At 40.3% G+C, this 57671-nt stretch carries 33 protein-coding genes and 2 pseudogenes (2 of these 35 cut by a window edge); 15 read left to right on the forward strand and 20 right to left on the reverse strand.

Going from position 1 to position 57671, the window contains the following annotated elements; genetic code table 11:
* The 7 genes from L6469_RS14520 to L6469_RS14550 all read left to right on the forward strand — a co-directional run.
* Window positions 1–1122 carry the final stretch of an SNF2-related protein gene (locus L6469_RS14520; protein ID WP_006281133.1) on the forward strand. 1725 nt of this gene lie to the left of the window's left edge, so only the last 1122 of its 2847 coding nucleotides appear in the window; its start codon lies off the left edge, out of view; the stop codon is at window positions 1120–1122.
* Window positions 1123–1135: 13 nt separating this feature from the next.
* Window positions 1136–4222, forward strand: a complete 3087-nt coding sequence (locus L6469_RS14525; protein ID WP_006281134.1) for a DNA methyltransferase — start codon at window positions 1136–1138, stop codon at window positions 4220–4222.
* Between the two features lies 1 nt (window position 4223).
* Window positions 4224–7436, forward strand: coding sequence for a DEAD/DEAH box helicase family protein (locus tag L6469_RS14530; protein WP_074803236.1), 3213 nt, complete (start codon window positions 4224–4226; stop codon window positions 7434–7436).
* A 433-nt stretch (window positions 7437–7869) separates the two neighbouring features.
* Entirely contained in the window at window positions 7870–9285 is a 1416-nt protein-coding gene (locus L6469_RS14535) for an AAA family ATPase (RefSeq protein ID WP_006281949.1), read from the forward strand.
* A gap of 86 nt (window positions 9286–9371) precedes the next feature.
* A complete protein-coding gene (locus tag L6469_RS14540; RefSeq protein ID WP_237851156.1) occupies window positions 9372–10556 on the forward strand; it encodes a sugar-binding domain-containing protein in 1185 nt (394 codons plus the stop codon).
* The gene (locus L6469_RS14545; protein ID WP_237851157.1) at window positions 10553–12283 is read left to right on the forward strand and encodes a beta-glycosidase; all 1731 of its coding nucleotides are present in this window, start codon (window positions 10553–10555) and stop codon (window positions 12281–12283) included. Before L6469_RS14540 ends, L6469_RS14545 begins: the two co-directional genes overlap by 4 nt.
* An 80-nt stretch (window positions 12284–12363) precedes the next feature.
* Window positions 12364–12987: a porin family protein gene (locus tag L6469_RS14550; RefSeq protein WP_006281952.1), complete on the forward strand. Its 624-nt coding sequence runs from the start codon at window positions 12364–12366 to the stop codon at window positions 12985–12987.
* Window positions 12988–13005: 18 nt separating this feature from the next.
* On the opposite strand, the gene L6469_RS14555 is transcribed toward L6469_RS14550, so the two are convergent.
* A complete protein-coding gene (locus tag L6469_RS14555) occupies window positions 13006–15312 on the reverse strand; it encodes an outer membrane beta-barrel family protein (protein ID WP_039870094.1) in 2307 nt (768 codons plus the stop codon).
* A 341-nt stretch (window positions 15313–15653) separates the two neighbouring features.
* On the opposite strand from L6469_RS14555, the gene L6469_RS14560 reads away from it, so the two are divergent.
* Together L6469_RS14560 and L6469_RS14565 are read left to right on the forward strand one after the other, a co-directional pair.
* A complete protein-coding gene (locus L6469_RS14560; protein WP_006281954.1) occupies window positions 15654–16847 on the forward strand; it encodes a site-specific integrase in 1194 nt (397 codons plus the stop codon).
* Window positions 16848–16923: 76 nt separating this feature from the next.
* Window positions 16924–19254, forward strand: a complete 2331-nt coding sequence (locus L6469_RS14565) for a glycoside hydrolase family 3 C-terminal domain-containing protein (protein ID WP_006281955.1) — start codon at window positions 16924–16926, stop codon at window positions 19252–19254.
* A 161-nt stretch (window positions 19255–19415) separates the two neighbouring features.
* Here the strand turns inward: L6469_RS14565 and L6469_RS14570 are convergent, their stop codons facing one another.
* The 9 genes and pseudogenes from L6469_RS14570 to L6469_RS14600 all read right to left on the reverse strand — a co-directional run bounded on the left by L6469_RS14570 (window position 19416) and on the right by L6469_RS14600 (window position 35220).
* Window positions 19416–20273, reverse strand: a complete 858-nt coding sequence (locus tag L6469_RS14570; RefSeq protein WP_074803239.1) for a hypothetical protein — start codon at window positions 20271–20273, stop codon at window positions 19416–19418.
* 67 nt (window positions 20274–20340) lie between these two features.
* The gene (locus L6469_RS14575; RefSeq protein ID WP_143067190.1) at window positions 20341–20898 is read right to left on the reverse strand and encodes a hypothetical protein; all 558 of its coding nucleotides are present in this window, start codon (window positions 20896–20898) and stop codon (window positions 20341–20343) included.
* 297 nt (window positions 20899–21195) lie between these two features.
* Window positions 21196–21951, reverse strand: coding sequence for a DUF5020 family protein (locus L6469_RS14580; RefSeq protein WP_006281957.1), 756 nt, complete (start codon window positions 21949–21951; stop codon window positions 21196–21198).
* 119 nt (window positions 21952–22070) lie between these two features.
* Complete coding sequence (locus L6469_RS14855; protein ID WP_371262739.1) at window positions 22071–23984, reverse strand: hypothetical protein; 1914 nt, start codon at window positions 23982–23984, stop codon at window positions 22071–22073.
* A gap of 12 nt (window positions 23985–23996) precedes the next feature.
* A pseudogene (locus L6469_RS14860) lies at window positions 23997–24428 on the reverse strand (alpha-2-macroglobulin family protein); the annotation flags it as partial.
* Between the two features lie 48 nt (window positions 24429–24476).
* Window positions 24477–27770 (reverse strand): annotated as a pseudogene (locus L6469_RS14865) (MG2 domain-containing protein); the annotation flags it as partial.
* 184 nt (window positions 27771–27954) lie between these two features.
* On the reverse strand, window positions 27955–29874 hold the full coding sequence (locus L6469_RS14590; protein WP_173652069.1) for a RagB/SusD family nutrient uptake outer membrane protein: 1920 nt from the start codon (window positions 29872–29874) through the stop codon (window positions 27955–27957).
* Between the two features lie 30 nt (window positions 29875–29904).
* Entirely contained in the window at window positions 29905–33168 is a 3264-nt protein-coding gene (locus L6469_RS14595) for a SusC/RagA family TonB-linked outer membrane protein (protein WP_006281960.1), read from the reverse strand.
* A gap of 627 nt (window positions 33169–33795) precedes the next feature.
* On the reverse strand, window positions 33796–35220 hold the full coding sequence (locus L6469_RS14600; RefSeq protein ID WP_006281961.1) for an amidophosphoribosyltransferase: 1425 nt from the start codon (window positions 35218–35220) through the stop codon (window positions 33796–33798).
* 469 nt (window positions 35221–35689) lie between these two features.
* On the opposite strand from L6469_RS14600, the gene L6469_RS14605 reads away from it, so the two are divergent.
* Complete coding sequence (locus tag L6469_RS14605; RefSeq protein WP_081456321.1) at window positions 35690–36601, forward strand: helix-turn-helix domain-containing protein; 912 nt, start codon at window positions 35690–35692, stop codon at window positions 36599–36601.
* A 4-nt stretch (window positions 36602–36605) separates the two neighbouring features.
* On the opposite strand, the gene L6469_RS14610 is transcribed toward L6469_RS14605, so the two are convergent.
* The 4 genes from L6469_RS14610 to L6469_RS14625 all read right to left on the reverse strand — a co-directional run bounded on the left by L6469_RS14610 (window position 36606) and on the right by L6469_RS14625 (window position 44816).
* The gene (locus L6469_RS14610) at window positions 36606–38576 is read right to left on the reverse strand and encodes a hypothetical protein (protein ID WP_237851158.1); all 1971 of its coding nucleotides are present in this window, start codon (window positions 38574–38576) and stop codon (window positions 36606–36608) included.
* Between the two features lie 19 nt (window positions 38577–38595).
* Window positions 38596–40323: a RagB/SusD family nutrient uptake outer membrane protein gene (locus L6469_RS14615; protein WP_006281964.1), complete on the reverse strand. Its 1728-nt coding sequence runs from the start codon at window positions 40321–40323 to the stop codon at window positions 38596–38598.
* Window positions 40324–40383: 60 nt separating this feature from the next.
* Complete coding sequence (locus tag L6469_RS14620) at window positions 40384–43749, reverse strand: SusC/RagA family TonB-linked outer membrane protein (protein WP_039870085.1); 3366 nt, start codon at window positions 43747–43749, stop codon at window positions 40384–40386.
* 353 nt (window positions 43750–44102) lie between these two features.
* The gene (locus L6469_RS14625) at window positions 44103–44816 is read right to left on the reverse strand and encodes a class I SAM-dependent methyltransferase (protein ID WP_039870087.1); all 714 of its coding nucleotides are present in this window, start codon (window positions 44814–44816) and stop codon (window positions 44103–44105) included.
* Window positions 44817–44962: 146 nt separating this feature from the next.
* On the opposite strand from L6469_RS14625, the gene L6469_RS14630 reads away from it, so the two are divergent.
* Both L6469_RS14630 and L6469_RS14635 read left to right on the forward strand, forming a co-directional pair.
* On the forward strand, window positions 44963–46405 hold the full coding sequence (locus tag L6469_RS14630) for an exonuclease domain-containing protein (protein WP_006281967.1): 1443 nt from the start codon (window positions 44963–44965) through the stop codon (window positions 46403–46405).
* A gap of 297 nt (window positions 46406–46702) precedes the next feature.
* A complete protein-coding gene (locus tag L6469_RS14635; RefSeq protein WP_081456322.1) occupies window positions 46703–48694 on the forward strand; it encodes an ATP-binding protein in 1992 nt (663 codons plus the stop codon).
* Window positions 48695–49120: 426 nt separating this feature from the next.
* Here L6469_RS14635 and L6469_RS14640 read toward each other — a convergent pair whose 3' ends face one another.
* Together L6469_RS14640 and L6469_RS14645 are read right to left on the reverse strand one after the other, a co-directional pair.
* A complete protein-coding gene (locus L6469_RS14640; protein WP_006281969.1) occupies window positions 49121–50461 on the reverse strand; it encodes an outer membrane beta-barrel protein in 1341 nt (446 codons plus the stop codon).
* The gene (locus tag L6469_RS14645) at window positions 50448–51008 is read right to left on the reverse strand and encodes an RNA polymerase sigma factor (RefSeq protein ID WP_006281970.1); all 561 of its coding nucleotides are present in this window, start codon (window positions 51006–51008) and stop codon (window positions 50448–50450) included. The genes L6469_RS14640 and L6469_RS14645 overlap by 14 nt, the downstream gene beginning before the upstream one ends.
* Before the next feature lie 265 nt (window positions 51009–51273).
* On the opposite strand from L6469_RS14645, the gene L6469_RS14650 reads away from it, so the two are divergent.
* The gene (locus L6469_RS14650) at window positions 51274–51897 is read left to right on the forward strand and encodes a DUF4840 domain-containing protein (protein ID WP_074803243.1); all 624 of its coding nucleotides are present in this window, start codon (window positions 51274–51276) and stop codon (window positions 51895–51897) included.
* A gap of 275 nt (window positions 51898–52172) precedes the next feature.
* Window positions 52173–52625, forward strand: coding sequence for an acyl-CoA thioesterase (locus L6469_RS14655; RefSeq protein ID WP_027453796.1), 453 nt, complete (start codon window positions 52173–52175; stop codon window positions 52623–52625).
* On the opposite strand, the gene L6469_RS14660 is transcribed toward L6469_RS14655, so the two are convergent.
* From L6469_RS14660 to L6469_RS14675, 4 genes are read right to left on the reverse strand one after another with little or no spacing between them, the layout of a single operon-like run.
* On the reverse strand, window positions 52601–53923 hold the full coding sequence (locus tag L6469_RS14660) for an aminotransferase class I/II-fold pyridoxal phosphate-dependent enzyme (protein ID WP_006281974.1): 1323 nt from the start codon (window positions 53921–53923) through the stop codon (window positions 52601–52603). The genes L6469_RS14655 and L6469_RS14660 overlap by 25 nt on opposite strands.
* Window positions 53924–53961: 38 nt before the next feature.
* A complete protein-coding gene (locus L6469_RS14665) occupies window positions 53962–54537 on the reverse strand; it encodes an indolepyruvate oxidoreductase subunit beta (RefSeq protein ID WP_006281975.1) in 576 nt (191 codons plus the stop codon).
* 15 nt (window positions 54538–54552) lie between these two features.
* On the reverse strand, window positions 54553–56151 hold the full coding sequence (locus L6469_RS14670) for a thiamine pyrophosphate-dependent enzyme (protein ID WP_006281976.1): 1599 nt from the start codon (window positions 56149–56151) through the stop codon (window positions 54553–54555).
* A gap of 43 nt (window positions 56152–56194) precedes the next feature.
* Window positions 56195–56953, reverse strand: coding sequence for an amidohydrolase (locus tag L6469_RS14675; RefSeq protein ID WP_006281977.1), 759 nt, complete (start codon window positions 56951–56953; stop codon window positions 56195–56197).
* Window positions 56954–57127: 174 nt separating this feature from the next.
* On the opposite strand from L6469_RS14675, the gene L6469_RS14680 reads away from it, so the two are divergent.
* Window positions 57128–57671, forward strand: the 5' end (the start) of a protein-coding gene (locus L6469_RS14680; RefSeq protein ID WP_006281978.1) for a phenylacetate--CoA ligase family protein. 755 nt of this gene lie beyond the right edge of the window; only the first 544 of its 1299 coding nucleotides appear in the window; it begins with the start codon at window positions 57128–57130; its stop codon lies off the right edge, out of view.

Consider the following 57671-nt stretch of genomic DNA (forward strand, 5'->3'; position numbering starts at 1 on the left):
GATGTGTTTGGAGCCAGTGATGAAGTGTTGGGACAGGCTGACACCATTGATATAGAATCGCGTATCTGGGAGATTTACCAACAGTGTCGTAGTGAGGAGGAAATAAATCAGGCTTTCGAACAACTGCAAAATGAGATGCAGGAACAGATAGATGAGCGTATGACGGAAGTACGTTCACAGGTACTGGAGAATTTCGACATCAATGTGCAGGAGCATCTTCGTATGACGCGCGATAACACCACAGGATTCCTCAATCGTTATGAGCATATTTTCTGGGAACTGACGAAATACATTCTCAGCAAGGAGGCTGTTTTCAATGACAAGAACCACAGCTTTTTCCTTCGTGTTCCTGTTGCAGGCCAACGCCCGGGTAAATATGCGATGCTTCAGCAGACAGATGACGCCACACCTTACCGTCTGAGTCATCCGTTAGCACAACATGTCATCAATTCTGCATTGTCACTTTCACTTGAAGATGCCGAGGTGGAATTTGACCAAAAAGCACTTTCTATAAATGCCGACCTTCCCGATTACCTTCAAGGGCAGAGCGGTGTGCTTATCCTTTCTTCTTTGGCGGTATCTGCCTTGGCAGAAGAACAGTATATGCTCTTCAATGCTATCACCGACGATGGGCGGATTGTTTCTCAGGAGGATTGTGAGAAGCTTTTCCTCAACGGTGGAAAGGAAGTCCCATGCGAACAAGTGGAAGAGCAGACACGTCTGCGACTGCAAAAGGATGTACTCCAACATAGTGCGGCAAAACTGAAAGAGCTGGACACTCGCAATCTGTCTTTCTTCAAAGTGGAAGAAGACCGTATTTATCAATGGGAACATGATGTTATTGACGGAATAGAGGCAGAACTATCTACTATCAAGAAGCAGATACTGCAAACGGAAAGAGACGCCCGTAATGCAGAATCGGTGGCTGAGAAACTGGCCTTGGAAAAGAAAGTGGACGAACTGAAACGTAAGAAACGCCGTCTGCGAAACGAACTTGACGATCGGGAGGAGGAAGTAAGCGAGCAGCGCAAATCGATGATTACGGAATTGGAACAACGCATGGTGAAACAGACGGAACAGCAGAATCTGTTTGTTATTCGCTGGAAAGTAAAAGAGAATTAAAGAATACATAGATATGGCACAGAATTATTACGAGAGTTTCAAGAAGAAACTAGAAGAAATCTTCATGATGGATCATGCCGAACTGGACTTCGGTATCTACCGCATCATGAACCAGAAACGTAATGACATCCAACATTTTCTAGATTTTGAGCTACTCCCGCAGGTTAAACAGGTGCTTAAAGGTAATGATGGCGGTGATGCCGACAGGACTAAGAAACGTATGGAAGAGATTGTTGCCTCAGTGGGTGGCAATGTCGAGGTATTGCCTAAAGGCACACCAATACGCGATGAATACGACAAATTGGAAACCCAATTGGCGCATTCTGGTGATACGGAATCCATGCAGGCAGAGGTGTTCAGCCATCTTGTTACCTTCTTCTCGCGCTATTACGATGGTGGCGATTTCCTGTCTAAGCGTCGCTACAAGGACAATACCTATGCTATACCCTATAACGGAGAGGAAGTGAAACTGCATTGGGCTAACAGCGACCAGTACTATATCAAGACTTCAGAGTATTTCCGCGATTATACTTTCGTGTTGCCTACATCACGCAAGAAAGTACACTTTGTGCTAAAAGATGCCAGCACAGAACAAAACAACAATCGTGCCGCCAACAACATGGAGCGGCGCTTTGCTCTATGGGTGCCTACGCCAGAGGACGAGCTAACCACTCCCCTCGCCATTCGGAGAGGGGCTGAGGGTGAGGCTGAGTTAGATATCTATTTCACCTACGAACTGATGCCAAAGGCTACAAAGCAGAAGGATTTGTTAGCAGCAGCCTTAGAGGGTATCATGCCTCTTGTACCTGCCGACTTCGAGGAAGTGCTTACCACTAAAGCTCCTACAAAGGATAATCCCAACCGCACTTTGCTGGAGAAGCACTTGACGGACTACACAGCCAAGAATTCATTTGATTACTTTATCCATAAGGACCTTGGCGGCTTCCTTCATCGTGAGTTGGACTTCTATATCAAGAATGAAGTGCTGCATATTGATGACCTTGATGCACAGCTCATCAACAGTCAGCTGACTATTGTCCGTGCCATCAAGCAGGTGGGCGAGAAGATTATCCGTATGTTGGCTCAACTCGAAAACTTCCAACGTAAGCTGTGGTTGAAAAAGAAGTTTGTGGTTCAAAGCGACTATTGCATCACGCTTGACCGTGTGCCTGAGAAACTATATCCTGAGATTATTGCCAACGAAGCACAACGTAAGGAATGGGTACGCTTGTTTGCCATTGACGAGATTAAGGGTGACTTGACGACAGAGGCATATAGTGAACCGCTAACCATTGAGTTCTTAAAACAAAACTCTTTCCTTGTTCTTGATACCGCTTTCTTCGATGCTAAGTTTAAGCATCAGTTAGTAAAGAGCATGGAGAATATTGATGAGCAGACAAATGGTTTGCTGATTAATAGTGAGAACTTCCAAGCATTGGAATTGTTGCAGGAGAAATATAGAGAACGAGTTAAGTGTGTGTATATAGACCCTCCTTATAACACTGGTAGTGATGGATTTGCCTACAAAGACCAATATAAAGATTCTTCGTGGCTGACAATGATGGAAAACAGGTTGTTAATAGTGAAACAACTTATGACTCTTGATAGTAGTATCTCTATAAGTATTAATGAAAACGAACTATTCAATTCTAAATGTTTACTCGATAGTATGTTTTCTAAATATTTAACGACTTTCAGCGTTAAAGTTAGGCATGAAGATAGAATTCTAAAAGGAGATAAAGACTTTCATGAGGTTTATGAATCTCTTCTTCTCTATGCTTTAAGCGACTCCTTTAAGCCTTTAAAACGACAAAAAGATAACAGTTCTGATGCTGACTATCTATATACGATAGAAACCGAGGGGGGACCCGATGAAGTTTTGTCATTAGGTAATAAGGAAGTAGAAGTATATGCACCAGAGCATTATAAAATAATAAAACATCAAGAATCGAGTTTTGATTACACAAAACCTATAAGTGTTAGAGGTTCAATACGAGAAGGTAACTCTAGTGGACGCTTTTATGTTGCCTATCTTGAAAATTTAGCAGCTTCACACCCAGGTTTTATTTTCAAAGTTCCAAATATGGGGGATGACAAATTTGGTTTCAGATATTTTTGGACTCCATCTGTTGAGAGTGGAAGAAAAAACGGAGATTATTATCAAGGGGCACCAATAAATAGAAAAGATACTATAGAAATCCCTTACCCAAATTATGTTGACTTTGAGAAAGCATTTAATGACGCAACTGATGAAGGTGGTGTTTCTTTTAGAAACGGTAAAAAACCTATATCGTTTATTCAACATGTTCTCTCATTACAAAATATAGGAAAAGACAAAAATGCCTTGATTATTGATTTCTTCGCTGGTTCTGCTTCTACAGGTCATGCAGTAATTGAAATGAACAAAGACCAAGGTAATAGAAAATATCTTCTTTCTCAGGTAGGAGATATTTTTGACGATGTAACCAAGCCTCGAATGGAAAGGACTGTTTATTCTGATAGTTGGAAAGACGGTAAACCCGTATCTCGCCAAGGCATCTCTCAATGCTTCAAATACATCCGATTGGAGCAGTACGAAGATACGTTGAACAACCTTGAAATAAAGAAGCAGCAGATTGATTGGCGTGATGATGAGTTCCATGAGAGCTATATGCTCAGTTATATGCTCGATACAGAGACACGTGACTCTCTGCTGAACCAGAAGATGTTCGTCAATCCATTCAATATGTCACTGAAAACCACCAAAGACAATGAGTTGGTGGAAACAAAGGTGGATATGGTAGAGACTTTCAACTACCTTATTGGCTTGAACGTGGAAACGGAAGACTGGTTCGAGAATGACAATATCTGCGTTGTTCAAGGAAAGACACATCGTAGAGGATTGAAGACACTCGTCATCTGGCGTAACTGCGAGGAGATAGACAACGAGAAACTTTGCCGTTTCTTTGAACGCATGGACTTCCGCACCCGAGATTCTGAATTCGACCTTATCTATGTGAATGGTGACAACACTTTGCCAAACCTGCGCAGAGACGAGGAAAACTGGAAAGTGGTGCTGACGGAAGAGGAATTCGCAAAACGTATGTTTGAAGAGGCTTGATATGGCAAAGAAGAATACAAAAAGACCAGCACGTCTACAAGAAGCACTGGTACTGCATAAATACATCCTGCATCTGTTGGGATGCAAGGACTTGGAAGCTTTGAGCCAAGACTTAAAGGATCCAGCACTGGAAGGTGTGGATGACGAAGGAACGTCGCGTATTTTCTATGCGTTGAAGATGCACATGTATGACTATGAAATCAAGGAAGAAAAGCTCTATGAGTATGACCGCAACATAGTGAAACATACAAAGGAGATCAACGAACGGCGAGAGGAAAAGATAACGTGGAAGTATTACCAATACTTGGCTCTGCTCTTCACAGAAATTTATCTCGACCGCTTTTTCTCGGACAAGCAACGTCTACTTGATGACATCAACACGTTTTTGATGCATGACTTCAACCTGCGCACGGAAACATGGCACGACATGCCCATGTTCACTGAGGACGACCTGAACAAGGTGGCATTTTGGGCAGCAACCGGTTCGGGTAAAACATTGATGATGCATGTGAACATCAAGCAGTATTTGCATTATGCAGAGAAACACAATGCCAAAAAACTGAACCGCATCATGATTCTGACACCTAACGAGGGTTTGTCTAACCAACATATTGAAGAGCTGCATAAATCAAACTTTGATGCACAGCTTTTTACAAAGCAAAGTCGTGGTAGTTTCTTTGAAGGCAAAACCATTGATGTAATAGACATCAATAAACTGGCAGAACAGGATGGTGACAAGACGGTAGCAGTTGATAGTTTCGAAGGTAACAATCTGGTACTTGTTGACGAAGGACATAAAGGTAGTGGTGGAGAAGTGTGGAAAGGCTATCGGAATAAACTGACTCAGGAAGGTTTCTCGTTTGAATACTCGGCAACCTTTGGACAAGCTATTGCTGCCCAAACAGGAGCAAGCCGCAAAGCCTTAATAGAAGAATATGGTAAGGCAACGCTCTTCGACTACAGCTACCGCTACTTCTATAATGATGGTTATGGTAAAAACTACCGCATCATGAACATGGCTACTGTAGAAAACGAGGAACTGCTGAATATGTACCTAACAGCCTATCTGCTGTGCCTCTATGAGCAGACACTGGCTTTCGATGGCGATATGAACATAAAAAACAAGTTCCTCATCGCTCGTCCATTAGGCATCTTTGTTGGTAGCTCTGTAAATGCTGTACGCACAGAAAAAAAACGTAAGATAAGTGATGTCGTGAAGATACTTCTTTTCTTCCAATCCTTCATTAATAGACCTTCGGAGTTTAGCGGCTACATCAAACGACTGCTTAATCCTAATGATGGCATCAAGAATCTACGTGGATATTCGCTATTTGCCAATAATTTCTTATTGACAAAACAAGGATTGAAACTTGGTGAGGAAGATGCTTTCGCTGCCCAGACATATCATAAGATCATGGAAAAGCTATTCCACAGCAATGTGCCCAATGCCAATTTGCATATAGATAAACAGAAAGGTGGTGATGGCGAAATTGGTCTTCGCGTAGGAAATGCTCCTTACTTCGGAGTTATAAATGTGGGTGACAGTGATACGCTTATCAAACTGTGTGAATCGAACGACTTGGACTGTGAGACACGTGAGTTTGGTAACAATTCTCTGTTTTCACACATTAACGATGATGACTCTACAATCAACATCCTTATAGGTTCCAAGAAGTTCAGTGAAGGATGGAGTAGCTGGCGTGTCAGCGCTATGGGCTTGATGAACGTAGGACGTAGTGAAGGCTCGGAAATCATTCAGCTCTTTGGTCGTGGTGTGCGCTTGAAAGGCTACAAGTATTCTTTGAAACGAAGCACAGCCCTTGACAGTAGTTACAATCCTGGCAATCTGCCAAAAGGATTGCGAGAGATAGAAACACTGAATATCTTTGGCGTAAGGGCAGATTATATGGATACTTTCCGAAAATATCTGGAAGATGAAGGATTGCCAGCAAATGAAGAAGCATATACGGAAGTGAAGATTCCAACCGTCAACTTGCTTGGTGAGACGAAACTGAAAGTGGTTCGTCTGAAAGAAGGATATGACTTCAAGAAAACGGTAGTGGTGCATCCTGAAGAATGCATCGATAAAGTGCGTGTCAAGGTGGACTGGCTGCCAAAGGTTGATGCATTGTGGAGTAAAAAGGCTGGTGTAGAGGAAGGTGCAGTAATGCCTAAAGGCAAATTACGTTCCAGTCATCTTGCATTGCTCAATTGGAACAAGATATTCTTTGCCATTGAGCAGATGAAAAATGAACGTAGTTGGTGGAATATGGAGCTAAGCATGGGAACATTGCAAAGTTTGATGCAGTCCTCAGATTGGTATGAATTGTTTATTCAAGAAGATGACCTCACGCCAAAAGACTTTGGAAGGGATGTGGCTCGATGGGAGGAGATTACCATTGCTTTGCTACGTGCATACATTGATCGTGCCTACAAGATGAGCAAAGGAAAGTGGGAATCAAAGTATATGGAGACTGTCTATTTGTCGCCAAACGATCCAAACTTCTTTGAGGAATACACTGTGGAAGTCCGCAATGACAGACAAGAATGGATAGACAAACTGCACGAGCTTCGCGAGCAGATATTATCAGGCAATTTGGAACGTGACTTCTCTATCTACGGACCTTGGATAACATCACTTCGTTTCGACCAGCATCTTTTCTATCCGTTGCTATGCCTACAGGATAGAAACGCTAATGGTAAGAAGCAACTGGTGGATAAAGATACCAACGAACCACTGATAAAGATTTCTCCTGTAGCTCTTAATCCTGGGGAAAAACGATTTGTGTCCGATGTAAGGAAATTCTTTGATGACAATAGGAATGGAATGCTTGCTAATAAGGAAATATACCTTCTCAGAAACGAGAGCCGTAAGGGCATAGGCTTTTTTGAAGCAAGTGGATTCTATCCTGACTTTATCCTTTGGGTGAACGATGGGGAACATCAGCATGTCACTTTCATTGATCCAAAAGGAATCCGTAACCTAAAGGGATTGCAAGACCCGAAGATTCAACTCTACAAAACGCTGAAGGAAGAAGTGGAACCTACGCTTCATGATGCAGACATTACACTCGATAGTTATATTCTCTCCAACACAGCATATCAAGACGTGAATTTCTGGGGTACACGTCCCGAGTTTGCCGAAAACCATGTACTGTTTGATGAAGATGATAATTATATAGAAAATATCTTCAAGAATATAATGAACAGCTGAATACAAATCCTAAATAAGGGGTCGTGTCTTTTATTTTTGACACGGCCTCATGCCCGGAGCTATATTTTCCGCAATGTTTACCTCTATAGTATTTGATTATTCTGTAAGACAAAAAGTTGGTGGAACTAATATAACTCCTGTTGTTGTTTAGTGCAAATCCAAATTGACTTGCGATTAATATTACCATATTCTAAACTTATTTTGGGCGGAAACAGCCAAAATAATCAAGTTTCCGCCCAAGATAAGTAACAATCTTGCACCTAAATTTGTGGTAAAACATGATTTATTTCGGGCGGAAACATTAAAAAATGCAAGTTTCCGCCCGAAATAAATCTTATTTAAAATATTCTTTGTATCTTTGTATCAGCAATTTATGATAGAATCATAATATTTCTACCCATTATTTTTTGAATCGACAAAATACAAGGTCAAAATGGAAAGAATTATTAGTAGGGAATCGGAATTAGAAAGACTTTCTGACTACTTTAAGTCAGGAAGGAGTGAATTCATAGCCTTATATGGTCGTCGCCGTGTTGGCAAGACCTTTCTTATCCGTAGTTTCTTCAAGGATCAATTTGACTTCTACGCAACAGGAGTCATTGACGGGTCACGAGAAACAGAGATGGAGGCTTTCCATAATGCATTGGTACGCTATGGCCACAAAGGAGACAAAGCATCCTCATGGATTGAGGCTTTTACACAACTTGCGGAACTCTTGGAGAGGAAAAACAAAAATCGCAAGCGTCGTCTGACTGTGTTCATTGATGAATTGCCTTGTTTCGATACGCGTCGTTCTGGATTTCTACAAGCATTGGATTTATTTTGGAACAGTCGTGCCTCATGGTTAGATAACATTTACTTGGTTGTATGCGGTTCTGCTACCTCATGGATGATGCGCAATATTGTCAACAACAAGGCAGGACTCCATAAGCGTACCACACACACCATGCACCTACGTCCTTTCTCTCTTGGACAAACAGAGGAATATCTAAAAAGCAGGAAATTCCGTTGGCCAAGAATTGCCGTATTGCAGGCTTATATGGTGCTTGGTGGAGTACCATACTATTTGAGTCTGCTTGATCCGAAGAAAAATGTGCCAGACAACATAGATTCTCTTTTCTTTTCAGCAGAGCCTGAACTGGAGAATGAATACCAGAGACTCTTCAACTCTCTTTTTAAGAATGCTGATTCATATATGGAAATTATACGACTGCTCAGCACACGTCGAGATGGTTACACTCGTTCAGAGATAGCGAAAGAATTGAAGATTGCAGACAATGGCCATCTAAGTGACATGTTGGATGATTTGGAGCACTGTGACTTTATTCGCCGTTATAACAATGGCTCATTGCTGAAAAACGGAATCTACCAGTTGATAGATTTTTTCTCTCTATTCCACTATCGTTTTGGAACTCGCAGAGTGACGGATGAACATTTCTGGCGCAACACACTCGGTACGCCCGAACAAAACAATTGGTATGGTCTTACTTTCGAACGTGTTTGTCTGTGGCATGTAAGACAGATCATACATGGTTTGAGGCTTGATGCTATCAGACATGAATACTATGCATGGCGCAGTCAGAAAAGCCGACCTGCCGTCCAGATAGACTTGGTAATAGACCGTGCAGACGGTATTGTGACTATCTGTGAGATGAAATACTCAAAGGATGACTACACTCTTAATGAGACTGAATACAGAAACATCGTCCGTCGCATGGAAACTTTTCAAAAGGAAACAGGGCACAAAGGCGGAGTGCAGGTAAGCCTCGTAACGACATACGGGCTAAATGAGAATATGTATTCGGAAATCTCTCCGATACCTATTACCATGGACGAGTTATTTGGATAAAAATGAAGGACTATGTAACCAGTATATTTGCAGTTAAACTAGTATATAATCACCTTAGACTTGTAAAAAAACCTGAATAATCAATTATGAAAAAAATATTTTTATCTCTACTATTGATATCCTTGCCCTTATTCTTGCCGTTATCTTTGTCTGCTCAATCACGGACACGGCTTGCCCTTGATGGTCAGTGGCAGTTTGCGCTCGATCCGCTGGGCTCGTTGTCTATCAATTCGCCATTTAGCGATCTGGTTTCGCTTCCCGGAACTACTGATACGAATCGCAAGGGGGTCGCTATCAAAGATACTACTGAGACTACGCATCTTTCTCGTCTTTTCTCGTATAAGGGTAAAGCGTGGTATAGCCGTAACATCTACATCGACAAAAGTTGGAAGAATCATACTATTATCCTCCATCTTGAACGCACTAAGACTACTACTATCTTTGTTGACGGCAAACTGTGTGGAGGCAGTAATGATGTATCTACTCCCCAGACTTTTGATCTCTCTAAGGTTCTTACACCAGGACAGCATACGCTTACTATTCTTGTGGATAACGGCAGTGGGGTTCCTGAACAAGTATACGCTTCTTCACATGCCTACACAGAAGATACTCAGACGAACTGGAACGGTATCATCGGACAACTGTATCTGGAGGCCATCCACCCTACTCACTTCACCGATTTGCAAGTCCGCACAGACATTGAGCACCCTACCGTGGCACAGGTGACCTTCCGCTGTACGCCGAATCTGAAACGCAAAGACAAAATCATTTTCTCTGTTATCGATACCGATGGCGACAAAGAAAAGATTATCGCTCAAAAATCTTTCCCGATAGCATCACTGCTCCATGAACAAGACAAGGATGCTACTATTCATTTCGACTTGTCTGAAACATCTAAACGATGGAGTGAGTTTCATCCTAACCTCTTCCGACTGAAAGCTGAAATTGTAGGTAAAGATATCTATGAAACAACCTTTGGACTTACCAAAATGGAAACTCGGAATCATCACTTTTATGTGAATGATACCCTCACTTTTCTACGAGGTAAACATGATGCCTGCGTATGGCCACAAACGGGACATGTTGCCATGAAGACTGATGACTGGAAAGAATATCTCACGCAGCTCAGTACCTATGGCATCAACCACATTCGGTTCCATTCCTGGTGTCCACCTGAAGCTGCATTTCAGGCAGCTGATGAGTTGGGTATCTACTTACAACCAGAACTTCCTTTTTGGGGGATTTCAAGGCTGAAGATTCTACCCTCATGACCTTTCTTCTGAAAGAAGGCAAGAATATTATCCGTACCTATGGACATCATCCTAGTTTCCAAATGATGGCTTTAGGTAATGAACTCTGGGGTTCTATCGAAGCCATGAAACAATTTGTGGATACTTTCCGCAAAATGGCACCTGAAAAACTCTATACTTTCGGCTCTAACTTCTATCTAGGCTACCAGGGCATCAAACCGGGAATGGATTACTTCACCACTTGTCGTATCGGTGGTGAAGGATGGGGCAACTATAATACCCACACTCGTGGCTCATTCGCCTTTGCCGATGTCTACGATGGTGGTATGCTCAACCATTTCTATCCGAATTCCACCCGAAATTTTGATCTTGCCTGCGATGCAGCCAATGTTCCTGTTATCAGCCACGAGACGGGCCAATTCCAGACTTATCCTGATTTCGAAACAGAAATACCTGAGTATAAAGGGGTGCTCTATCCGTATAATATGATGACTTTCCAGAGAAGACTGCAAAAAGCCGGTCTGGCCGACATGGCTAAAGCCTTCCATGATGCCAGCGGAAAATGGGCCGTACAACTCTATAAGGCTGATATCGAAATGGATCTCCGTACCAAGAACATGGCCGGCTTCCAGCTCCTCGACATTCAGGATTATCCAGGACAGGGTTCGGCTTACGTGGGTATTCTCGATGCCAATATGCAAACAAAAGGGATTACCACCCAAGATGAATGGAAACAGTGGTGCTATAATACTGTTATTCTGGCTGAACTGCCTAAATTCTGCTTTTCTGATGAGACGATTCTGGCTGATATCAAAATAGCTAATTACAGTGGTGCTTCCTTGAAGGGTAAAAATATTCTTTGGGGACTCTCTCGCAAAAACGGTAATACAACTAATTTGTCGGATACGCCCATCGTACAGGGACAATTAACTGTAAATTCTGATGCTCAAGGGCTCATCTCAGTGGGAACTATCTGTATACCTCAGGCTAAAAACTTGCAATCTGGTAGGTATAGTTTAACGCTCACAACGGCTTCTTCTGATAATAATGAGGAAGTATATCGTAACAATTACAGTATATGGGTCTACCCTTCCATCGATAAGGCGGAAGCAGAAAAAGGTAAAGTGCTGATTACAAGTACACTGAACGATGCTGTCGCCAATAAGTTAAAACGAGGCGCTGTCGTTCTCTGGATGCCTGACAGTACGACCTTCGCAAACGATTCTGCGCTCTACAAAAATACCGTTGGCGGACTCTTCTTGACGGATTACTGGAACTGGCGTATGTTTAAGACAATCAGCGAAAACAACAAGAAACCTGTTTCTCCGGGTACACTCGGCCTGTATATCGCTAACCCTCTGCATCCTATCTTTACTGATTTCCCAACTGACAGCTACACTTCATGGCAATGGTTTGATGCTACCAAGAACAGTCGCCCACTCATGCTCGATAACTTAGATAAGAAGTATCGCCCTATCGTACAAGTTATTGATAATATCGAACGTAATCATCGTCTGGGACTTATCTTTGAATTCCAAGTTGGCAAAGGTAAATTAATGGTCTGCATGACTAATCTACGTAGCAAACTTCCTGAAACGAAAGCTCTTTATCGTGGCATTCTTCGTTATATGAATTCTGATGCCTTTGCGCCTGCTACGCAAATCTCATGGGAAGAACTCAAAAAGGGTCTTACTGATAACGTTGATGAAAACCAACTCAAAGAGCTCAATAATATTTCTCAATATTAGCAACAAATAGTCTCTTCATGCGTTATAAAGGTAATTAAAAATAACCATAAAAACAGAAGTAACAATTTAATCACAAAAAAATGGTAAAGAAAACAGCATTAACTTTATTTGTTGCAGTCATAGCACTTACAGCAAATGCACAAAAACTTAGATTTGGAGTAAAGGGGGGATTAAACTTTTCTAAAGAAACTCAAGGTAAAGTAGAACAACTGTATATTTCCAGCGATTTATCGTTTCGAACAAGCTTTCATATTGGAGGAGTTATGAATTACGCTTTAACGGATCAATTAGAATTAGAAGCAGATCTTCTCTATTCTCAACAAGGATATAAAGACATCATCTATACTACAGCTATTGAACAAAACATAGCCAATGAGAACTATACCGTTACAAGTCATTATATCAACCTCCCTATTGCCATAAAATACTACATTGCCGACGGATTTTATGCAGAATGTGGTCCACAGATAGGCTATTTACTTTCCAAGAAAGGCGAACTAGAGAATTGGGAAAACACATATGACGCTTATTCTTCTAACAATACCAAGAAGATCGATTTTGGTATTTTTGGTGGACTAGGCTATCGTTTCAATAACAATGTATTTATAGAAGGACGATATATTCATGGATTGACTGGAACATCTAAAGTCGTAGACGGTTGCAAGAACCGTAACATTCAGATATCATTAGGTTATCTCTTCTAACTCCCACGTCTTTTATCATTACAATCTTTCCTTCTCTGCATTACCAGCACCAGTTCCTTTGTATTTGCTTCGAGAGGTATTGAAGTTGTATGTGATAGAGGCACCGATGGATTGGGTAAAGGTATAGGCATCCCTCGACATCGTTGTTACAGGGAAATAACCTGTCCAGCTGTCACGCTTAGTACGAAAGATATCGTTGGCTATAATAGCTGCTGTAATCTTATCATCAAAGAATTTCTTCTGAACACGAGCATTCACTCTAAAGTCATGGTTGTAATAAGTAAAACCATTGTAATAGCTTGTTGAATAGTGCAAATAAAGCATTGCCTTGGTTGTCTTGTTGAGGGTAAACCAATTGCGGAAGTCGAATTCCCACTCTGGCTTATTAAAATTCCTATCTACACCATAAGCCTTTGTGTCAAAGTTCTGCTGCCAGTAGCTAACTGTGAGCGTTGGCAAATAGAATCCAAATTTAGGAGAGGCTGTTAGCGAGAGATTATAAAATTCAGCCTTATCGAAATTGCGATCTGTCCATATTGTTATTTCCGTTCCTTCCTTATACAGGCTACCAAAACTCTGCTGTACATCCTTGTCACGTCTGTATCCAGCAACAAAACTCAACCAAGAATAGGTGACATTCAGACTGAGATTCTGCTTTATTGTTGGACGCAACAACGGATTACCACCTTCATATTGATAGCGATTGTCATATTGTACGTTAGAATTTAAAGAACGATAGCTTGGACGACTTATACGCTTATCATATCCCAACTGAACACCCCATTTATTCTTTTCCCATCCTAAGGTAACACTAGGGAACCAATCACGATATTTTCGACTTGGCTCTGTCTGGAATTTTCCAAAGGAATAATAATCAGAATTAACCGATTCGTAGCGCAAGCCTCCAACAAAGTTCCATCCTCCTAAATTCAATTGATATTCTGCAAAAGCAGCTGTATTACTTTCTTTTATTTCATCATCTGAAGGCAATAACACCTGTTCCATATTGGTATAAACACCATGATTATTAGAGCGGCTTATCTCAGAACCTACACTCAGTTCGCCCTTCCACACAGGATAACTCAACACTAATTTTCCAGCCAACAGATTATTACGATTTACATTGTATGTATTTACCTCACGATTACCCAATTGCAGACTTTCTTCATGGGAAGCTTGATTACGTGTGTTTTTCTTCCAAATCCATGTTCCGTTGAAATCAATACCAAGTTTGCCAGCCTTACCCACATAATACATATTTGCTTCATGTTGTGGGTTATCGCTCATCTGTATTGTCATCAACTGATCAACATTTCCTTCAAGAACATCATTACGCTTTATATTTTGTAATGTTTGAGCTGTTCCACCTTGATAAATAGAACCCTTCAGTTTATAAGAGAAACCTATAGAATTGTCGACATTAAAATCATAACTTGCCCCTATCTTGCCATTAACAAGGGTGTACCAAAAACTATTTGGAGCATATTGACTAATATTGATATGATTGCCGTTTGTATAAATATCAGTAGCCAATGTGTTGTCTTCAGAGTAGTTAGCATGATTTAATGCCATTGAACCTGTTAGTTCCAAGCCACCAGTGCGATATTTTACCGTAGCGTCATCATAGTTTGCCCATTTCTTGTTATAACCTAGCCAACTATATGTCTCCACGCCAAAACCATCACCCTGAGGCTTTAAGGTTTTAATACGTATCACGGCACCCACCTCAGCGTTATATTTTGCACCAGGTGAGGTTATTATTGATACGCTCTTGATATCTGTAGATTTCAGTTGTTTCAGTTCTTGAATATCCTGCACTTTTTTGTTATTAATGTATATCTCAGGAGTTCCCTTAGCAAACACAGTAAATTTTCCGTCCTCGCCTTGCACGTTTGGCAGCATAGAAAGGACATCATCTGCCGTTCCAACATCTTTAAGCATCGAATTATGAATATCCACAGCCATACCGCCTGCAGTCATCTTGTATTGAGGATATTCACCTTTTATCACCACCTCACCAAGTGTTTGGGTAGCAAGTTGCATCTTAATGTCTCCCACACTCCCATGCTGGACAGCAATAAACATGGTTTGATAACCCACGCTTGAAAGTTTAAGTAATCCGTCCTTGCCTTCTGCATCAATGATGAATGTTCCATCGTCCTTGGTTATGACTCCCTTAACAAAAGAAGAGTCAGCACTATTTAATAATACAACATTAGCAAAAGCCAAAGGCTGTGACAATTCATCAATAACACGACCTGTTATTGTCTGAGCAAAAGAAGCAATTGAGCATAGCCATAGAAAAGACATTAAGAATATACGCATAAGTAAGTATTTATTTTGTTCAAGATTCAATATACAAGTGCAAATTTAGTTAATATTTTTCATATAGTGCTCTTATAGTGTTGAAAAGTTGACGAACATTATTATATTGTGCGTCCAGTTGCTGAACTTGTAAAGAAGATTGTTCTTTTTTCATTTGCGCTCAATTTAAGCACAAAGGTTCTAAAAATACGATACTTTATCGCTCTATCCAATACAAAAAACGAGAATTTATATACTAGACTTACTCAAAAAATGGATTAATTCTCTATATTTTTATTCGATTTGGGATATAAAATATCCCCCATCACAGTATAACAATGTAACAACTATAATTTTATACTATGACATCAATAAAAATAAAGTTTAGACCTTCCACTGTTGAAGATAAAGAAGGATGCATCTATTTTCAAATTATCCATAACCGCGTAGTTCGCCAGTTAAACACCGACTATCATATTTTTGCAAATGAATGGGATGCAACAGAAGAATGTATTATCATGAACGAAAACCGATACGCTGTTTTGTGCAATATCAAGGAGCATTTGAAATGGGACTTCACCCGATTGAAAAACATTATCAGACAAATGGAGACAGAGGAACTTAGATATACGACGGATACTATAATAGCTACATTCCAACGTGTAACTAAAGAAACTTCGTTTTTCACCTTCATGCACAATACCATAGCACAATTAAAGCTTTTGGGCAAGATCCGAACATCTGAGACTTATGCCGCTACACTTAAAAGTTTTATCACTTTTCGAGACGGACGAGATATCCCACTTAATGGCATCAATTCTGACCTCATGCTTCTGTATGAGGCTTATCTAAAAGCCAGAGGGGTTAGCATGAACACCATTTCTTTCTATATGCGCAATCTTCGCGCTGTCTATAATCGTGCCGTAGAAAAGGAGCTGACTCCACAAATCTATCCGTTTCGACACGTCTATACGGGAGTTGAGAAAACTGTTAAACGAGCCGTTCCTATCAAAACGATTAAAGCCTTGAAAGAACAGGACTTGTCGTTGAAACCGATACTCGATTATGCACGTGATATGTTCTTATTCAGTTTCTACACTCGTGGCATGTCTTTCATCGACATGTCATACCTCAAAAAGAAAGACTTGAAAAACGGTTTCCTGACTTACCGACGAAAAAAAACGGGTCAGCTGCTCACGATCAAGTGGGAGAAGTGCATGGAGGAGATTATCGACAAATACCCTAAAAATGAGACGATCTATCTTCTTCCTATCATTACCAAACCAGGCAAGGAACGAAAACAATACAACAATGCCCTTCATTTAGTGAACTATCACTTAAAAGAGCTTTCGACTATGCTTAAACTCCAGAGACCACTGACCATGTATGTAGCTCGCCACTCTTGGGCAAGTGCTGCCAAATTTAAAAATATACCTTTATCTGTTATCAGCGAAGGTATGGGACATGACTCTGAAGCAACGACACGGATTTACCTTGCTTCACTAGAAACGTCAGTGGTTGACAAAGCAAATAAGATGATTTTGGGATTATTGTAAATAGATAGAGTTATATTTTCAAAGAAAAATGTATCTTTGCACCATAGCTAACCAAATAATAACATTAAACCTTAACATGAGAAAAAAAATATTGCTTATGTGTGCTTCTATAGCTCTTGTCAGTTGTAATAACCAAACTATACTTATTAATCAGCAGGTTGACGCTCTTTACGATAGAATGTCGCAGGAAGAACGCATTAACCAATTACGTAGTGGATATATGGATGACTTGTTTGATGAACAGGGTAATCTGGATACCGTAAAATGTAAAGAGTTGATTCCGTTTGGTATCGGTCACTTCTCTCAATATGCCAGCCAAAAACCGCTCGATGCAAATATTCTTCGAGACCGCGTTGCTGCTGTACAAGACTGGCTCATACATCATACTCCTAACGGAATTCCTGCTCTATTCCACGAAGAAGTGCTCTCGGGTGTTAACACGAAAGATGCTACGATCTATCCACAACAAATAGGACAAGCATGCTCTTTTAATCCCGAACTAGCTGAGCGAAAGACCTTACAAACGGGTATCGATATGCGCAAAATGGGAGGCGTACTCTCCTTATCGCCTATGGTAGACGTATGCCGAAATCCAAGTTTCAACCGGCTCGAAGAGTCGTATGGCGAAGATGGGTATCTGTCAGCTGTAATGGGTACTGCCTTTGTCAAGGGATTGCAACAGGGCGACTTAACCAAGGGTGTGGGGGCTTGCAGCAAGCACTATCTCGGATATGGTGGCGGAGGCGATGCTAAGGAAAAGGAGATGATGGAAGAAATTCTACTTCCTCACGAAACAATGATTCGACTGGCTGGAAGCAAAGCGCTGATGCCTGGTTATCACGCTGTACATGGTACTAACTGTGTAGCTAATCATGAGATACTGACCGATATTCTTCGTGGCTATCTCGGCTTCGATGGTATGGTGGTTAGTGACTATACAGCCATAGACCAAATTCCTGGTCTTGATACTCCTCTTCAGAAGGCTACTGCAGCGATCAACGCTGGCAACGATGTGGATTTTCCGCATGGGGCCAACTATAAGTTCCTGCAGGAAGGTCTCGATAAAGGTATGGTTAAGTCCGAGGCTTTTGAGCGTGCTGTAAAAGATGTTCTTCGCCATAAATATCGCCAAGGGCTCTTCGACAAGAACGCTTATCTCTACAGCAAAGATCCTATTCAGCTCGATAGTAAGGAGGAGCGACAGACTGCCTACGATATCGCTACACAAAGTGTCGTTTTACTTGAAAATAAAGGGATATTACCGCTTCGAGGCAAACAGAATATCTTCGTCACAGGTCCGAATGCGAATACAATGTGGGCCATGTGTGGTGACTATTCGTTCCCGGCAATGACTTATTTCTGGAAGAAGGTAACTGAAGATCTTGACCATCCTCATATCGTGAAACTCCTCGAAGGTATGAAAGACCGAAAGCCTGCGGGGATAAATATTTCTTATTCCCGCGGATGTGACTGGACTGATACTATCGAAACCAAGTATGCTGTATCTGGTGATGAACGTGCTTGGGAATACGAGGTATTACATCGTAAGGTCGATTCTGGTGAAAAGGCTGATGAAACTGAAGCTCTGGCCATGGCAAAGGAGGCGGATGTTATCATCGCAGCTGTTGGTGAGAATGTAATGCTATGTGGCGAAAATCGTGATCGACAGGGGCTTTGCCTCCCGGGACATCAGGAACAATATGTAGAACGACTTCTGGCTACAGGAAAACCTGTTGTGCTGGTTGTTTTTGGTGGAAGAGCGCAAGTCATCTCTAACATTGCCAACCGTTGTGCTGCTGTTATCCAGGCTTGGTATCCTGGTGAGGAAGGTGGTCATGCTGTTGCAGATATTCTCTACGGTAACGTGTCTCCATCAGCTAAACTTTCTGTAAGTTATCCGAATGTAGAACTGAACGAGCCTATCTGCTATAACTATTCTGCCAAACAGGATTCACGTGTGGCTTGGCCTTTCGGCTATGGTCTGAGCTATACCACTTTCGACTATAGTAATCTTGAAGTTCCTACAGAAGTGAAGACTTCTGATGAAAGCTTGCATATCGCATTCGAAGTAGCAAATACGGGAAAAATGGATGCTGATGAAATCGCTCAGGTTTACTTGTCTCCTACTCAAGAGAATCAGAATATCCGCCCTATCCAACTGCAGGGCTTTGCCCGCATATCACTCAAGGCTGGTGAGCGTAAGAAAGTAAAGGTAAAACTCTACACTGAACAGTTTGGCTATTATTCTAACAACGGTAAACGACAATGGAATATCGCCCCTGGCACATTTACGGTCAAGATAGGAGCCTCATCACAGGATATCAAATTGCAAAAAAATATAACCGTCAAGGGAGATATCGTAGTGAAACCTTTGCGTGATTTTTACTTCTCTGAAGTCATCAAGTGATTCCTTATACCAAAAGAATAGTCTTACAAATACATTCATCATTTTCGCTGTGGTAACATTCCTGCTTGCAAGATATGTTACTACAGCGGAAATGATTATCCATGTATAAATTACTTTCTATAATATATCTTCACTTTCTATAGAAGATGAATAGGTTATATTTACTCATAATAAATAATACCTTTTTGTGCGTCAACAATCACATAACCTTTCAAAAATAATGAAGGACCCATACTTCCAAGAATGTCAGATATGTATATTTTATCAGCTAATCCTATTGAAGCATTTCTTATTCTCTTCATACCAACATTGCAATAGCTTGCATAGATTCCGTTTCCGACATTGTTACCAGACTTATCTTTTGCAGGAAATATCTTGAAGTCATTTCTTTTTATAAAACTTTGCAAAGACGAATTCCTAGTAAAAAGGAATAATGGAGAAGAATTACCAAGATCAAAGACGAACTTTCCCTTAATACTGCCACGATGTCCATATGTGTCTGCAAGGAATAATGTTGTTTCTACAACTGGCATGGGAGATAATTCTACCATTTTATATTCATTTTTAGGAGTTACAGAATCCTTCCCAACAAAATCAAGTATTCTTCTACTAAAATGAAATCGTATCATATTCGCTGTTGAATCTTTTTCATTCTTCAACAAATGTATTGGAACCCCTATTTTATCATATCCATCTATAACATATATATTACCTTGGTAACTTAAATCTCCAATATTAACCTTGCCACAGCTAATTTTAGAAACAGGATAACTTCCATAAAAAGATTTAATTTCAGAATAACCAGAATCAACAGTCTGATATAAAGAATCTATAAACAATCTATTATAGTTATGTTCGTTAATAAGAATTCCTGGTAAACCAGACTCGACATATATCCACACGCTATCATGACCGTTAACAGTTGTGTTGATATAATAGTGACTGTCTTTATATGTCATCTGAAAACTTGTTTGACTAAAAGAAACAAGAGGATAAACAATAAAAGATAATATTAACATGAGATAATTTTGCAGAAATCTCATAACCAATTATTTAAATAAATTAGAATAGTTTATAATATATAAGTTATTTATTAGAATCAAGATACTTTTTTATTGCTTCGCGACCAATCACCCAATTACACAATAAAATATCACCGGTTATTGAAGGATCGGGGATAAACTGTGTATTTAATATAATATTTTCAAATTCCAAAATTTCTTTATTTGTGATATCTGATGATATTTTATGGCTCATCTGAAATGAAACCTTTTTAACAACTCCATCATGTGGCGCTATTATTAACTTGCAAATTATAGGATTAAACTTATATCCCAAAACTTTATTTAATATTTGGAAAGATACTTGCTTTAATATATTATATTCCATTTGTTTAAATATGCTCTTTTGCTTCAAAGCATACTTCCTGACTTCCCAATCTGCGGACTGCTTCAAACCAGTTAAGTTTTCTCGATTTGTGTGTACGATATTAATTTTTTCAAATCTATCTGAAATACGCTCACGTAACACACTATCCTTTTGCTCTAAATTATAACACTCTTCCCTGTCAACATAACAAGGATGACTATTTACAGTTAAATGTCCAGCAAAAAACAAGCATAAGCTAATTATTAAATATTTCATAATATTAAATTTTAAATTACGATTAATGATACACAAGAGAAACACATCCAAATCTGTTATATATTCACGTGAGTTCGACAAAATCAACATGCAAGTGCAAATATAGCTTATATTCTTCATAAACCACTCTTTTGGTGTTGAAAATCAAATACAGTGTTTATTTTTTATACTTTTTTGAGTTGGATGTACTCTACTCAAATTGGCAACTTTTTATAAGTAGTATGGTTAGAATAACATATCTATGACAAGTGCGACATGATTCCATCTTAACAATGAAATGATGTCGCACTTATCTTTTTAATTAAAAGCCCACTTTAATGCCAATGTTGGGATAGCATAAAAGCGATTATTTTGTCCCTGATCGTTCCAAACAAAATTATTGGATAACTCAACCTCTGTTCCTACGCTCAGATTAATTTTATCCCATCCTTTAATCGTATTCAAATTAAACCAAAACTGAGGTTCGCTCAACCAAATAAGTTTACCATTTACATTAGGATCATACCAAAGATCATTGAAACCAGAGAAGGTACAAAGTCGATTTAAAAAATTAATGCTCCATACTTCTGTAAGCTGAAAACCACTGAAAGGACGGGCCCCATAATGACGATTCTTGAAATAATACTTATACATGGCCTGAAGCGAGAATGTTTTAGTAAAATCTGCTGAATGCCAATTCCATGCACCACCAGCCAGCACAGCATGCTGAAAACGAGTAGCGTCCCAAGTCTTTTCGTTAGAACTCAAACCACCATTATACTCTACATGTACTGCCCACTGCTTATTCTTGCTCACATGAAATTCACGTGAAATTTCCCAATAGGCTCCTTCTACACCATCACGCTGATAATTAATATCAGTAAACATAAATGTACTACCCCACGCATCGGGTTTAAACATTTCGACAGTTGTTGTTACACTTGGACGAGAAGTTAGATTACCATTAAGTACGTGTCCCATGTCATAATGGAGTTGGACATTTTGAGCACTAGCTGTCACGCCGACAGAAGTCAAGACTATAGCCAAAATCTTGTTTTTTAATTGTGACTTCATTCCCTATTTTAATATTATAAACTGATTTTTTTCTCTTCATCTTTAAATGATACTAAATGCAAAATTACTAAAAAAAATCGTTTTACTCAAATAAAGAGTCAAGCTATAGTATGATTTCTCTATCTCTGACTGGCATAGGCTTTGAATACTGGTGCATAAACGCTCTGAACAGAACAAGAGCCATTCTGATATTCACCCTTGCGATCGATATAATACTCCGTAGTCAATGTATAATCGCCCTTTGGCATGGTATTGAAGAAGTAATCTGTATGACTGTCGTAAGGCGATACATAACAATTGAATCTCCAGTCGTAACCACTTAACTGCTTTACGGGTTCGAGCGAGGCAGCATGATTGCTGGTTACACGAACATAATCAAAATTACGTTCTGCGTGAATGATAATGACTTCGCGAACTTTATCGCCTACGGTAGGAGTCTTGGTACTGTCTGCGAATTCCAAACGTCGACTAATTGTAAAACCACTCGAGAAACTGGCATCAATATCTGCTACAGGCTGTTCAAACTGAGCATAGACACACCCCCATGACATTCCCGCTACAATGGATTTGTTATGCTGGGCTACAGGATAAGGGTCTGACTGTATCGTGAGCATCTTTCCTTTTGGTTCCTTCAGCTCTGTCTTGCAGAAACCAACAATGGCGGTTGCATCACCCATAGCTACAGATTTACCATCCATTGCAACATGTACTACCCCCTCTGATTCATGCATATCTTTCATATTATCAAGTAACAGGGCATAAATGGCATTCACCGAATTAATCTGTGTATCCCATTCCTGTGTACGCTTTTCTTCGAGCAAATAAGTCTGCATACCGACGAGCATAGCCGTATCGCTTGGCGCAATCTTATGGAAGGCTTCAAGCGCCATACTTACAGTAGGTAACTTATAGTCGTACCATGAAGAGTGAGCCTTACTCGTATCAAAGTAAACACCCATCATCGGTGTTTTTACACTATATTGGCGAATACTCTCCAGAAATTCACGGGCATATTGCTTCTCTCCACGCTTATCAAGTACATTAGCCAGAATAGCCTTGCCATAAATGGTCAACTGATCAGGACGGTCTATAATCTTTCTCATAAGATAATCGATATCTGATTTGAGACTGTCACTCTCTACTCCTCCTGCCATTGCACGAACATAAAGGGCATGGTTTACCATTTCATATGGTATATATGGTAATGATTTTACTCTGCCTTTAGTGCGTTGGCGCTCTTCTGCTTCCTTCTTACGCATCGTTTTGGCCTCATCGCTAATACACTTGTCTATAACCGGCATCGCCTGTCGTAACATCGTCTCTGCATTAGTTATACTTGCAGTCAAAACAGGAAGGCGTGTTGATTGTCCAGCACCAATCAACTGATTCAGGTGAACCAGTTGTTCGGCTATCATGATGGTCATATAATCATTACCTGGCATGCCACTAAACCAGCTCCATCGACCATCGTTATGTTGTAGGTTTCCGAGTTTACTTGCAGCCTCATCTATACGATGACGTAAAGTATCTGGATTAGCTGCCGTACCGAGCATCTTAATGAAAATAGAATCGTTATCAAACTGACTACCTATCTTAGCGATAAGACTGTTGGCATAGAAAGACGACAACTGACTGAAAGCATCTTCATACTTAGGTAGGGTAAGTCCTCCAAGTGCCTGTACAGCATACCATATAGGGTTTTCTGTTGTCTCAATAGTCAGTTTACGTTGAGAAGCATTCTTTCCAAAGAGTTTTTCAACTGGCACAGTAGCTGTTTCGCCACGCTTTATCCGCACAGCCATACTCTTGGTAATGATCTCTTTATTAGGAAGTATTGCCAGATAATGCTGTTCGCCATCGGCTGTGCCATCAGCAGTAGCAGCCACGATTTTGCAGATAACACCATCTTTTATAGTATCACTCTTACGCAAATCGATGGTGAAAACTGCAGAAGTAGTTTGCTGAGCATTTACCACAAAAGGTTTCTTTTCTTCATAAATTACCTCTTCTGTAGCAGGGTCAAGGAGTTGCATCACGATAGTTCCCTTCTGATTTTGCTCTGAGGTATTCACAATACGCGATACCAGTTCACCAGAATCACCTCGTCTCATAAAGCGCGGCATATTCGGCTGGACCACAAAGGCTTTCTGAGCTTTGACCATAGCGTTGGCCCAACCAGTACGCATGTGCTTATCGTGAGCCCAACCGATAAATCGCCAGGCTGTAATACTCTCGGGTAAAGTAAAGGTTAAACTGATTCTGCCCTTCTTATCTGTAACCAATTGTGGCTGCCAAAAGGCCAATTCACTAAAGTTGGTACGAGGAGAAACACTAGGTAAAATCTCCTCAGACACATGATTGGAGGATGCGGGGGTAGCAGCACCTTCTTCCTGTAGTTTTGATCCTCGTATCATGATACTATTACCTACTGCCATTGCTGCATTCATCACATCTGCAGACACAGCCCCGTTTACCATGAAATTCCTCTTCCGCACACCATAACCTACAACTGCTACATCTTTCTGTCGGTTACCACTCTCACGTAGTCTTACACGTAAGGAAGCCCCCGGCTGAGCTACTATCTTTTCACTCATGAAGTCCACAAACGAGAATACCAATTCAAGGGCATGCTGAGAGGCGATTTTGAACTGTCCATTTACATCCGTAATGGCTGATTTCGTATTATCTTTGCTCTTCACTGTGGCACCAATAAGAGGGTTACCCTCCATATCGGTAACAACACCCATTATCAAGCCGACCTTACCAGCATCATATTTTCCTTCACCAGCACTCTTCAACAAGGCAATATCATCGAGTCCCACTCTACCCTGCATCAGATTTCTACGAAATGCACTAAAAGAAAGGTCAGACTCTGGATGATATGGGAAGTAATGGAACAGATGATCTGAATCATAATGGTTAGTAAGACCAGACCATGAGCTTGTAATATAAGGTGTAAAGGTTGGAACATCCATTGTATAATACTCTTTCAAGTAATCGAGTGCTTGATCGAACATTGTACCCGTGAGTTGGGCATCTGCTGGCTTTCCATTTGGATAACGCACATTCATTTTCCAAGTTTCTTTCTCACCCGGCTGTAGTTTATCGCGGAAAGTACTCCAAGTAACCTGCAATTTTGGCTCAGACTCTCTTGGACCTGTTAGTTGTTTTTCCATCTGATATACTTTGCCGTCTTTCACCATAGCCAACGTTAGGATAGCCAAATCGCCCATCGACTTATCATAAGGTATGGTCAATACCTGAAGCGAACTATCACACGAAAGTTGCTCCTTCTTGAGTATCTGACGGCTCGAAGCTAAAGTGTAGAAGAAAGTTACATTTTTTCTACTGCTGCCATACTGTACTCGTATTGCATCTTTCGAACTCTTATAGCCTACATGATCAGCGTAAAGCCAGATATCAGAAGAGGTACAGAGATGCTTATCGGCTAAATTTACCACACGAATATCAGTCTGCGAAGTATCGCCCTCACAGATAGCATAAAGTATATAATCACCTGTATGCATCTGCAGAGCTCGGGTGGAAATCGTAAAAGTTTGATTAGCCTTGACCTTGCGTATAGCATCACCCGCTTCTATCTTGGTCGTCTTACCTTGAGGTACCAAATACCAGAAAGCACTACCCGCTATCGGCTGGTCAGAAAGGTTTTTACGTGTAATCATAATACGAAGCGAATCTTGAGTTACAGTTTCTCCTCCATCATTAACCATAACGGACAAGCGCGCAGGACTCTTACGTACAGGCAGTGATATTTGTGCTTCGTGACTCTCCCCACTTACATCAGTAACCGTGGCTCTTACAGTCACTCTTCTACCCCACTCGTAAGTTGCTGTAGAATGAATAGGAACTCTTACGGAAAAAATACCCTTATTATCGGTTATCGTAGTATCCTTACTGTTATTTCCAACAGAGTATACCACGCGGGCCCCTTGAACGGCATTGTCTGCAAAGGTAGAAGCCTTACCTTTCAGCGTGATGGTATCACCTTGACAATACGCCTCCTTTGGACTAATCCATTCAGCAGTAAAGGTTGGTCGCTTATACTCTTCTACTGAGAAATCTATATTCTGAGAAAAACGCTTATGGATATATACGCCTTGATGTGTAGATACAAAAGACTCCGTATCTTCAGCGAAATTCTTAACATCATTGGTAACCATCAGACTCCAATGACCTGTTTTGGCATTTTTAGGCAATTGATACTCCACGGCTATCGTTCCATAAGCATCAGTATTGGCGATGAGTGTGTCTACCTCTTGATCATCAGCATTGCTGACGATAACGCCTATAGGAATATTCTCGATAGTCTTCATCTTACCCTTGCTTGCATCGCTATAGACTGTAGCAGCAAGATGCACCTTCTGACCAGGACGATAAATAGCTCTATCGGTCATGGTGTGGCATCGTATATTATCGACGTCGTTATGATTCTCAGCTGAGACATTACTATAGAAAGAAGGATAAAGTAACTCTGCAGGACAATAGGTATCTCGACCCAAAACAGGTGCATAACGTATCTGAGTATTGTAGTTGGCAGGTGCATCTATGAGCACTTCTCCCTTCTCGTCACACGTATAAACTGTACCTGGTTTATTGGAAGAACTCATATAAGTATGGATAGAAGCCTTAGACACCGGTTTACCCGTTTTGCGATCAACTACTACCATGCGATACTTATTACCAGGCAACTTCGTAGCCAAAAGGTAAAGAGCCGTGATTTTCACCTGACATTTAGCCACAGAAGCCTGATAATCATCGCCTATAGCACGGATTTCATACCATCCGATAGGAAGAGAAGGAAGAGAATAATTTTGTTTGATTGATTGGAAGACGTCGTCAACGTTGATATTCATCGTTTGTTCCATCTCCACTTTCTCGTTCACCGTAGTATCATTGATTAAACGACGAACCTCAAACTTCAACTGGTGAATATTTCGAGTAGTAATATCCATTTTGATACTATCCAGAGGTGATAATATGGTTCTACTGATAGAAATATTGGCCCTCGGATACATACAATCGTTGACTTGATTTCGCAAGATATTGACATAACGATTATGAGGATGACACCTCACCACACTATCGGCATAGTGGCCACGATCTATCGATTTTGATATTCTCTCAGCTCGCTTACCGGCAAGCCAAACAGATTCATCAAACTCAGGATGCGCCTTAATCAAAGCATCTACCTGTCTGTAATCACCTTTTTTTATCAGCCCTAAACCTTCCACTATAAAAGCTCCAAGCTTATTGCCTTTACGCTGGTAATAAGCCGACATTTCATCATAAGCATTGAAATAAAAACCGATAACATGAAGTAAATCGTGATTAAAAATACTACTGCTTACTCCTATATTTACTAAAGGCACATAATTCTCATGGCGTGTAGCAGCCAAAACATCCAAATGAGCCAAGGCTTTCTTCTTATCACTGACAACAGCATAATAAATCGCCGCCAAAGCAGGATTCTTCTTGTCGAGCAAATCTGCTGTCTTTCGATAATTGGCATAAATACCTTTCACCGAATCAGGCTCTAACGTACGACGAACACTTAATTTGACAAGCTCAGCCGACATCAGTTGACCATAGTTCTTCTGCCGAGTAGCCTTCTTTATAATTTTGTCGAGCGCTTTCAGTTCATTTCTTGGCAAATCACGACGAGCGGCCTCATCTACTTCTTTCCAACCATCTTGATAACTCTGCGCATTTATAGCAAAAGGCAACAAACACATCAAGATCAGAAAAAACAATTTTCTAAAATCTTTCATCCTATATCTTCCGTTCAGATTCTCATTCATATTTAAAATGCTATATATAACTTTTCAAAGGTAAGAATAAATATAATAGAGCATCTTATTTTGACATTCTTTAACCCGAACACGATATCTTGCCAAGAGCGCACTAATTAATAAGGGGAAAGTATACCGAATCACCATTCAGCACCTTTCCCCATTTAACGTCTAAAAATTTAGCACTAGTTTATCACTTCTCATCTGCCCTATAAGCTTCATTCTGATCACACTCCGTGTTCTTCGTCAGTTCATCAGCAGGTATTGGCATATCCATCTTACGGTCATCATACTTATATTGCCGTACAGTCCATGGACTGTTAGCCATATCACTTGCCTCACCACGCTCAGGATAATTATGCGCTACATGATCGGCCATATAACCGCTCCTTTGCATATCAGGACGAAGACACCATTCACAATTGAATTCTTTACGACGTTCCTCATTAACAGCGACTTTCCATACTGGAGAATCGAAACCTTTCTTAGCTTTCAAAGCAGTATACACTGTCTTGGCATCAGGCACTGTAGCTACAGTACTTCCGAAAGGAATCGGATACTCCGTAAGATCATGAATAGGAACTTTAGCTGCTTCACGGGCATTTCTTACCCAGTGAGCATAGTCGTTATAGTATGGCAGGAATTTGTCGGTAAGTTCTTTCTCATGACCATCTTCGAGTTTACCGAAAGCACGATTACGAAGTTCGTTGATCATCTTCCATCCTTCAGTATCATCACCACCATAAAGACGGAAGCGGCACTCTGCATAGTCGAGCATCACGTTAGGCAGACGCTTCCAGTAAATAGGTGTAGGACTCCAGTGACCATCACTCCAACTTAAATAATCAGCTGTAGCTGTACGCCACAATTTAGCACTCCAGATGGATGGTGCCCATTCGCCATTGGTAAAGTGGAACTGAGCAGTCTTTGTATCAGCACCCTTAGACTGGCCGAGAACTTCCTGCAAATAAGGATTCTTGCCGTAAACAGCTGGTTCATACCATCCCTCATACTGAGGATCATAAGCAGGATTATTCGGATCAATCTGTGGAACAGCACCCGTATAGCCAGAAGCCTCACGGCGCTTATCACCCTTTTCGTAACTGCTCCACCACTCCCAAGAGAGGTAGAGTGACCCCCATCCTCCATTCTCAGGGCAAGCTGTATACCACTTCAACATTAGCTTAGAGGTCATATCATTCCATCCACCCCAGTTGGTACCTTCATCGAGCTGTTCGCACCATATCGTCTCCTTATTCCAGGCACCAGCAGGGTCCCAGTTTGTTGTGAAAGAACGGCTCAGTTCATAGACTTTACTGTCTAGTACCTGCTTCAGACATTTTTCAGCTTCCTGCAGACACTTTTTAGCCTCATTCTCATTTTGCTCCTGTCCATTGGCGCCATCGGTAAGACGATATGCTTTCCACATGTAGGCATCTGCCAGATACGTTAGAGCCATACCTTTGGTGCATCGGCCATACTGTCCATTCATCGGAGCCCAATCCAGTTCATCAACAGCTGTCTTAAAGTCGTCGATAATGAAATTCCACATTTCACTGTAAGTAGCTGCACGGGCCTTGGTTGGTGTATTCATATAAGTCTCACCAGTCTTCAACATTGGCACACGCCCGAAAGTGGTAGCCAACCAATGGTAAAAGAATCCTCGGAGTGCACATCCCTGTCCATGAAGACTTTTCTTGACACCCTCACTGAGTCCCGTGGAGGCCTCCAGACCAGCCAGATAATCGTTGGCACGAACAATACCAGCATATACGTGGCGCCAGCCCTTGAGCAATTCTTCGCTTGAAGCGCCCCATTTCTGCGTATTCCAGTCCTTATCCCAACCCGTAGCCTGCGTATCTATGGTAGGATGACTACCCGTAAACAAATTTGGCTTAAAGCCCCAGTCACCATCATAGTCATCATTTGGGAAAACCTGGTCATAGATACCATTAAGACCTGTTGTTGCATTAGCATCTGAGCTATACATGAAATCTTTTGGAATAGCATTGTATAGTGTAGTATCAAGAAAATTGTCGTTGTTGCACGATGTCAAGCCCATAGCCAACATACTACATACAACTGTTCCATATATTAAATATCTTTTTTTCATACGATTCATCTTATTATGGTTGAGAGCAAATTAGAATGTTACGTTTACACCTGCCATGAATGTACGAGGCATAGGGTAACGACCAGTATCAAGACCGGTATAGAGTACCGAACCCTGTCCTACTTCAGGGTCACCATACTTGGCGTAACCTGAAAGGATGCATAGATTCTGAATACCAAAATATACACGAGCATTCTGAATACCGAGGTTATGAACCCAAAGTGAAGGTAAGGTATAGCCCACCTGAATATTGCTGATACGGAGGAAATCACCATTCTTTACCCAAGCATCACTACAACGCATATTGTAATTACCATCTACAAGAGTAAGACGTGGAAGAGAACCTTGACCATTGCGGAAAGCATTCTGATAGTTGTCGGTGAGCAGATTAGGAACAGTCTGGTCGTCTGAAGGAATCATTGTGCTCAATCGCATAGCTGAATAAGAGAGGATATCCTGTCCGAATACACCATACATATAGAGTGAGAAATCCCAGTTCTTATAATTAGCACCAAAATTGATACCATAGTTCAGAGAAGGGAAACCATTGCCAATGATATCCATATCACTCTTGTCTATTGTTTTGTCGCCATTGAGATCTTTCCACTTATAGTCTCCTACATGTGCTGTACCTTCGCTCAATTTTACCTTGCTCAAATAATCCTTCAAGTCTGCTTCATCCTTTATGATTCCGTCGGTACGATAACCATAGTATGAACCTACAGCGTAACCATTAGCACAGATAGAGTGGTTATTCCAGTGTACACCATCAGAAACGGCCTGTACGTTAGAACCGTCGAGGGTTCCTGCTCCATTAGCAGAACATGTGTTATACAATGGTTCACCCATTTCCTCAACCTTATTCTTGATGGTAGAACCAGTAAGAGCTACATTGAAACTGAAATCTTTATTTACCTGTTTGTGATAGCGAATGGCAAACTCGAAACCTTTGTTCTTGATAGTACCATAGTTGGTGTAAACAGATGTATAACCTGCAGATGGACGCATCTGGCGATCCAATAGCAAATCTTTAGTAGTCTTGATAAAATAATCAAGAGAAACACTCCAATTAGAGCAGAAATCGAAATCGATACCAAAGTTTGCCATTTCATTGGTCTCCCACTTCAGATTCTCATCGATAAGAGGAACAAACCAGCCTGTCTTACGGTCACGATTACCAGCAAAGGCACCAGAATAACCATTAGCAGGATAGAAGGCATAAGCTGCGTTTCCACTTAGGGCTGCTATTGACTTGCCCGCCATATTACCAGCATTACCGGTCTGACCCCAACCAATACGTAATTTAAAGTTGTCCACCCATTTCACATTTTTCATGAATGGCTCCTGACTGATACGCCATGCACCTGCCAAAGAAGGGAAGGTACCCCAGCGATTGCTACTACTGAAGTTTGAACTACCATCACGACGAATAGTACCGGTGAAGATATAACGATCCATCAGGACATAAGAGAGACGACCAAAGTAAGAGATTGTATGATTTTCGAGATTACGTGCACCACCATTATCCTTAGTTGTCGGATCATTGGTAAGTGAGATGTCGAAATTATCAGCAGTAGCAAAATTCTTGGCACTTGAGTTTAACCATTGGCCCCACGTCTTGTTCACCTCGAAACCTGCCATTGCTGTAAGGTCATGATTAGCATTTTTGAAATTATACGTGAGATAGGTCTGGTCGCCTAAGCTATAGCTATTATCTGCACTGAAAGAAAGTTGAAGCATCTGGTCTTGCTTCTGAACAATCTCTTGAAGCGAACCACCGATAAAATTATAGCGATGATGGCCACCTGTCATATCATTAGAGTGATTAGAGGTGTACAAATGTGTAGCCTGCGTCTTTAAGTTGAGATGATGTTCCTTCGTGTTGAGGAAAGTTACATCTAAATAGGCTGTAGTCTGTACACGGTCGTGACCATTACGATTACGTGCTCCATTTTCCATTTGCGATGCATATGGGTTACCAGAGAGTGCTGTATTACCTTCCCATCCATCTGATGTGCCTTGATAAGTAGTACCATAAGTACCGTCAGGATTGACTAAATTGACATGCACATATTCGCCACCTAGGACATTATTGACGAGATAGTCTTCGGTAGGTGCCATATAAGCTAAATCACGAAGAGAAGACATGTTACCATTGTTGTTCAAGGCTCCATTACTACCATAACTTGCAGAGTGTACATAGTTAAGATCTGCGCCCACTTCGAGCCATTTGGTTATCTTACTGTTCATGTTGGCACGAGCGCTGAAACGATTATAGCTGGAATTTACTATCAAACCGTTAACATCGAGGTAACCCAGTGACACACTATACTGTGACTTATCACCACCACCAGATACAGAAAGTCCGTACTGCTGGCGAAGTGCTGGGCGTGTCATTTCTTTCTGCCAGTCGATATTGGTACGTTTACCATCATACTGTGCATCCCAAATCTGGTTGAAGATATTCGTACCATCGTTAGCATGTGCCTCACGAATAGAAGCAGCGTATTGATCCACATTGCCTGTCTTCAGTTTATAAGGCAAGGTCTGCAGACCGAAATCGGCAGTTAGGTTTACGTGTGTAGCTCCTTTATTACCGTGTTTGGTGGTAATCATAATAACACCATTGGCTCCATTAGAACCATAGATTGCTGTAGCCGAAGCATCTTTGAGCACTTCGATACTTTCGATATCCTGAGGATTAAGGAAGTTAGCATCATAACCCACCTGAACACCATCTACCACATAGAGTGGACTTGCTACACCATTAATGGTTCCTACACCACGAATGCGGATAGCCGAATTACCATCAGGCGTACCATCCTGCTGAGAAACCAATACACCAGCAGCTGCTCCCTGCAGAGCCTGTCCGATATTGGTAGGTACACGCTTCATAACAGCATCTTTATCGACTGTTGCCACAGAACCGGAGATATCTGATTTCTTCATGGTACCATAACCGATAACCACTACATCATTAAGCGTCTTGCTATCATCTTTAAGCACAATGGTAACAAACCGCTTTCCTGCGATAGCAACGGTCTGTGACTCATAACCTACATAAGAAACTTGCAGTTTAGCATTAGGGGCAGCCTCTATTGAGAAGTTACCATCTAAATCGGAAACCGTACCAGTATTAGTTCCTGCTACACGCACAGTAGCTCCGATAATAGGTTCACCGGTCTGATCTTTCACCAAACCTTTAATGAGGCTTTGGGCCAAACTCTCTAGTGAACTACAGCACAACAAGATAAGCACCATAATGGCCCTGAGCATAGTTTTAAAATACGCCATAAAACTTTTTGTTGGTTTTTTAGATTAAGACTAGCCTTTACCCTTACAAATATCAGAGTAAAAGGCATACGAATGATAGGTTAGGCTTTTTGTCGGGAAAAAGCTTGAAAACGTTGTTTGTACTCTGGCGGTTCAACCAGAAAGTGATTTAGGAGTAATTTTTGCTTGTTGCATTTTCATGATTAGATTGAACATATTAGTTAAATATAAATACATTTTTATTCCATAATATATGAAAATACATCACTGCTAAATAAAAGGAACATGACTGATGCGATCTAAATAGTGGCCGGTGTATTTCTCTTGCGATATTAGAACTTTGGTTCGATGCAAATATATTTATTTGTTACATGAGCATGTTTGCGAAATGTAACAAATACTTTGCAAAACGTATCATTTACCGACATTTTTACGAGTTTGTCGCATTTTTTAACCTAAAAATACAAATTAAAGTTAAATAAATAATTGTATAAAATACGCTTGTTTATACTTTTTGGATAAAATACATAAGAATAAAAAAACCGGAAATACATTCACTTTATAACTCAGTATAAAGGAATGTACCTCCGGTTCCATTCTATAAAAAATTATAACCTTACACCCCCAAAGGGGGTGGCAAGAACTTCATTAGTCATTATCGTGCTCATGACAGTAACTGCTACCATCAAAGCAATGCGTACAAACCTTGCATTTAGGCAGACCGATACTTTCGATAAGATGTTCAATCTTGCTAAATTTCAGACTTGTAAGTCCCAATCGCTTACCGATTTCCTCAACCATACGATTATATTCTGGAGTACCCGTTGTAGCATACTTCTCAAGATTTTTCTTGTCATCACCCTCAAAGTCCTTAATGATACGACGAGTAATAAGTTCAAGATCACTCTTAGAAGAGGTAAAGCCGATAAACGGACAACCATATACTAATGGCGGACATGAAATACGTGCATGCACTTCTTTAGCACCACACTCGAAGAATGTACGTACATTATCACGAAGCTGTGTACCACGAACGATAGAATCATCACAGAACACTACACGTTTACCATTAAGAATAGCCTTATTAGGTATCAACTTCATCTTAGCAACAAGATTACGACGAGACTGGTTACCTGGAGTAAAGCTACGAGGCCATGTTGGGGTATATTTTAGAACCGCTCTCTTATAAGGTATACCTTTACCTTCTGCATAGCCTAAAGCACAGCCTACACCAGAATCAGGAATTCCGCAAACTAGATCGGCAGGGGTATCATCTTCCTTACCCATCATAATACCATTTTTCTCTCGCACATCTTCTGTATTAATACCTTCGTAGGTACTGGTAGGGAAGCCATAATACACCCAAAGGAAAGAACAGATCTGCTGACGCTCTCTTGGACCTTGCAATACCTCCATACCATCGGCACGAAGACGAACAATTTCACCAGGACCAACATCACGAACAGTCTTATAATCCAGATTTGGAAAACTCGTCGTCTCGCTCGATACTGCATAAGCGCCATCCTTCTGGCCAATAACCAAAGGTGTACGACCTAAGAAATCACGAGCAGCTATCATACCATCTTCTGTGATGATAACCATTGAGCAAGACCCCTCAATCTTCTTAAATACATTGTTGATACCTTCAACGAAAGTATTACCCATGTTAATGAGCAAAGCTACCATCTCCGTCTGGTTAATGGTGTTCGCCGACATCTCACTCAAATGCATACGCTTCTGCAACAATTCATCTGCGATTTCCCGCAGATTTGTAATGTGAGCAACTGTGGCCACTGCATAACGTCCCAAATGAGAGTTAATGATGATAGGCTGAGGATCAGTATCACTGATAACACCCATACCCTGGTTTCCAACAAAAGATTCTAGTTCATCTTCAAATCTTGAACGAAAATAATTACGTTCCAAACTATGAATAGAGCGGGTAAAGCCTTTCTCACGGTCAAATGTGACCATACCTGCGCGCTTAGTACCCAAATGCGAATTGTAGTCTGTGCCGTAGAATACATCATCTACACAGCTTTTGACTGCAATTGTTCCGAAAATACCACCCATTGTTAATTTATAAAAGGTTACTTTTAATGATTCACGCATGCAAAGATACAAAAATTGCATGAAAAGTTACAAAAAAACCAGCAGAGATATCACATCTACACTGGTCGACAAATATATTACATTTCCACATTTAAATTGTTCGTCGGGTCAGAGGACATAGAACTGACCACTTGTATTTATTATGTTTTTGAGTTGGTCTTAACAATTTTCAAGCCAATATATCACTCTCATTTGTCATGAAAGACATACAACGCTTTCTATCTAAGTGCAAATATAAAAAGATATTTTATAACTTCTGTATTATATAAACCCTAAAAAACATTTTTTTGGGACGAGAAACATGGTTTTCTGTTATATGTAACATTCTTTATATCATATGGAATATCTGTCCAAACGAAAAAAGGTATAACTTTGCAAAGTAGATAGCCAAAAGATAATGAATTGAAGCATTTACTATAAAATAACTAGAATGAGAAATAAAATGCGTAAGCCTATAAAATATGAGATTGAATTTATTGCTGACTCTAAAGCTGAATTCAATCATAATGACCTTAAAATGTATAAGGGCATTAAGGCTGTCGTCAACAAAGGACCAACACCCTTAAACTATACAACTATTGCCATTTGCAAAAAAGGTAAGGTTAAATGCAATTTGGGCGGGAAAGAAATCCAATATCAAGCTGGTGATATTATTTTCGCATCAAGCCGTCTTACTTTACAAGATACTCATATGTCTGCTTCTGCATCTATAGACACCATTTCGTTTAAAGACTTTTTAGCTTATCAGTTTCTCGTGCATACATCACAAATGAACTTGTTGAAATCTAAAATGCTAGAGGACCCTGTAATCAGTCTGAATAAGCAGCAGCAGCAATATATCTATACCCTATTCGATACCATATATGACATGGTAAGCAATAAATTATTCGATGGGCGTAAAGCTTATGCTATTAAGAAGATGCTAGAGGCTTTTATCGCTGTAGTAATGACGATATATCAGAATCGCGAAGTTCCTGAAAAAGATACTCCTATTAAAGGTATACATGGTGAAGAACTTGCCAAGCGGTTCTATATGATGGTTAATGATCAAAATAACCACGAACGTAATGTGGCTGAATATGCCAAGCTTCTCAATATCACACCTAAATATCTCGCCATTCTGGTAAGAAGATATATGGGTAAAGCGCCGCTGGAAGTGATTACTGAGATTACCCTCGACCGTATTAAGAGCGAACTGCAGTTCTCTACAAAATCGGTCAAGGAAATCGCTTATTCTTTAAGATTCGATAATCTGAGTTTCTTTGGCAAATATGTCAAGAAGCATTTAGGGGTTAGCCCTCAGCGTTATCGCAATCAGTATCTCAGAGAACATTCCAAATAGAACTTTATTTTCCTTTTAAGTAATCTATTGTACGCTGTGGGCTATACATTTCCCACAGCGATGCAACAGTCCATCCTGGTGCAAAAACACGATGGTAAAATCCTTTACCATGACTACCATAATCCCAGGTTGTATGTTGTACCACTTCAGGATAATAGCCTGGTTTGGCTATACCGCAAAGTCGGTCTTGGGTAGGAAGTAACTGGTCTAACGAATTAAAAATAACTTGGCGCATTTGTTCAAATCTTCTTTCGTTTGTCTCTGTACTCAACCATTTCAATATGCTTGGCAATTCGAACACAAACACGTCAACATGATTGTTTTCTACTGATACATTACCCCATCCCCGCGTGTGGAAATTAAGTTTTCCTAATAATTGTTCAGGAGCAAATGGTACATCCCATGTATAATACCAGGATAAGGCAAAGTAGGCCGCTTTACGACATAAGTCTATATAATGCATTCTTGCTTTATTTGGACTGACCATTGCCATATAATAGGTTGCTGTAACTGCAGCTATAGCAGCCTCCTTATCTTCACAATTCGCATCGAGTGTAGATGAATAGTAATCGCTCTTATTAATAATGTTTTGTTCGATATAGTCTACCGTACGCTCTGCTGCTTTTAGATATTTTTTGTCGCCAAAATAAACATACCCCATTACCAATGTTGAGGTGGCCGAAGACGTACTGCCTCCCGATATATCATGCACAGTACCATCTTCTTTAAATTTTCTAGCAAAATGACCATCTGATAGTTGCATAGCAACCATATTATCGAGCATCTTTCGTACCCGCAATTCCCATTCTTGATGCTTACGATGATGCTTTTTCTCATAGGACAAATAGTGTAAAAGTGCATAAATGCCTTCACTCTGCTGCCTTATGGTGTGTATCTGCTGCCCACCAGCACGTACGATAGGTTTATCGTCGATAAGCCAGCCGTTTTGGGTTATACCATGAGCCAGCCAACTGTCGAATATGTTCTTGCCCATAGACACCAGTTGTTCGTCTTGCTGCTGTTCTCCATATTCCAAAGCATTGAAGGCATTCAAAAGGACACGACCACAGAAGCCCAACTGTACTCTGCTTTCCCGATTACAAGTTGCTGTCTGTATAGATATACCGGAATGGTATTTCAGGGGGGTCGAATCGACATACGACTGTTTGAAGTATTGGGCAAGTCCAAACTTCATCTCTGCCGGAGTATAGCGAGGAGTAAGTGGTTGTGGGGCCATCTTATCAAAACTATGACACCATGTTAAAGCGACAAAATCACTAAAATCCTTGGCCTGTACAGTGTGAATACGCCAGGAAATACGCTTCTGCTCACCTCGTTTTAAATGAGCAAAGGTCATCACAGCCTCAACCAATGAGAGTTTTCTGACATAACGTTTTGGGGTTTCCATGAAAGGATAACCAAAAGTAAGTGATACCTGAGGGTCTTCTGCATCAAATCCCAAATAACCTATTGAGGTTTCACCTGGCAGAATGACTTCACCCGACAGCTGTCCCACGACACAATCTTTTCCCTGATCTAAAATGCGCATCACGGAGACTCCCTGTTTCATTTTTTCATCATACACCGATGTAAGCGGTGTTGAGAGCCGGTCTTCACGGAAATTCCAGCTACGGCTAGTTTTAAAGGATGGAGCTTTGGCAGGCGATCTCATGTTCTGATGATAAAACAAACCTGGCAGATAAAATTCTGCAGATTGAGATGACAGGGCTGTATTGAGCATACCACCTATATTATAATAGACATCAGCCTTGGCCTTGACACAAAGAGTTAATAATTCGTCTGCCCCATCCTTTTTCTGCTCTATGGTAATATCTAATGGCAAAGGCTTCTCGGGTATTAACTGATTACCCTTTTGCTCCAAGAAATAATGGTGCAACGGTTGTCCCTCGCTCTTGAGCGAAATTACGACATCTATATCAGAAGCTGAAAGTGGAGCAAAACTCACCAAGAGCATAAATAACAGTGATATTTTTTTATTCCCATCCTATATTCTGCTTAATAGTTCCATTTAAATTGATATCATTGGTAGGTATCGGATAAAAATAATATTTAGACAGATAACTTCGAGTTGCAGATGTTGCAATCATGTATCCATCAGCATCTACCTTCACCTGACTATGTTCGGCTGCGGTCAGATTTGCTCCTCTATTAATCGCAGGATAGCGATTACTATCCAGTTTGTCGAGTTGATGCCAGCGTACCAAATCCCAATAACGATACCAATTATCTAACATCAGTTCACAACGGCGAACACGGCGTATCTCCCAGATTAAATGGCTTACTCCTTGATTATTGGCAGGGTCAGCCTCAGGATTCAGTGTCATCGCAGGTAAACCGACTCGGTGCTGCAACGGATTAATGGTTTCATCCAAATCTTCCTGAGTAATTATACCAAGTTCAGCTTTAGCTTCCGCCAAATTAAGTTGAATAACGGCATACCAGAAGAGGGGGGCATCGGTATATCCGGTTTTTACATTGGTACGATAGTAAAGAAGAACAGCCGGTGTATCGTATTTACGTATAGTATATCCAGTACTCGACGTCATCTCCATAGTCAGTTTTCCATCAGGCGAAGGCTCTGGACGTATCCAACCATGCCCATTGTAACATATCACAGAATCTATAATCGCTGATAGACGTTGGTCTTTATGGGCAAGTAAATGTTGTATCGAATAATTTCCCTGTTGGTTCAGCTGAGCACGGTCGTCTGTAGGCAATGACGTGGTGGCCAAAGGTTTACCATCGGTAAAGAGAAAGGCGTCTACAGCATCTTTGGTGAGCCCTCGTTGCGTTGTAGACCCCACATTATAATCTACTAACGAATGTCCGATGGCATCTTTTTCATAATGGCGGGCAAAGATGACTTCGCTTGCATTCGACAAATCTAGTGAATGATAGACTTCACCATACGTAGGCATCAGACTATACATACCGCTATGTATCAGAGTTTCAGATGCGGACACACATTCTTGCAGATATTTTTGAGCTCTATCCTCATTCGGTGCTTCACCATTATCCGCTTGAGTACGATACTTGCAATAGGTACCTTCAAACAGACAGATATCACTCTTCATAGCCAGCGCCATTTCCTTGCTCCAGCTAAACTTACTGGTAGCTGTAGGGATATGAGCAATGGCAAAATCGAGATCTTGCAGCACATAGTCCATCACTTGGTCACGACTAGTACGCTCACCATACACAATAGGGTCATCTGGATTATTGATTACCCGATCTTCCCATTGAATATCACCATATTCGCGCACCAACTGATAATAAAGCCAAGCACGATTAAGTCGTCCGATACCTTCAAATTGATTTTTCTGAGCCAGCGGCAATGTCGAAGTTTTCAAACCGTCGAGCAAATAATTTACCCGTCGAATTTGGGCAAATTTATCAGTCCACTCTTTACTTGTGCTTGGCACGGTGGTAAAACTCCAGTTATCAAAATCTGGATTAGCTTGATCATCTCCCAAACTCTTGAAGTAGAACCAGCCAAATTCGCTATTTTGTCCATAACCAATATAGTTCTCGTAGAAACCATTGGTATAACTCTCTACTAGATTGGCATTATTCCACAACGAGGCGTCGTTAGTAATCACATCGCGTGGTTTCTGATTAAGCAGACCACTACAACCGGCCAAAAGCATCGAAACTGCTGATAAAGCTATCGACCTTACAACAACGATCGATGGAGTTGTCATGATATATTTTATAGATATGTTCATGATTTTGTCACTTACAAAAGATGTACAATATATGAATTAGAAAGTTACCTGCAATCCTACTACCCACGAACGAGTTATAGGGGTAGTACGCCCCCATCCACCATAAACGATACCGTTACCGTCGTTAATTTCCGGATCGAGTGGCAGATTACCATTACCTTTATGCAATAGGAACAAATTATTGGCACTGGTATAGATACGTAAGCTTTCGATATGAGCCTTACGGGTAAGCCCCTCAGGAAGAGTATAACCCAGAGTTACGCTCTTCAGACGCAGATAAGACATATCAACGAGATATCTACTTTGTGGATAATAATTATTACTTCCACCTGCGTCAGCCAAAGCTGCAACATTTCCCGCTACATCATTCCCCGGCCAAAGACATGGGAAATCATTATTTTGATTGATATTAACGATGCCATTAGCAGGATCATAAATATTATAACTTGTCTGATTGGCATAAAGGGCTAAGTCGGCATTTCTCATCAGCGGGAATGCAAAAGAAGAAATCGTCCACATATCACGCTTGCCTACACCCTGAAAAAAGAGGTCCAGATCGATACCTTTATAAGCTCCACCTAAATGGAAACTGTATTCATAGCGTGGCAACTGGTTGCCGATAACTTTCAAGTCACCATGATCTTGCAACGTTCCTTTGCCACCATTTATTTTACCATCACCATTCAAGTCTTTATATTTGATATCACCTGGACCAAAGACAAACTTACCGGTCTGTATACCTGTCTGGTCAGCTATTCCCGCTTTATAGTTCCAACTTCCATCGGCATTCTGTCCTTCAAAATCTTCCTCTGTAAAATAGCGATCGGTCTCAAAGCCCCAGATATCTCCCCAGTTTTCACCCTCATAAGCATAGGCTGTATTGCCGGTATGACCTACCAGCTGCGAGGTATTATTCCAACGGGTTACACGTACACGGGTGTCACTGATAGAGAAGTTGGCATAAAGACTCAGATTTTTATTCCACTGCTTACGCCAAGCTAAAGCAAGTTCCCAGCCACGAGAACGGAGTTGACCCGCATTCGTATAAGGGGCTTCAGCTCCCACACTCGATGGTAGGGCATTTCCTGGTGCCAACATGTCTTTGGTAAGACGTTGAAAGAGATCGAAGCTCAGGGTAAACTCATTATTTAAGAAACCAAGATCAATGCCGAAATTGGTTGTCTGTATTCGCTCCCAAGTAAGCGACGGACTAACCCATGTTGGTATTTTTAAACCACTAAGCTGGTTAGTACCCACAAACCAATCGGTCTGATAAGCCTCTAAGGTAGAAAGAAACATATTGTCACCTACAGCTTCATTACCTATCTGACCGAATGAAAAACGCAACTTACCATTAGAGACTATATTTTTCACAGGACTAAAATATTTTTCTTCACTGAAGCGGTATCCTGCAGAAAGACTCGGAAAGAAGGCCCATTTGTGTCCTTCTCTGAAACGACTAGAACCATCATATCTGCCGTTGAGTTCTAACAGATAAATGCCCTTATAGTCGTAGTTGATTCGACCAAAGACACCTGCACTGGCACGATCTTGTGTTGCTGATGTTATTTTAGCTTTGGCCATATCTCCATAAGTAAGATTAAATTCCGGATAATTCTCATCATAGAGTTGGGTACGCATAGCCGAAAAATTATCTCGCTCCAGTTTTTCTGCATTTACTCCTACCATAACATTCAGGTTATGTTTATCAGCAAAGAGATGAGCATAGTTAAGATAAGCATTAGCAGTCCATCTGTCAGCCTTACCATTTTCCTTGGTCACCGATGAATTACTATTATTCACAATGTACACGGGTGTTGTACCGCTCCAGTTCATGCCGAAAATACTCTTCGTCGAGGTTTTTATATTGTCATTCTCTATTTGGTAAGTAAAATCAGCATTCAACGTTATATCATGAGTTATATATGCTTTGGCATAAGCCTGCATCTGAAGTACATCGCGTATAGTAGATTTATCACCAGCCCCTTTCTGCATGGCTATAAAACGATAATCATAAGTGCTTCCGTCTACATCCTCTATATAGCCCGATGGAACAAAGTAAGATCCCCATCGCCAGATATACTGATATATGCTCGAATAGGTATCTTTAGAATCGACTTTCTTTCGGGAAAATGACGAACGAAGCCCGATGGTAAGCCAATCGGTCAGGTCTGTCTTCAAATGAAGAGTAGCGTTAAAGCGCTGGCGACGATCTGGGTCTATCTTCATGATATCTACCTTGCGATCATAGCCCGCTGAAAAATAATACGTTGTCTTATTGCTTGAACCCGATATACTCAAATTATGTGATGTCGAAGGAGCATGGCTATTATACCAAATATCCTGTATATCATAATCTGCATAATAGAGCGCTTTGGCGCCATCAAAACGATAATCGCCCACGGCATCCATACTTTGATAAGGCTGCATCAGGCTGTACCCTTTCTTGCCACCATTCTGCTCTTCCCAAGCCTTAGCATAAGGTAATAACTCGTCAAAATACATTCCGAATAATTCAGGGGTACTTTCACCGGCTCTCGCCTTAGCTCTTATACCCGCTTCAAGTTGGGTGGCTACCGATGGGAAATTTGGTAATATGGTAGCTTTGTCCCAACCAAACTGCATATCGTATCTTATCTTTATTTTGTCACCTTTATTCGCCTGTTTGGTAGTAATTAATATCACACCAAAGGCGGCTCTACTTCCATAGATGGCTGACGAGGAGGCATCCTTTAACACGGAAATAGATGCAATATCATTACCATTAAGCAGACTCATATCATCGCAAGGAACACCGTCGACGATAACAAGCGGAGATGATTGCTGACTGTTTGATAGGGTTCCTAATCCACGTATCGAGAGTGTTGGTGAAGCATCTATAGAACCATTACTATTGATGATCGTAAGTCCTGGCACTGCACCCTGCAGCGCTTTAGCTACATCCTGAGCAGGTCTCGAACCTATAGTCTTCTCGAGGTCGACGTTAGCGACTGCACCTGTTAGATTTACTTTTTTCTGCTGACCATACCCCACAACAACCACTTCGTCAAGTTGTGCGTTATCGTCTGTCATCTCTAACAGCATCTGTGACTGAGCTTTCACTTCCTTCGTCTGATATCCAAGATAAGATATCAGCAAGCGCGAACCCACTTTAACTGGTAGATTGAACTTACCATCTATATCGGTAACTGTTCCTACTGTAGACCCCTTCTCTACCACAATAGCTCCGACAATCGGTTTGCCCTGGGCATCAACGACTCTACCTTCTATAGATTCAGACCGAGGTTCAACAGATAAGGGTACTGTTTCAATTGATGACGTCAGCGAAACTGCCCATCCATTTTGTATAGACAAAACAGAAGCTAAAAGAAAACATCCTTTCAATCCTAAATGTTGGATCATATAATATTAGGTTTAATGCAAAAAAACTTATACTATAAAAATATTCCATGAAAAGTAACCATATACTGCGCCTTCTTCTCTATGAAATTATTTTTTTTGCAAATATAGACATATTTTACATTTAATTACACATAAAGAAGAAAAAAGATAGGTTTTTATGAAGAAAAATGAGTAAGAATTATACGCATGAAAACATGCGTAAGTTAAGGGCTAAGAAAAAACATTATAATTGGTATGATTTACTTGATATCACCTTGATATTACCGACGGTGGTCTAGTAATAGATCTTATCCGACATACTTTTTATTCTGATAAGAAGTTTTGTTCACTAAATTCAATAGTTCAACTTTATATTATACAGCCCGGGTTATTCGGGCAAGATACTCATAATGATCGCCTTCTGCGAGTACTTCAAAATCAAAACCCGCCTTTACAGCAGCATCACCTAATGTTTGCGCATCTATATAAAGCCATGGAAAAGGCTCACCAACAGTATCCTTATATTGCATTCGGTATGTTAGTTCACCAAAATAATTACTATCCTCAGGATATTCAATAAAGCCATCCTCATCTTCAAAAATATAACTGATATCCGAAGAATCGCACAATAACTGTCCACCTGGTGCTAAAATACGTTTAAGATGTTCAAAAAAATCGGGTAATTGATCTATCGTGCCAACAATTCCAATACCATTCATCAGCATCAAAATGGTATCATACTGCTCAGTTACGGCAAAAAAATCTTGTTCAATAGCATGTTTTACACCACGCTGCACCATAACCTCGACTGAAAGCGGCGAGATATCAATGGCCACAACATTCTTGCCCTGCTCTTGCAAAACAAGTGAATGACAACCTGATGCTGCACCTACATCAAGAATACGCCCCTGAGCCCTATCAAGGGCCTGTTGCTCCCATTTTGGCATTTCACCGTAAGTGCGAAAGAGCCACTCTACCGGTATTTCGTCTTCATCAAACATCGGTGAGAAAACTCGCAGTTTTCCAGCCTTATGGGTATTATTATATTCGGCAATGGCTCTACCCATCGCATCGGTCTTACTATTCATCTTTTTGTCGTATTTATATTTTGCCTGCAAAGATACTTATTTTTATGCTAGCAACAGACGCATACGATCAAAAAGGTAAACAATTATTTGGGTAATTCTCGACATTTGCGTACCTTTGCATCTCAAATGAGCAAACGGTATATATTATGAGTCTTATCATACGGCCTCATCAACAGGAAGAAACGGCTAAGGATAACATGTTTTGTCTAAAAATTATCAAGGTGCGATACACGAAAAGGCATCCTGATGGACATACTGTTACACCTGTAGCACTTGAGCACGTAGAAGCACGTTTTGGTGCACGTCTCAAGGCCCGAGAACTTAAAAAGGCAAATGGTAAGGAAGGTAAGAAAACCGTTTACTTGGATGAGCAAGATCCTGAAAATCCATTACAGTTGGGTAATGGGTATATCCATACTTATGCCCTACAAGGCATCGAAAATGCTAAAGATTTTGCCTTCAGTATCGAGAAAAAGCCGAAAAACAAAACCCATCTTCAACTTTGGTTAGCTTATATTCCGGCTGGCATGAAATATTTTAGCGGTGACACGCCATTGGGGGCCATAAAAAAGAAACAACCTAAAAAATGGGTAAAGGGGTATGCTTCAGAAGCAATTATCATGCATCGACAAATTACCTCTGTAGAAGAATTGCAACAGCTCATTGACCATACACCTACACACTTGACCATGCCTCATAATATATTGGCCTTCGATTTTGAAGCTGTATATTATTCGCATAGCAGTAGGGCATGCTCACTGGGTATCGCCCAGTTTATCGATGGAGAACTAACGCTGAGAAAAAATTTTATCAATCAGCCTCCAAATAATTATTATGACCCCGTTACTCCGATGATACATCATCTGGAGCCAAAAGACACGGCCAATGCTCCTACCTTCGATAAAATATGGCCAAAAGTTAAACCATATTTTGACGAAGCTGATGTCATTTTGTATCATAGTAATAGTCCGTTTGACCCTGGTGTTCTCAAAGCGGAGTCTGAAGCTTACCAGCTAGGTATAGATCTCGATAAATATACCTTTGCCAGCTTGTTTGATGTATACCCTTACAAGTTGGAAGCAATTACGAAAGCATATCATCAAGATACATCACATCACCATGAGAGTGACGATGATGCCTATTATTGTGGCTGGCTCTACGTACAGCATCTGAAAGGTAACAAACCACTGGAAGATATCAAGCCTATCAATGATAAGCTGAAACAACCATATGCAAACGTATTTGTCAATCATCCAACCTTGAAGGGTGACCTACTGATTAAAGACCTGAAAAATGCAGATCCCAATAGTCCATACTACGATAAAAAAGTAGTTATCACGGGAGTTTTCTATCAAGGAGCCGATAAGCAGAATGTTATCGACCGCATAGATATTGCACGACAGTTGAAAGCTTGCGGTGCTGACATCGATCTTAAAGTATCAGAAGCTACAGACTTCGTTTTCGTTGGCAAAGAAGCTGGTGCTGCCAAACTCAGAAATATCAAAAAGTATGGCATTAAAACACTGGGACAAAAGGATGTGGAGACTCTCATGAAAATAAAAATACCCACCAAGAAGAATACAAAATAAACGAAAGAAATATAATTCATATCAAAACATCTTTTTTTTAATAGCCAAAATCTTGCATTATTCAAAGAATAAATTTATCTTTGTAATATGACATTCTATTAACTTTCAAATATTGTACTAAAGAGCTATTTACTATGGATGAATTATTAAAACACATAAATTATATTCGTAATGCTAGACTTCTGCTCGATATTGAGCTCACGGATGGGTATGCTCTACCATGCATGGTATCCATGCACTTGAATTAATATATTATAAAGACATTTAGAGGGTAAAACCACCGCATGGCATTTAAAGATGAAACACTTTTTTTCTAGAAACGTTATAGGGATACTATGCCTCATAAGCGTATTTGCGCTTATAGGATGTGAAGAGCATAATCCAAATGGACATTACGCACAAGATGTGCGCCAAGAGATGGATAGCCTCATAAAAGCAACCGAGGATACCGCTGCATTATTGGGATTGCTCGATAAATATAAAGCAGAAAATAATATTCTTGGACAAGAGGTTACACTTCGTGAATTAGGGAGCCAAAACCGTTTGGCTGGTCACTTCTATACTGCTATAAAATATTTATACCAGGCTTATGAGATAGCTAATGACAACAATGATACCATCGAAATTTCTCACATCTGCAACCAGCTAGCAGTCAACTTTGGACGGATGGGTATGCTCGACCAAGCTACTCGCTATCATCTAACAGCCTTACACTACATTTCCTCTTATTCTGACTTTAAAAATCCGAACAATTATAAGCAATATCTTAGCGCCATTAATGGTATTGGCAAAATATATCTGCTTCATAATAATTACAAAGCTGCTGATTCTGTTTTCCATAAATCATTAGCTGGTGAAAAGAAGATAAATAGCAGAAGAGGTATTGCTATCAATATGTCTAAGCTAGGACAAAGCAAACAGAAACAAGGTCAGATTGACTCGGCTTTGTATTACTACAAGAAATCTATGGATGCGAATTTACAAGACCACAATACGCTGGGTATTGGACTTTCACATTCTAACTATGGCAGTCTATATTTGCAACAAGGAAAATACGACAAAGCTATCGAGGAATTTAAACTCGCCAGCGACTATTTGATAAAGACAACAGATACCTGGTACTGGTTGGAACCTATTCTAAATTTGGCAAAAGCCTATATCGCCAAGGGCGAATTCGAAGCAGCTAAGGCACAACTTGATAAAGCACAAAAACTAACCAACGAAGTACATGCAATGGAATACAAAGCGCGCCTCTATGAGTGTTTTCATGACCTATATAAGAAGCAGGGCAACTATAAGGAAGCGCTTAATAATTATACACGCAGTACAATGTTTCGTGATAGCATGCATTTCTGCAATGAAAAAGACCGTATCCATATACTTTACGAAAATTTGGATCAAACTAGAAAGAAGCAAGAATTGGCTAAACTTGCTAGTGATTACAAATTGGAAAAAAGCAAACGTATCTATACCGCTTTAGGTTCGGCTATCATTGTGTTACTTCTGATTATACTGCTCACTATCATGATTAATCTGCTCAAGGCTCGTAAGCAGCGTAATGAGTTGCAAAAGCAATTGGAACTTACGCGTTTAAACTTCTTTCGAAATGTAACTCATGAACTCCGCACTCCGCTCACTATCGTTATTGGTATGAGTGAAGACTTGATGGAAAACGAAAAGCCTAGCATGTCAATAATACAAAAATATTTAGCACGCATTAATCGACAGGGTAAAGTTATGCTCGAACTGGTTAACCAGTTGATGGATTTCAACAAGGTAACAAGTGAAATTGGACTAAAACAAAATTATCGCCATGGCGATGTCATCGCACATATCGCTGGAATTCTCGAAGATTGCGAAGAACTCTGTCACATGAAGCAAATACAGCTGTCGCTTGCTCGATATGAGCCTGAGGTTAATATGGATTACGAACCTGACTTCATAACTAAGATTCTTCGTAACTTAATTAACAATGCTTGCAAATTTTGTCCTGAAGAAGGGGGTATTATCCGTGTAACTACCCAAGTAGAAAACAATAACTTGCTTGTCCGAGTAAAAGATAACGGTATTGGTATGGACGAAGAAGCATGTAAACATGTTTTCGAACCTTACTGGCAAAGCAAAGATGGCTCTCAGAAAAAATCAAGTACGGGTATTGGTTTGGCATTGGCCAATAGGCTGGTATTAGCCATGAATGGTACTATCAGCGTAGAAAGTGCTTTGGGTACTGGCACTACCTTCTCGTTCACATTGCCTTTAAAACATAAAGAAAAAGCAAAATCGAATTAAATAAATCATACAGAAAGCAAAAAACGAATTCACAACAGAGTGGATTCGTTTTTTATACTCATATAAAGTATCTACAAAAAATAAAGCGAAGAATATCTTCTCCGCCTAACCAAAGAGGTCAGCCTCACGGCCGAATCCTCATAATCTAAACTTGTCTATTGTCGTTCTAACAATCTTATTTGCTTTTTACCTCAAAGCAACAAACTATAATAAAATCTAAAACCTAAACAATCTAAACCTAAAAACTAATAACCAAAACTTGAATATTCTCTCTCTACAAGTTGTTTTATTGTCTCTCTCGACACTGCAAAAGTATAACTATCTAAAATAATAGCCAAATAGATACCAACTAAAAATATGTTATACAGCATATTCTTGACCTATATCAAATATTTGTGTGCGAACACATGCAATAATAATCTATTATTATCGATTTACATGCCAGCGCATACCTAAATGAAGATTAAAGATAAATGGATTTTCTGTATAGCTAGACAGTACTCCACTTCCATTCTTAAAATAGTAATTGGCACCTGGCTCGACATAAAGGCTCAGATTATCAGATATATGATATTCTGCTCCGACCGCAACATTCGTACTAAATACAGGGCGACGCTCTGACACGTTCTCCGCCTCAGAAGACTTTTTTTCTGATAGTTTCTGATCCTTCTGCATCAAATATCCCTCCATACGATGCTCGGCCTTACCACTTACTAACTTCTCAGCTTCAACACCACCTGTTACATAGATATTAAAATGCGGATTACGCCAGAAACTATAACTTACACTCAAAGGAATACCAACGTAATGAAGTTTCTGATCGGTTACCGATTGATAAAAACGTACATCCTCTGTAAATTCACTATGCAGATAACTATATGTTAGTCCTGCAAGTAAACTCCATTTCGGATTCAACTGATAGCGTACAGACACTCCTACCTTAACAGGCTGATGATGCTTCGCTTTCACTGTAGGCATAGCCGCTTGTATAAATTCCTTATTATAAATCTGTGTCAAGGCCTCATCAATATATTCATGAGTATCCATCGCATCAAAACTACATATGGAAGTAGAGGCGTATACCATCGCCATTTGCTGAGCAGAACTATTCCCTGTCATACTACTACCATACCAAGCTCCCAATGATAATGTTTCATCTACCTGTTGCCTCTTGACAGATGCCTTAGATGTATTCTGGGCATATAAAGAAGTACTTGGTTTACGGATAATAATACTAGCTGAAGTCGATTCATGAGATTCGTCGTCTGAAAAAGGAGTTACTTGTGCATGCTCAGAAGTACTATTGTGATAATCCTCTTGAATATCTTCTTTTAGACATCCTTGCAGACTGTATTCTTGATCTCTATCAGAAACAAGATATCGATGATTACTCATAGGATATAATGAAGCCAACACATGAGAATTTTCTTGCTCCTTACTATCCACTTCAGTAATACCATGTTTTGAGCTATTTGTAGAATTTACACGTGCCGTGTGAACAATGGAATTAGACGATACACTTCGGTTGTTATTCCACTCCACAATACCAATACCAGCAATAGCAAGCAGCGCTGCAACTGCCACCTTCCACCATATTTGCCGTTTATATCCAATTACCGGTTTCTTTACGGGTACATTCTGATTAGGCATCACACCTCTACGACACATTTCTTGCTTAATGTCATCGAGTAAACCTTCTGGCGCATCTTTCCGATAGTCGCCAAGCTGGTTTTTCAAATCGTCCATCCACTTATCATTCATACCCATACCTTTTATAATCCTTAATAAACTTAGCCAACATATTTTTGGCTCTGTGTAGTTGAGAAGCCGATGTATCTGGTTTTATATTCAGCATCTCAGCTATCTCCTTATGACTTTTCCCTTCTATAACATAGAGATTAAGCACTGTACGATAACCATCTGGCAGTTGTCTAATCAAGCGAGTTAATACATCTCCACTCAAGCCTTCTGTATCAGGTTCCTCATCTGGAATATCAGGCGGATCCACATCAACAACAAAGGTGTTCTGCTTTTGCCTGCGAAGAAATAGTAAACATTCATTAATTGCTATCTTGGTTACCCATGCTCGTAGCGATCCCTTTCCTCGATAATCAAAACTATTCATTCGAGTAAAAATCTTGATGAAACTCTCTTGAAGTACATCTTTAAGATCGTCATCATGGACGATATATCGACAGCAAACTCCAGTAAGATAATTTGCATATGCAGCATATAGCCGATCCATCGCAGAAGTTTCTCCTCGACGGAACTTCTCGACTATCGCTATCTCTATATCGTTTCCCAGATTATTCATAATTTTTCATCCGAATGCACACTAGCCAAACGGATATAAAAAAGATTTCTTGTCTTATTATTTAATTATTATCTTATAAATACGAAAAAAGAGTGAATCTTGCATCTATGTTTCATAAAAAAATTTTTTTTTATATCTACAAGCAAGATTCTCGAAGTTATTGCATTTAGAGAGTGTATGAAGGCTGAAAATGCAATAACCAATTACGGCATATCAGTAGGAAAATACAAGAAACCAATAATAATAAACAAAAACAAAAACAAAAATGAAAAAATTAAAAGTACTTAGCAGCATTTTTTGCTGCATCATGGCAGCCATGGCATTCACAGCATGTAACGATCTGGATCATGCAGACAACATCATTACTCCAGAACAGAGTAAACAAGCTATGCAAACCATCAAAGGTATCTACCATGGAAAAATTATTCGCATTCAGGAAAATGCTGTTACTAATCAAGAAATTAGAGATACTGCAGATGTCGAATGGGAAGTAAGCAATGATTCTATCATGTATATCTATAACCTTCCTTCTAAATTCCTCGCTAAGAGCATTACAGACAATGAATTGAAACAAGCTATTGAGAAACAGGTAACACCGGTATTGAAATGTTATATCGGTTTAGTACAACTCAAACCGATTGCTATTCTTATTAACCCTACTTCACCAACATTTAACGTAAACTATGGCGGTAAGGAACATAAGGTACAGTTCTCATTTGCTTTAAATAATTCATATTCTTACGGTTTATACACTACTAATCCAAAATCCTTCGAATTGCAAATTATCAATATAGGAATGTATATCGATGGTAAGCTCCAATCTTCACTAATGCCTAACAATATTTGGTATAGACTCAAGTATATCCCATCAGCAGCGTCTGATAAATGATAAAAATACCACTATGATATGTCGAAATAGCAGATAAACTTTCACTACGAATTCGTTTTTTTCAAAATAAGAGATATAATAATACTAGATTCAAAAAGGGGGATGTGCCGACGCTGCACATCCCCTTATAGCTTAAATACGAACAACTGCACACTCCTCTTCTATTGTGCGCAAAACGATTTGAGTATATATAAATATTCGTTAAAAAGCAAAAATCCCTTTCCTTTCCATTAATTTTATTCCGTACCTTCGTATACAAAAAATAGAGGATGGAAATAGATGATATAACTTTTCATAATAAGCTAGATATCCAATTACGCTTTACCGATGCCGACCCTTTCGGGCATGTTAATAATTCCATATTCTTTCAGTATTATGATATTGCAAAGATTAAATATGTACAGGAGTTATGGCCTGATTTAGACACTCGCAAATATGCCATTGTCGTAGTCCATGTAGAGGCCGACTTCATGGCACAAGTTCGTATCGATGAGAATGTATCGGTCTTAACAGCTGTTACCAACGTGGGCAATAAGAGTTTTACTCTTTACCAAAAATTAGTCAATACCGACACCAATGAGGTAAAGTGTATCGGTAAAACGATTATGGTAGCTTTCGACTTGAAGAAACAGGAATCCATGGAACTCCTTCCGGAATGGGTGGATGCCATGTGCAAATATGAAGGTCGAGATTTGCGCAAGAATCACTGTCCGTCTTCCAAAGGATGATCCTCTTGGAAGACTTTCATACGTTCTTCAAGTACACTATATAGCTCTTCCCTCATACGAGAAGTACAAGCTCGTACTCCTGGCTCAAGCGAACCGGTAGTATCTAGATTAATACTGCTTACACCATAACTTACCAACTCTTTCACCAACGTACTACCGTCCATTTGACCATAGCCTAAAGTAAAAAAGAAACCATCACCCACTTTTTGGTTCACATCCTTATCATACACAATATGGAATCCGTGATCGCAGAAGATTTTCTTCATTTTACAAGCTCTTCGCTCATACTCTCGCGTATCTTCCACAAAATTGATTTTACCTTCACAACTTAAACGAAGCATTTCGGCATAACCATACTGAGTACTCGCTGTACAGCCACTTGTTATCATATAGAGTATCTCGGCACACATCGTGCTGCCAAACAGTCCCGCATCATGATAGCGCTCGGCTAAAGCTGGGTAATAGGTATCATAGAGTTTATCACTGATACATACCAATGCCATACGCTGTCCGGCATAGCTGAAAATCTTAGAAGATGACAACATAAGAATATAGTTTTCAGTATATCGTGCTACTGTCGGTACAAACGGAGCTTCATACGGATGACTTAAATCACGACGATAATCCATACAGAAATAAGCCAAATCCTCCATAACAACAACATCATATTTCGTAGCCAATTCACCTATAATCTGAAGTTCTATTTCATCAAGACAAGTCCATGCAGGATTGTTAGGATTGCTATATACGATAGAAGCAACAGTGCCATCAGCCAATTCCTCCTCGAGTTTAGCACGAAGAGCCTCACCACGATAAGGATAGATATCAAATTCTTTCCATTCGATACCTAGTACACGCAACTGAGACTTCTGAATAGGAAATCCAGGATCAATGAAAAGTACCTTATTCTTACCCGGAATGCGCTGAGTTGTCGCTATAAAAGAGCCAAAACTACCTGCTACCGAACCTGTTGTCGGAATGCATGAGCGGGCTGAAATATCAACATTAATAAAAGCTTTAACAAACTCATGAGCAGCATCCTTCAATTCTTTCACACCAGCAGCTGCAGGATATTGTGAACCTACCCCACGATCTAAGGCTTCCTTCTCAGCTTCCACACCATACCGATTTACAGGTAATCCTGGTGAACCTTGATCCATACGGATAAAAGGAATGCCCGTTTTCTGTTCTAAAAACTGAGCCACAAGCAGCACTTCACCAATAGTAGCATGTCCCAAATCGGCTACATGATTAGTCTGACACGCTTCGTTTATCAGTTCATCACTAAATATTTTCATTTCTTACTATATTCTTGAATACCCGAAAACGGTATACATTACATTTTCGTATTTCGTCCCAAATCAAAAGCCTTATAGTTCGCCTCTACAATAGTCTCTCCCTTTCGAGCAAAGATACGTCCGATAGCATCACGTAATTTCTCTGGAGAAATGATTTCGAGGGCATCAGCAGCCATACCCAACAAAATCATATTAGCACTCTTAGGCAGATGATTTTGCTTTGCCAATTCTCCGATAGGCAATAATTTCACATGAGGCAATGCATGGAGTTCTGCAATAACCGCATCTACATCAGGATAATTAGATATATTTACCAAAGGCTCAGAACTGGTTACTACCCATCCGTCTTTATTCAGAAATGGTACATAACGAAGAGCTTCCATGGGCTCCATGGAAATAATCAAGTCTGCTTGTCCTTTTGGTATCAGATCACTGAAAATATCGCCATTGCTTAGTCTTAGATTACTTTGCACATCTCCTCCACGCTGACTCATACCATGTACTTCTGCTTGTTTCAGATTCACACCTGCCTCTGTAGCAGTTTCGCCTATGACGGTGGCAATGGAGAGGATACCTTGTCCTCCCACACCTGAAAGTATGATATCTTTTTTCATTTTTGGCTTCCCCTCCTATTTTTTAGCTTTATTTTTCAATTTTCTTCCCAGTGTCTGCATGCATTCTCTTCGAGGTATAATCACGCTAACATCGGGATAATCTATTTCTTCCTTCAAAATCTTAACGATTTCGTCCATATTTTTAGGCAAAGGAACAACTACACGAACATGCTCTGGAGCCACTCCGAGTCCGATACATATCTGCTCAAATTTATTAGTACCGGCAGAATCCTGTCCACCTGTCATGGCTGTCGTCAAATTATCAGATATCACCACGGTAATTGGAGAATGATCATTTACAGCATCTAGCAATCCTGTCATCCCACTGTGGGTAAAGGTAGAATCTCCGATAATGGCGATAGCTGGATGCTGGCCAGCATCTGCTGCGCCCTTGGCCATCGTAATACTAGCACCCATATCTACACAACTGGCTATACTTTGGAATGGAGGTAAGGCACCTAAGGTATAACATCCGATATCGCCAAATATACGACAGTCGTCATATTGCGCAACTATTGCATTCAGGGCTTGATATACATCTCTATGTCCGCATCCTTTACATAGGGCTGGTGGACGCCCCACTACCTCGTGTATATCGGTGAAGGTGATATCGACGTCTTTTCCCAAAGCTTTTCCTACAAAATCGGGATTTAACTCTCCTGTTCGTGGTAAATCGCCTGTCAAGCGACCTATTATCGCATAGTCTGAGCCAAGCATACCCTTAACACTTTCTTCTATAAAAGGCTGTCCGTCTTCTACCACAAGGATGCGGTCACTCATTTCAGCTAACTGTTTTATCTGTTTCTGAGGTAGGGGATATTGTGAGATCTTTAAAATAGCTGATACGCCTGATGGATGAACCTCATGCACATAATTATAGCCGATACCAGATGCAATAATACCGAGTCCTTTTCCCTCTTGTATTTCTAATCGATTATAAGTTGATTCTTCGGCAAATTGTTCTATAGTAGACTGTTTACTTATCAGTAGTTCATTCTGCTTCCGTGCAATTGCTGGCAATAATATCCAGTTCTTTCCAGTATCCAAACGGAAAGCATTCATCTCTCTAGCCTCATGATTCACCTCTACACCAGCACGAGAATGTGCCAATCGTGTTACCAATCGCATAACGACAGGAAGCTTGATCGCTTCAGAAAGATCAAAAGCTGTACCCATAACATCATAACATTCCTGTTGATTACTCGGTTCGAATATAGGAACCATAGCAAATTTGCCATAGAAACGAGAATCTTGTTCATTTTGTGATGAATGCATCGACGGATCGTCGGCCGCCAGAACTACAAGTCCACCATTCACACCGGTTACTGCCGAATTGATAAAAGCATCAGCACACACATTCATGCCTACATGCTTCATACAAACGAGCGCTCTCTTGCCTGCATAACTCATGCCAAGAGCAGCTTCCATCGCCGTTTTTTCATTGGTACACCAGCGACTGTGAATGCCACGCTCTTTCGTCAAAGGATGTTTTTGTATAAATTCTGTAATCTCTGTAGAGGGTGTACCCGGATAAGCATACACTCCCGATAAACCAGCATCGAGGGCTCCAAGGGCTATAGCTTCGTCTCCGAGCAATAATCTTTTTTCTTTCATGTAGTATTGATTGTATTAAGGATTTAGCATGATTTGCTAATTTTTACTTCAGTATAAAATTATCAATATCGTCGAGAACAGGAAACTTTTTCCGAAATTCTTCAAGTTTTTTGATATCTATTTCCGCTACCGCTACCTGCTCTTTTTCTGATTCACATGCAGCAAGTATTTCGCCATTCGGATCTAAGATGACCGACCCTCCTGAATAATGGAGCGCCGGATCATCTCCTACTCGATTTACACCTACCAGATAGCACTGATTCTCTATGGCACGCGCTCTTAATAGTGTATCCCAGGCTAGTTGACGTTTAGCCGGCCAACTCGCCACGTAAATGGCCAGGTCATAATCCTGATTATTTCTACTCCACACAGGGAAACGAAGGTCATAACATACCGCTAAGAGGATACGATAGCCTTCGTAATTTACTATCACTCTGTCTTTACCAGCAGTAAACTGATAATGTTCACCTCCATAGGTAAAAAGGTGGTGCTTATCGTAATACTCCACACTACCATCTGGCTTTACAAAGTATAAACGATTATAGTATCTTACATGGTCCTCTATAGCCACACTGCCACAGATTGCAGCATGTTTCTCTCGGGCCTTCTGCTTCATCCAATTCAGAGTATAACCATCTGCATCTGCTATTCCTTTTGGTTGAGTAGCAAATCCAGTCGAAAACATTTCGGGCAATATATAGAGATTATTTCCCGGCTGAGCATCAATAGCCTTGGCTGCAGCTTCACAATTGGCTTGAATATCTCCCCAAATAATATCCTGTTGTAATATGGCTATCTTCATTGTATAAAGTTTTTATTTATTGAGGCAAAAATACGAATTTATTTATTGAAATCAAAATAAAATATCGGATTGTTATATTTTTCTCTTAAAAAGTACGAAAAAGTTTGCATGTATTTGATTATATTGTATCTTTGCAAGAACTCAATACTAATACCATTTAATAAATTTGACCAGATGATTTGGAATAAAACCATGGAATGCATGGATCGCGATCGGCTTCGTGAAATCCAAAGCAAAAGATTAGTCAACATGGTTGACTACGTTTATCACAATACTCCCTTCTATAGAGGTAAATTTCAGGAAATGGGACTCGAGCCTGGTGATATTAAAAGCATCGACGACATTTCCAAATTACCGTTTACCAATAAAACAGATTTACGCGATCAATATCCTTTTGGCATGGCTGCGGTACCCATGAGCCAGATTGTACGCATTCATGCCTCTTCGGGTACAACAGGTAAGCCGGTTGTTGCCCTTTATACACGCCGCGATTTGCAGGATTGGAAAGAATGTCTTTCTCGTGCTCTCACAGCTTATGGTGCTACTAAAAAAGATATATTCCAGATATCTTATGGATACGGGCTCTTTACTGGTGGACTTGGTGCACACGCTGGTGCTGACAATATTGGGGCAAGCGTTATCCCGATGTCTTCTGGTAATACGCAGAAACAGATTACATTGATGCACGATTTTAAAGCTACTGCACTATGTTGTACCC

The organism is Segatella baroniae B14, from assembly GCF_022024235.1.
Lineage (GTDB): Bacteria > Bacteroidota > Bacteroidia > Bacteroidales > Bacteroidaceae > Prevotella > Prevotella bryantii.

What these genes read in the sequence shown, in the direction of transcription:
- L6469_RS14525 (WP_006281134.1), top strand. Translation starts at nt 1,136, where the DNA reads ATGGCACAGAATTATTACGAGAGTTTCAAGAAGAAACTAGAAGAAATC.
- L6469_RS14530 (WP_074803236.1), top strand. Translation starts at nt 4,224, where the DNA reads ATGGCAAAGAAGAATACAAAAAGACCAGCACGTCTACAAGAAGCACTG.
- L6469_RS14535 (WP_006281949.1), top strand. Translation starts at nt 7,870, where the DNA reads ATGGAAAGAATTATTAGTAGGGAATCGGAATTAGAAAGACTTTCTGAC.
- L6469_RS14540 (WP_237851156.1), top strand. Translation starts at nt 9,372, where the DNA reads ATGAAAAAAATATTTTTATCTCTACTATTGATATCCTTGCCCTTATTC.
- L6469_RS14545 (WP_237851157.1), top strand. Translation starts at nt 10,553, where the DNA reads ATGACCTTTCTTCTGAAAGAAGGCAAGAATATTATCCGTACCTATGGA.
- L6469_RS14550 (WP_006281952.1), top strand. Translation starts at nt 12,364, where the DNA reads ATGGTAAAGAAAACAGCATTAACTTTATTTGTTGCAGTCATAGCACTT.
- L6469_RS14555 (WP_039870094.1), bottom strand. Translation starts at nt 15,312, where the DNA reads ATGCGTATATTCTTAATGTCTTTTCTATGGCTATGCTCAATTGCTTCT.
- L6469_RS14560 (WP_006281954.1), top strand. Translation starts at nt 15,654, where the DNA reads ATGACATCAATAAAAATAAAGTTTAGACCTTCCACTGTTGAAGATAAA.
- L6469_RS14565 (WP_006281955.1), top strand. Translation starts at nt 16,924, where the DNA reads ATGAGAAAAAAAATATTGCTTATGTGTGCTTCTATAGCTCTTGTCAGT.
- L6469_RS14570 (WP_074803239.1), bottom strand. Translation starts at nt 20,273, where the DNA reads ATGTTAATATTATCTTTTATTGTTTATCCTCTTGTTTCTTTTAGTCAA.
- L6469_RS14575 (WP_143067190.1), bottom strand. Translation starts at nt 20,898, where the DNA reads ATGAAATATTTAATAATTAGCTTATGCTTGTTTTTTGCTGGACATTTA.
- L6469_RS14580 (WP_006281957.1), bottom strand. Translation starts at nt 21,951, where the DNA reads ATGAAGTCACAATTAAAAAACAAGATTTTGGCTATAGTCTTGACTTCT.
- L6469_RS14855 (WP_371262739.1), bottom strand. Translation starts at nt 23,984, where the DNA reads ATGCAACTCCTTGACCCTGCTACAGAAGAGGTAATTTATGAAGAAAAG.
- L6469_RS14590 (WP_173652069.1), bottom strand. Translation starts at nt 29,874, where the DNA reads ATGAAAAAAAGATATTTAATATATGGAACAGTTGTATGTAGTATGTTG.
- L6469_RS14595 (WP_006281960.1), bottom strand. Translation starts at nt 33,168, where the DNA reads ATGGCGTATTTTAAAACTATGCTCAGGGCCATTATGGTGCTTATCTTG.
- L6469_RS14600 (WP_006281961.1), bottom strand. Translation starts at nt 35,220, where the DNA reads ATGGGTGGTATTTTCGGAACAATTGCAGTCAAAAGCTGTGTAGATGAT.
- L6469_RS14605 (WP_081456321.1), top strand. Translation starts at nt 35,690, where the DNA reads ATGAGAAATAAAATGCGTAAGCCTATAAAATATGAGATTGAATTTATT.
- L6469_RS14610 (WP_237851158.1), bottom strand. Translation starts at nt 38,576, where the DNA reads ATGCTCTTGGTGAGTTTTGCTCCACTTTCAGCTTCTGATATAGATGTC.
- L6469_RS14615 (WP_006281964.1), bottom strand. Translation starts at nt 40,323, where the DNA reads ATGACAACTCCATCGATCGTTGTTGTAAGGTCGATAGCTTTATCAGCA.
- L6469_RS14620 (WP_039870085.1), bottom strand. Translation starts at nt 43,749, where the DNA reads ATGATCCAACATTTAGGATTGAAAGGATGTTTTCTTTTAGCTTCTGTT.
- L6469_RS14625 (WP_039870087.1), bottom strand. Translation starts at nt 44,816, where the DNA reads ATGAATAGTAAGACCGATGCGATGGGTAGAGCCATTGCCGAATATAAT.
- L6469_RS14630 (WP_006281967.1), top strand. Translation starts at nt 44,963, where the DNA reads ATGAGTCTTATCATACGGCCTCATCAACAGGAAGAAACGGCTAAGGAT.
- L6469_RS14635 (WP_081456322.1), top strand. Translation starts at nt 46,703, where the DNA reads ATGAAACACTTTTTTTCTAGAAACGTTATAGGGATACTATGCCTCATA.
- L6469_RS14640 (WP_006281969.1), bottom strand. Translation starts at nt 50,461, where the DNA reads ATGGGTATGAATGATAAGTGGATGGACGATTTGAAAAACCAGCTTGGC.
- L6469_RS14645 (WP_006281970.1), bottom strand. Translation starts at nt 51,008, where the DNA reads ATGAATAATCTGGGAAACGATATAGAGATAGCGATAGTCGAGAAGTTC.
- L6469_RS14650 (WP_074803243.1), top strand. Translation starts at nt 51,274, where the DNA reads ATGAAAAAATTAAAAGTACTTAGCAGCATTTTTTGCTGCATCATGGCA.
- L6469_RS14660 (WP_006281974.1), bottom strand. Translation starts at nt 53,923, where the DNA reads ATGAAAATATTTAGTGATGAACTGATAAACGAAGCGTGTCAGACTAAT.
- L6469_RS14665 (WP_006281975.1), bottom strand. Translation starts at nt 54,537, where the DNA reads ATGAAAAAAGATATCATACTTTCAGGTGTGGGAGGACAAGGTATCCTC.
- L6469_RS14670 (WP_006281976.1), bottom strand. Translation starts at nt 56,151, where the DNA reads ATGAAAGAAAAAAGATTATTGCTCGGAGACGAAGCTATAGCCCTTGGA.
- L6469_RS14675 (WP_006281977.1), bottom strand. Translation starts at nt 56,953, where the DNA reads ATGAAGATAGCCATATTACAACAGGATATTATTTGGGGAGATATTCAA.